The sequence below is a fragment of the Shewanella sp. 553 genome (genome assembly GCF_059338375.1).
Genome location: NZ_CM181701.1, coordinates 1 through 57,671 on the forward strand (window position 1 = coordinate 1; position 57,671 = coordinate 57,671).

Here is a 57,671-nt window from a genome sequence, read left to right on the forward strand (position 1 = left end):
GTGGCGGTTTCACTTTGGCAGCAATGTATCGGACGACTACAAGACGAGCTTTCGGCTCAGCAATTCAGTATGTGGATCAGACCGTTACAAGCCGAAATGGACGGGGATACTCTAGTGCTGTACGCACCGAATCGGTTTGTTCTCGATTGGGTAAGAGACAAGTACCTTAATACCATTAATCAATTCTTTACTGAGCAAATGGGCAGTAATGCGCCTAAGTTGCGTTTCGATATTGGTAGCCGTCCAGCGAGCCAGCCGGTTCGACCGACCGCTTCAGTAAAGAGTGCCACGATACCGTCGGCCAATAAGTCCCCTGGTAAGCCGTCGTTCAACACCAATGAACCGTCAACGATGACCAATCATCGTAGCAACATCAATCCAACCTATCAGTTCGAAAACTTCGTTGAAGGTAAGTCGAACCAACTGGGTAAAGCGGCTGCATTGCAGGTGTCTGAAAACCCAGGTGGCGCCTATAACCCACTGTTTTTATACGGTGGTACCGGTTTAGGTAAGACGCATTTACTGCATGCTGTGGGTAATGGCATTATCAAGAATAATCCCAACGCCAAAGTGGTTTACATGCATTCTGAGCGCTTTGTTCAGGATATGGTTAAAGCGTTACAAAATAATGCGATTGAAGAGTTTAAGCGCTACTACCGCAGTGTGGATGCGCTGTTTATCGATGATATTCAGTTTTTTGCTAATAAAGACAGATCACAAGAAGAGTTTTTCCATACCTTTAATGCCTTGCTTGAGGGAAATCATCAGATCATTTTGACCTCTGATCGTTATCCTAAAGAGATAGACGGCGTTGAGGATCGTCTTAAGTCGCGCTTTGGCTGGGGCTTAACCGTGGCGATTGAACCACCAGAGTTAGAAACTCGTGTTGCAATTTTGATGCGTAAGGCACAAGAAAGCGGGATTAACCTTCCTGATGAAGTGGCATTCTTTATTGCTAAACGCTTACGCTCCAACGTACGTGAACTTGAAGGCGCATTGAACCGTGTTATCGCTAACGCAAACTTTACCGGTCGGCCGATCACCATCGATTTTGTGCGTGAAGCGTTAAGAGATCTCTTGGCTCTGCAAGAAAAATTGGTCACTATAGACAATATTCAGAAAACCGTTGCTGAATATTACAAGATCAAGATGGCCGATATGCTGTCTAAGCGTCGTTCACGTAGCGTGGCACGCCCACGACAGATGGCAATGGCACTGTCGAAAGAGTTAACTAACCAAAGCTTACCTGAGATTGGTGATGCGTTTGGTGGTCGTGACCACACTACCGTATTGCATGCGTGTCGCAAAATCGCACAGCTACGTGAAGAAAGTCATGACATTAAAGAAGATTATGCTAACTTGATCCGTACGTTATCTTCATAAAATCAGGGAAATTGAAACACATGAAATTTTCAATTGATAGGGATGCCCTATTAAAGCCACTTCAACTGGTTAGTGGAGCGGTGGAGAGACGACATAACTTGCCTATTCTGGCAAACCTTTTAGTTGAAGTAAGTGGTCACTCACTTAAACTGACCGGCACCGATTTAGAGGTAGAGTTGGTTGGCCAAGCACAGCTTGAGGGTGAGGTCATTGAGGGGCGGACGACCGTCCCGGCTAAGAAATTTCTCGATATTGTTAAATCACTTCCTGATCAAGTCGAACTTAAAATAGAGCAACAGGAAAACCGCCTGTTGCTTCGCTCTGGCCGCAGTCGTTTTACTTTAGCGACTCTGCCTGCTGAAGAATATCCCAATGTTGACGCCTTTCAGGCGGATATCGAGTTTACCCTCAAGCAAGGCACCTTAAAGTCGCTCATCGATGCAACCCAGTTTTCGATGGCTAACCAAGATGTGCGTTATTACCTTAATGGTTTGTTGTTAGAAACCGAAGGCAATGTGCTCAGAGCCGTTGCAACCGATGGGCATCGTCTGGCGTTGAGTCATCGCACCTTAGCCGATTCATTACCTGAAAAGCAGGTCATTGTGCCGCGTAAAGGTGTGTTAGAGCTGCAACGTTTATTTGAAGGTGAAGATCTCGATGTCACCATCGCCATTGGTGACAATGCCATCCGTGCTATCACTCAAAGCGCGGTATTTACCAGTAAACTTGTCGATGGGCGTTTTCCTGATTACCGCCGAGTACTGCCTAAAGGCGGTGATAAGGTAGTGATTGCCAGTCGTCATCAATTAAAGCAAGCCTTGCTACGCGCCTCTATTTTGTCGAATGAGAAGTTTCGCGGGGTGCGGGTTCAGCTAGAACAAAATTTAATTAAGATCACCGCTAATAATCCCGAGCAGGAAGAAGCGGAAGAGATCTTAGATATCGAATATGACAATACTCCGCTAGAAATTGGCTTTAACGTCAGTTATTTATTGGATGTTTTAAACAACCTACCTTCCGATGATGTGCGTATCACCCTAATCGATGGCAACTCCAGCGCCTTGATTGAAAACCATATTGAAGAAGATTCTATGTATGTTGTGATGCCAATGCGTCTGTAACGCAACAGGTAACGCCACTTTTGGGTGGCGTTTGTTTTACCCGTCTGGTTGATCAATTGAGTATTTAATGAGTTTAACTCGGCTTCATATCGACGCTTTCCGTAACATCACTAGCGCGCAGTTGCAGTTAGGCGATGGCTTAAATCTTATCTATGGTCAAAACGGTAGCGGCAAGACCAGCATCTTAGAAGCGATTTACTTTCTGGGGATGGGGCGTTCGTTCCGCAGTCATCTGTCGCAGCGTGTCATTCAAAACAGCGAAGATAAGCTCACGCTGTTTGCTAATCTAAGCCTCGGCGATCAACAACACAAAATTGGCTTACGCCGTTTTCGCTCCGGTGATACCGAGGTTAAAATTAATGGCGATAAGGTCAAAAGATTATCGACCTTGGCCGAAACTTTACCTATTCAGGTGATCACTCCTGAGAGTTTTTCACTGCTTTTTGAAGGCCCCAAAGCGCGGCGACAGTTTATCGACTGGGGAGCCTTTCATACCGACAAAAACTTCCACAGTGCATGGGCGAATGTCAGACGTATTTTAAAGCATAGAAATCAGTTGCTTAAAAACCAGATTGACTATCGGCAAATCCAGTTTTGGGACAAAGAACTGGTGCGTTATGCCGAAATCGTCACCGAGATACGAAAGCAATATGTAGGCTCGTTAAATGAACGACTTAAGGGTATAATCGAAGAGTTTTTACCTCAGATAGATGTTAAAGTTTCCTTTACTCGAGGTTGGGATAGCAAAACCGATTATCAGGCGCTATTGCAGGCACAATATCCCAGAGATTTAGCGGCGGGACACACTGCGAGTGGGCCCCATAAAGCGGACTTAAGACTGCGTGTGGGCACTTTGCCGGTGCAGGATGCATTATCTAGAGGTCAACTGAAATTGTTAGTGTGTGCGCTGCGCATTGCACAGGGCAAGCTGCTAAAACAACAAATCGATAAAAACAGTATTTATCTGGTGGATGATCTTCCATCGGAACTGGATGCAAGACACAGGCAACTGTTGTTGCAGCAGCTATGCGATACCGGGGCACAAGTGTTTGTGACGGCAATCGAGCCTGCGGCAATAGTGGATTCGTTAAACACACCGCCGGTAAAGGTGTTCCATGTGGAACAAGGGTGTGTAACGGTAATTGAATAACCGACGAGAGAATAATATGTCAGAGAATAGTTATGATTCTTCGAGTATTAAGGTTTTAAAAGGCCTTGATGCGGTACGTAAGAGACCGGGAATGTACATTGGTGATACCGATGATGGCACAGGTCTACATCACATGGTATTCGAAGTGGTCGATAACTCTATCGATGAAGCACTTGCTGGCTATTGTAGTGATGTCACCATCAAAATCCATTCTGATGGCTCGGTATCGGTTAAAGATGATGGCCGCGGTATTCCTGTCTCTATCCATGAGGAAGAGGGGGTATCTGCTGCCGAAGTAATTATGACGGTTTTGCACGCCGGTGGTAAGTTTGATGATAACTCTTACAAAGTGTCTGGTGGTCTCCACGGTGTAGGTGTTTCAGTGGTTAACGCGCTGTCTGAAAAGCTGCAAATGACCATTCGTCGTGACGGTAAAGTATATGAACAGTTCTATACCCATGGTGTACCTGACGCACCGATAGCTGAAGTGGGAGAAGCCACCACAACGGGTACCGAAATCCGTTTTTGGCCAAGTAAAGAAACCTTCACCGACGTTGAATTCCATTTTGATATTCTGGCTAAGCGTGTACGTGAGTTGTCATTCCTTAACTCTGGTGTCGGTATTCACCTTGTTGATGAGCGTGATAACCGTGATGAGTTCTTCAAGTATGAAGGCGGTATTAGTGCCTTTGTTGACTACTTAAACGTTAATAAGACGCCAGTAAACAAAGAAGTATTTCACTTTATCCAAGAGCGCGAGGATGGTATTACCGTTGAAGTGGCGATGCAGTGGAACGATGGCTTCCAAGAAAACATCTTCTGTTTTACCAACAACATTCCTCAGCGCGATGGTGGTACTCACTTAGCGGGTTTCCGTAGTGCATTGACCCGTAACCTGAATGCGTATATGGATCGTGAAGGATTCAATAAAAAGGGTAAAACCAGCGCCACCGGTGACGATGCTCGTGAAGGTTTGACGGCAGTGATTTCGGTTAAAGTGCCTGATCCTAAGTTTAGCTCACAAACTAAAGATAAATTGGTTTCAAGTGAAGTGAAAACTGCGGTAGAGCAAACCATGGGTGAGCAGTTAAGTGATTACTTAATGGAGCATCCAAACGAAGCTAAGCTCATTGTTGGTAAGATTATCGATGCCGCTCGTGCTCGTGAAGCGGCGCGTAAAGCCCGTGAAATGACTCGTCGTAAAGGTGCATTAGATTTAGGTGGTTTGCCAGGTAAACTGGCTGACTGCCAAGAGAAAGACCCTGCGCTTTCTGAAATATACATAGTGGAAGGGGACTCTGCTGGCGGTAGCGCCAAGCAGGGGCGTAACCGTAAGAACCAAGCGATTCTGCCACTAAAGGGTAAAATCCTTAACGTAGAGAAGGCGCGTTTCGACAAGATGTTGTCGTCACAAGAAGTGGCCACGCTGATCACTGCATTAGGTTGTGGTATTGGCCGTGATGAATACGATCCAGATAAGACCCGTTATCACAACATCGTTATCATGACCGATGCTGATGTCGACGGCTCGCACATTCGTACCTTGCTGTTGACCTTCTTCTTCCGTCAAATGCCTGAGCTTATCGAGCGTGGTTATGTGTATATTGCCCAGCCACCACTGTACAAAGTGAAAAAAGGTAAGCAAGAGCAGTACCTAAAAGACGATCCGGCGTTAACCGAATACCTGACTAACCTAGCTTTGGATGGGGGGGAAATTCACCCATCGAAAGATGCGCCGGCAATGTTGGGTGCGCCATTAGAGAAGCTGGTTTATCAATATCGCGAAGTTGAGCAAATTTTCGATCGTCTTGAAAAGCGTTTTCCATTGATGCTGACCGAGCGCATGCTGTATCAAGCTCCGTTAACTGACGAACTGTTAGCCGATGAAGCCAAAGTTAAGCAATGGTGCGACACTTATGTGGCTGCGCTAAAAGAAGCCGAGTCTGGTGGGTTTATCTTTAGCGGCGAAGCTGTGTTTGATCCTGAGCGTAAAGTGTATCTGCCGCAGATCACTATTCGTAAGCATGGTATCGACGCCCATTACCTGTTCTCGTATGACTTCCTGCATTCAAGCGATTATCTGCGTATGGCGAAACTGGCCGATGCTCTTGACGGTTTGATTGAAGAGGGTGGCTACGTTAAACGCGGTGAGCGTACTAAAGAGATCAGCTCTTTCGTTGAAGCCTTAGATTGGTTGATGGGCGATTCAAAGCGTGGTCTCTATATCCAACGCTATAAAGGTTTGGGTGAGATGAACCCTGAGCAGCTGTGGGAAACCACAATGGATCCTGAGTCGCGTCGTATGCTTCGAGTGACTATCGAAGATGCCATTGGCGCCGATCAGCTATTTACCTGTTTGATGGGTGATCAGGTTGAGCCGCGTCGCGAATTTATCGAGTCCAACGCACTTAATGTGGCTAACTTAGACGTGTAAGTCTTATTGACCATTAAGTTCTGGCAAAAGCCTCAGAGAGATCTGGGGCTTTTTTGTTGCTCATTTTTGACTGATGATGGTGATAAAGAATGAGTTGGAAGTGGGACACGTTGGCTCTCATCCATGCCCTATGACTCACCAGAGCGCGAGTGAAATAAAGCTCGCAGCTTATGTTGATTGGGATAGGTGTTGACTAATAAGCTTAGCGAAAGCGAGTGCATGGTCATTGTCGCCATGTAGACAAATACTACTCGCCTTTATGATGACCGATTTAGCATCTAACGTGGTAATAGGCTGATCATTGATAATATGCTCAACTTGTTTCATCGCCGTTTGCGCGTCTTCGATGACGGCGCCGGCAAGGCTGCGTGATGCCAAAGCGCCGCTGGCTAAATAAGCCCTGTCGGCAAAGGCTTCTTCAATAACGTCGATACCTTGCTCACACGCTTGCTGGACTAGTGAGCTACCCGCTAGCATCATCAGTTTTAAGTTTGGATCGACGCGCTTTATCGCATCGATAATGATTTGCCCCAAACCGCTGTTTTCAGCCGCTTGATTGTATAGCGCGCCATGAGGCTTAACATGATGTAGTTTTACCGCTAAGGCGTCGCAAATTTGCTTTAAAGTGATGATTTGATTATATAGCGAGTCCAACAGCTCATTCTCGCTTAGCTCCATGGTTTGACGGCCAAAGTTTACTCTGTCTGGATAACTCGGATGGGCGCCAATTAGCACATTACATTGCTTAGCCAGTGTTACCGTTTGGCGCATGGAGGCTTGATCGCCTGCGTGGCCTCCACAGGCGATGTTTGCGCTGGTGATGATGTGCAATAACGCTGCATCGTGTGCGCCTCCCTCACCCAAATCGGCGTTGAGATCGATTGGATAACGCCGCTCAGCTTGCTTTGTGTTAACTGCCATCCATTGCCTTTGCTAAACGATAATGATACTGCTGCCATTCATAGTTGGCACTTTGTGCCTGACTTGGGCTGATATGTTGGAATATCAACCCAAGTCCCGGCCTCATTTGCGCTACTTTCCATAAATCGGCTGCTATCACGCAGGCAATTCTAGGATATCCGCCAGTGGTTTGCGCATCTGCCATCAATACAATAGGTTGGCCATTCGGTGGAACTTGTACCACCCCTGGCATTACGCCGTGTGAGCGTAAGCTCATGTCGGTTTCGGTTGTAAGGGGTTGACCATTCAGCCGAGTCCCCATGCGGTTGCTTTGATTGGAGACTTTCCAAGACGTATGCCAAAAGGCTTTTTTACTGGATGGACTAAATAGCAGTAATTCGGGGCCGGGAAGGGCTCTTAGGATACCGTCGTTGGCCCGTTGTACCGCGCCAATTGGACGACTGAAGTTACCGAAGGCTGTCACGCCGATGTTCAAGCGATCCCCCGCTTCAAGGTAGCGCCCTTGATGTCCGCCAAACTGGTTGGTGATGTCGGTGCCTTTACCCTTTAAAACCGTCTCACAATCTATACCTCCCATGATGGCAAGGTAGCCGTACATCCCTTGTTTCGGGCCGCGAACATGCAGTGACTCACCTTTATTTACCTTGCCACGCCAGCCATTCCATAGGGGTCTATTATTGATGCTGGCATCGAAGTACCCGCCACATAGGGCGACCCAAGTGTCAGTTTCAAAGCGGAGCGTAAATTCACTCGCGCTAAATTCTAATGCTGCACAGTTGTCGGGGTTTGCCACTAAACGATTCGCGAGGAGTAATGCTTGTTTATCTATTGCGCCGCCAATAGGAATGCCTAAATGGGCGACTTCAGCGCGGCCTAGATCTTGGATCGTAATATGGCTGTTTGCTTGCTCAATATGGATCATGATGTAAATGACCGAGTGGCAACGAAAGTAACGATATCACCAGGTTGTAATAGGCTAGGTGAGGAGTGATGAGGATTAAACAACTTAAGGTGGGTTTGACCGATAAGTTGCCAGCCTCCAGGGCTTTGACTTGGATAGATCCCCGTTTGTTCTCCACCTATGCCGACTGAACCTGCGGGTACTTGCAGCCGAGGCGTTGATAATCTTGGGGTATGTAATGAGGCTGGCAAGCCATCGAGGTAGGCAAAACCGGGTTGAAACCCAATGAAAAACACTTGGTATTTGGCGCTACTGTGTTGGCGAATGACCTCTTCGACACTCAGCTGGTGGGCATTGGCGACATTGTTGATATCGGGGCCATATTCACCACCGTATACCACGGGAATTTCGATATGTCGTTGCGCCAATGAATGCTGCGCCGCCTCATCCCATAGTTGTTGTAGTATCGCTTCGCCAGATTTAAGCCGTTCGGCGTTATCAAAATAGAGGGTGAGGTTATTCATTCCTGGGACGGCATTGAGCACACCGGTGATATTTCGGCAGCTATCTGCTATCCAGCAAAGTTTGTTTTGCAGGGCAAAATCGATTGTAGCTCGCGGCGCAGGGTCTAACACCAAGGCGTTTTCACCTAGAGGATAGATGATACTTTCAGATACCATGGCGCTTTAGACCTAGTTGTGGGAACGATAGGGTTAAGTCTAACTTGGCTTTGTATCGTCGCTCAAGCATTGCACTAAAATGAGTGGGATTATTATCCTCGGTCATAAAAAAACGCACCACTAAGGGTGCGTTTTTATTAGCAAAATTAATGCTTACTGCAGTAACGAAATGTCAGCTGCGTGTAAGAACTGCTCGCGTAGGCTCGATAGCAAGGCTAGGCGGTTGTTCTTCAGCGCTTCATCATCGGCCATCACCATCACATCTTCAAAGAAGGTATCCACGCTTTCACGTAGGTTGGCCAGCAGTGACAGGGCTTCTTGATAGTTAGCTGCAGCAAACAGCGGCGCTAGCTGAGGTTGAAGTTCATTAAGCTTAGCGGCTAGAGCTTTTTCGGCGCCTTCAACTAACAAGTTAGCGTCGATAGTGGCTGGAAGCTCACCTTCAACTTTCGCTAGGATGTTAGATACACGCTTATTGGCTGCAGCGAGTGCTTGCGCTTGCTCAAGGGTTCTAAAGTGAGCAACCGCTTTGATACGGCTTTCAAAATCGGCTGGTGAAGTAGGGCGACGTGCAAGCACGGCCAAGATCACATCGACACTCACACCTTGATCTTGATACCAAGCGCGGAAGCGGCCCATAAAGAACTCAAGTACCTGTTCGGCGACTTTGTCATTGCTGAGGTTTTCACCATGAAGCTCTTGTGCTTTTGCAATCAGATCAACCAAATCAAGCGGTAAGTTGTTCTCTAAACAGATACGCAGCACACCAATGGCGGCGCGGCGAAGGGCGAATGGATCGGCTGCGCCTTTTGGTGCTTGGCCAATACCAAAGATACCCACTAAGGTATCTAGCTTCTCTGCTAATGCTACGCAGATAGAGATAGGTGCGGTTGGCACGGTATCGCCAGAAAACTTAGGCTTGTATTGCTCCGCAAGTGCGACTGCTACCGCATCGGTTTCACCATCTAGACGTGCATAGTGCATGCCCATGGTGCCTTGTAGATCGGTGAACTCCATCACCATGTTGGTCATCAAGTCTGATTTAGACAATAGACCAGCACGGGCGGCATCCTTGCTGTTGGCATCGATACCATTAGCGATGAAGCCTGCTAAAGCTGAAATGCGTTCGACGCGCTGCTTGATGGTGCCCAACTGCTTTTGGAATACCACGGTTTCAAGGCTAGCAAGACGAGACTCGAGCGACTGTTTTTTGTCGGTTTCGAAGAAGAACTCTGCGTCGGCAAGACGCGGACGAACCACTTTTTCGTTACCTGAGATAATCTGCGCCGGATCTTTAGATTCGATGTTAGTGACGAAAATAAAGTTGGGTAGTAGTGCGCCAGATTTATCAAATACTGGGAAGTATTTTTGGTCGCCTTTCATGGTGTAAACCAAGGCTTCGGCTGGTACGTCGAGGAATTTCTCTTCGAAGTTGGCGGTCAATACAACTGGCCATTCAACCAGTGAAGTCACTTCTTCGAGTAGGTCATCTTCAAGATCGGCCACGCCACCGATTTTAGCGGCAGCAGCTTCGGCGCCCGCTTTAATGATCGCTTTACGCTCAGCGTAATCGGCTAACACCTTACCTTGCTCTTTAAGCGCGCTGAGGTAGTTGTCTGCATGGTCTAGCTCTAAGGTGTCTACACCCATAAAGCGATGACCGCGTATGGTGCGAGCAGATTTTATGCCCAGTAATTCGCCTTCAATTAGCTCGCTACCCATTAGCATAGTCACTGTGTGCACTGGGCGGATAAATTGTGTCTTGTTGCTGCCCCAACGCATAGGTTTAGGGATAGGTAGCTTGTCTAGTGCGCGCTGGGCCATATCTGAGATAAGTGACTTTGTTTCTACACCAACTACTTTAGCTTGATGCAATAACCACTCGCCTTTATCCGTTTTAAGACGTTCGGCTTGTTCAACGGTAATGCCGTTACCACGAGCCCAGCCCATTGCGGCTTTAGTTGGGTTGCCATCGGCATCGAATGCTTGCGCAATTGCAGGACCACGTTTTTCTACCACTTTATCGGCTTGCGCCAATACCAGTTGCTTAACATTGATGGCTAAACGACGAGGAGCTGCATACCAAGTTGCTGATTCAAAGCCCAGCTCTGCTTTATTTAGCTCTTCGGTGAAGTTAGCTAAAAATGATTCTGCTAAGTTACGTAGTGCTTTTGGTGGTAACTCTTCGGTGCCTACTTCAATGAGTAAGTTTTCAAATTTCATCTTTATAACCCTCTACTTACACATTGGGAAACCAAGCGCTTCACGGGCTTGGTAATAGGATTCTGCAACCGCTTTTGCCATAGTACGAACGCGTAAAATATAACGCTGACGTTCGGTAACCGAAATAGCATGGCGAGCATCGAGTAAGTTAAAAGCGTGCGAGGCTTTCATTACTTGCTCATAAGCGGGTAGTGGCAGCGGTGTTTCAAGTGATAGCAAATGGTTACAGGCTTTTTCGCAGTCATCGAACTGCTTGAAAAGCACTTCTACGTTGGCGTGTTCAAAGTTGTAGGTAGACTGTTCAACTTCATTTTGGTGGAAAACATCACCATACATAATCTTGCCCATTGGGCCATCAGTCCAAACAAGATCATAAACGCTATCAACCTCTTGAATGTACATGGCTAGACGTTCTAAACCATAGGTGATCTCGCCAGTTACAGGGCTACACTCTAGGCCGCCTACTTGTTGGAAGTAAGTGAACTGAGACACTTCCATACCATTTAGCCAGACTTCCCAACCCAGTCCCCAAGCACCGAGCGTGGGTGATTCCCAGTTGTCTTCAACGAAGCGCACATCGTGGATACCCATATCGACACCTAACGCTTCAAGTGACCCCAAATAAAGCTCTTGAATATTGCTTGGTGAAGGTTTTAAGACTACTTGAAACTGGTAGTAGTGTTGCAGGCGGTTAGGGTTTTCACCATAACGGCCATCGGTTGGACGGCGACATGGCTGGACATAGGCGCTGCTCATTGGTTCTGGGCCTAATGAACGCAAGAAAGTCATAGGGTGGAATGTACCCGCACCTACTTCCATGTCCAGCGGTTGAACGATAGCGCAACCTTGCTGCGCCCAGTATTCTTGCAGGGTTAAGATAAATCCCTGGAATGTTTTTACGTCGTGTTTCGTCGTCATGTCTACTACTGTCAGCTGGTGATAGAAAATGGTTTCGATTATACCTTGTTGAAAACGGCTTATGTAGGTTATTTTTTATCTTAACTTGGGAAAATTGAGAAAAATGTCATGCCTATAACGCGTTGTGGCTGGGTGAGTGATGACCCTTTATATCAGGCTTATCATGATGATGTATGGGGAAAGCCTGTTTACGATAGCCAAGAACTGTTTGCTAAGCTCTGCTTAGATGGCCAACAAGCGGGCTTGTCTTGGCTCACCATTTTGAAGAAACAGCAAAATTATGAGGCGGCCTTTGCTAATTTCGATCCTAAAATCATTGCCACCTTTGATGAGCAAAAAGTGGAGGTCTTGTTGCAAAACCCCGGTATTGTGCGTAATCGTTTAAAGGTGAATTCGATTATAAAAAATGCTAAAGGCTATTTGGCATATGTAGAGCAGGGTAATGATTTTTCGACATTTTTATGGAGTTTTGTCGATGGAAAACCTAGGGTTAATCATTTCACTTCTTTAGCGCAAGTACCTGCACAAACGCCTGAGTCTGAAGCTATGTCAAAGGCGCTTAAAAAGCTCGGTTTCAACTTTGTCGGGCCGACAATTTGCTACGCCTTTATGCAAGCGGTAGGCATGGTAAATGATCATCTAGTCGATTGCTGTTGTTATCAACAGCCAGATAAATGATTTCGAGAAGAGTGGGGTGGATGATTCCATTGTTATATTTGTTATCGCTAAAGTTATGTAAATCGAATATTGATTGCATTTTAATATGGTATTAAAAAGGGTGTTCCACGTGGAACACCCTTTTTAAACGCCTGAATGGGATTTTTACTTCATTTTGAAATTTTCATGAAATTAAAATTTGCGGCTAAACTCCGGCAGATTTTAAAATTGAAAATTGATTAAAGTTCGAAGAAAAATGGTTTGCGTTTGGTTTTATCACCATTGAGCTGGTCCATGGTTTCAGCGTTGTAAAGTTTGCCGTTGACCATAGTATAAGTTACTCGGTCGGTGACCCGGATGTCATCGAGCGGATTGCCATCGATGATGATCAAGTCAGCAAGCTTACCCGCTTTGATGGAACCCAATTGCTGCTCCATGCCAAAGGTGGTGGCAGGATTAATAGTTGCCGTTTTTAACACTTCCATATTGCTCATGCCACCTTGGGCGAACATCCACATCTCCCAATGCGCGGCCAACCCTTCTCGTTGTCCGTGGGCACCAATATTAGGCTTTACACCGAGTTCATTTAGCTCATTGGCGACGCGTGCAACATTGAAATGGTTATAGTGTGCATCGGGTGCGGTAGGTCTGCGCATTGAACGGGCCTGTAAAAGATCACTAGGTACATATTTAGAGAGGCGAGGGTGAGACCACACATCTGTCTTATCATACCAATAGTTTTCGCCTGAGATACCGCCATAGGCAACCACTAGAGTCGGGGTGTAATGAACGTCGGTTTGGCTCCAGAATTGTTTGATATCGTTGTAAATGGCCCCAGCTGGTAGCGAGTGCTCAACGGTTGAGTGGCCATCGGCGATCATGGTGAGATTATGTTGTAGTAAGCTGCCACCTTCTGGAACCACCATCATTTCCAATTCTCGCGCTGCGGCAATCACTTGTTGACGCTGGTTACGACGCGGTTGGTTATAGCTCTTGACGCTAAATGCCCCCACTTTTTTGAGCCGTTCTAAGTGAAACTTGGCATCGTCGAGTGAATCGATATGCGAGGTATATCCCGGAGCATTGGCTCCATACAGGATAGTGCCCGTAGAGAAGATACGTGGTCCGGCGATATTGCCTGCCTTCTGTTGCTCTGAAGCGGCAAAGATCTCGGTAGTGTCGTTAGAGGGATCATGGATGGCAGTGACACCGAGCGACAAGTTGGCATAAAGCTCCCAGTTTTGCTGCGGGATAATTTCACTTTCACCTTGTGATCCGTGAGCGTGTGCATCAAATAGACCTGGCATCAATGTTTTGCCTTTGATGTCGATAACCTCTGCACCAGCAGGGATCTGGGTTGTTGCATCACCTACAGCGACAATCTTGTTGTCTTTGATTATCACTATGCCGTTATCGATAACCTTATCATCTTCCATGGTGATCACTTGGCCACCAATAAAGGCGATAGTTCCACGTGGAACATCCGCTTTCTTGCTAAAGCCGATATCTGTGATCTTAGGTTCGCTGCTCTCTGATTTGGCGCTTTTCTCTGCTGCGGTGTAGCTGCTATCGACGTTAACTTGATACAGTTCTGGGCCCAGAGTCCAGTAAAGCTGATCGCTGTTGCTGTTCCAGCTGATGCTCTCACCTGCACGCACGCTTAATTGGGTAACGGGCAGGTTGCTGGCTTTCGGGCCGATATCTATGGTTTCGCCATGTTTAGCGAATGGGGTGACCCAGACTTTAAAGCGCTCAGCAAACGCGAGTTGTTTGCCGTCCGGTGAGACCCTAAATTCTGTAGCGTGCTTACTAGTGTAATGCACCCGCTTTTGGAATCCATGCAGATTAATTGAAGACAGCTGTGGCGTCTCGCCGTGGTCTAAAAAGAAGACTCGGTCTGACTCTGCGCCAAACTGAGGCTGATAGCCATCTGGGGTTATTTTGCTGTTGGCTTTACCTTTGATGTCGACTACGTATAGGCCGGGTTCCTGAGACCAAGTCCTTGGCGTGATATTGCCACCTTTGGCTTTACGGTAAACCACTAACTCGCCATCTGGCGAAAAGGTGGGCTCAACATATTTGCCCGGTTCCTGGGTGAGTATTTTGGCTTTGCCGCCACGAGCACTGATAACGCGGACACTGCCTTGCTTGTCATCATCCCAAGTGGTGAAGACTATCAGCTGGCCGTCGCGAGACCATTGCGGGAATAGCTCTCGCAGGTCTGCATCAAGCTTAGTGAGTCGAGTGACCTTGCCATCAGGTAAAGTTTTAACCCATAACTTACCTAGGGCTTCATAGACCACTTTCTTTCCATCGGGAGATACCTGTGCCATGCGCAGCATTTTGACATCGAAGATATCCTTGTCGATGTTCTGCTTAAAGCGTACCGAGGGTTGTATCGCAAGTTCTGTTTTAACCGAGAAGGGGATCTGCTTAACTTGCTTATCTGCTACCTTTAGGCGGTTAATTTTGCCACCGGCCCAGAACACAAGTTCTTCATTATCGGCGGTCCAGCTCATTGTTGGATATACGCCGTGAATAGCCCAGGTCTCCTGCATGTCGCGGTCGAGTTTGTCGTATAGTTTGGTTTTTTTACCAGACTTCAAATCGAGCAGATAAAGCGATGACTGAAATCCATCACGTTTAATGAAGGCGAGCTTGCTTCCATCCGGGCTTGGGGTTGGACGTATCGCACCACCAGTGCCTTCGATGAGCACCTCAATGTCACCCGTTTGAGTGTCGTAGCGCTTAATCTTATAGATACCCTTGACTGAGTCTTTTGAGTAGTGGAAGGTTTTTCCTGGTGTCGCATCTTGGCTAAAGTAAGCGTAACGGCCATCCGGCGAATAAGCGGGTTCGCCCAGATCTTTTTGTTCGTTAGGGCGCTCTGTGAGTTTTACACCATCGCCACCGGCAACATGATAAAGCCACACTTCGCCAGCACCTAAGCTACGGCTGCCGGTGAAATGCTTACGCGCGATAAGGTACTGTGAATCTGGGCTCCAAGCTGGGCTGTTGAGTAAGCGGAATGTCTCTTTTGTCACGGGGCGAGGGTTGCTGCCATCGGCATCCATAATCCATATATTGTCGCCACCATCTTCATCTGAGGTAAATGCAATGGATTTACCATCAGGGCTATAAACGGGCTGCATCTGCCAGGCGATGCCTTTAGCGAGAGCTTTTGCTTCGCCACCTTCGATTGGTATTTGGTAGATATCGCCCAATAGATCAAACACTATGGTTTTGCCATCAGGGCTGACACTGACGTTCATCCAGGAGCCCTCAGACACGTCGATTTTGACTTGTTGAAGGGGAGCGTTTGCAGGAGCATTAACTTGCCAAGTGGTGGTATCTTGAGTGGTTTCTTGTGCAATTATCTGGGGGCTTAGTGTGAGTGCTATTACTGCACATAAGGGCTTAATTTGTTGTGTTAGCATTATTATATCCGTCTAGTTGTTATTGTTTCCATAGGCATGCGTTGTGCCGAGTATCGCTAGTTTTTACTTATTGATGGTGAAATGTGTATAGCTGCAAAATTATGTGCTGGCGACATTTTATATCACTGTACTGTCAGTTTTATCGATGCAGTTATATTAAATACAGTCTTATAAATAATAGTTATCGCATAAATTGGTTAACAGTAACACCCAATTTATGTGACAGAAAATGAATGGTATTTGAGATGGCGAAATAGAGTCTAGAGTGAATGTAAGCCACTTGCGTCAGTGGCTAGTTCTGAGGTAATAAAGGTGTGGCGTCGATTAAAGTAATTGCAGCTGTTCACTAAAATGCACTTTATTACCAATATCTATGGTAGCGTCATTGAGCACTTTGCAGGTGACGCCACCACGCCAATCTGGAGTTAATGCTTTCTCTAAGCCTGGGAAGGCTGCTTGCATCTTTCTGCAGGGATCGGTTTCACCTGTAACGAGAAGCTGTAGATCTCCAACATGCATAATTTTACCGACATCTTGCGGCCCAAAGCTGACACCTTCGACCAGTAAATTGGTTCTGCGGGTTGTCCATGGTAGTTGAGCGTTAAGTGATTTGCAGAGTCTGCTCCCATTGTTCGAATGAGAGCACTGTGACTTGTCTGTTGCCTGGTTTACCAAAAATATCTTGGGCAACGCCGCTGCTCGTAGTGACCAATGCGGTTGAGGTTTCTAACATTGGGCCGCGCTTGACCACTTTATAGCTAATGCCTTGTAAAATTGCCATTTATCCGTCCTTTTGATGACTATCACTCAGTGTAAACTGTGCTCGACTCAGCTGGCAAGTGTTACTAAAGGGCAAACTCTTATGGGCTATAAGCCTTTTTTTATCAGATATTGGTATGGTACGGCTTCGGTGTTACTGGCTATTAAGGTATGGTCCATAAATTCACAAAAGCTGGGGATATCCCGGGTGGTTGCCGGATCATCTGCAATGACCAATAAGGTCTCGCCATCATTCATATTTCGGACTGACTTTCTAACCATCATGACTGGTTCTGGGCAGCGAAGTCCCATGGCATCGAGTTGGTGTTGGGCGTCTGAAAATGGATTACTCATATATTCAACCTTAGAAGATGAAAAAAATCACTTTAAACAGAAGCAGCTAATATTACGCTAGCGGCATGACTAAGCCAAGATGTGGGCACGGTTTTGTGAACTCAAGAGGGGTTGTTTCACGTGAAACAACTTGTTTATATGGTTTACTCGAGTGGGTCACTATCGGTTAACCAAGCATATTTACCGTTCGTCGCGCGAATAAGATCTTGTGGTGTGATGCCAATATCTAAGCCGCGACGCCCACCACTGACATAACAGCGTTCGAGTTTTTCTGCACTTTGATGAATAAAAGTGACGAGACGTTTTTTTTGACCGATAGGGCTGACCCCTCCCAATATATATCCTGTGGCTCGCTGCACTACATCGGCAGGCGCCATGGCTGCTTTTTTGGCTGCAGAGGCTTTAGCCAAACGCTTCATATTGAGCTTTTCATTGACAGGGATGATGGCGACCACCAATTGACCTGAGTCCAGTTGGGCGACTAAGGTTTTAAAGACCTGTTCCACCGGAAGGTTAAGTTTTTCTGCAGCCTCTAAACCAAACGCTTTGGCGTTGCTCTCATGTTGATATTCGTGAAGGCTGTAGCTGATGTTGGCTTTATCTAAGGCTTTGGTTGCTGGTGTCATTGCTCTTTCTTTATAGGCGTCGGTGCATGACCGAAAGTGTCAACGCATGATAAGGAATTTTAGCTATCGTTTGCCAACCTTGACTGTGATAAAGGCCGACATTTTTACTTTCTATCTGTAGGTATAGATGATTAATATTGAGTTGTTTAGCCTGTCCGACAATGCATTGAGAACCTTGGGTTACTCGTCTTTGTTTTCGATATGCAGTATCGACAAAAATACCCTAACCAATGGTTGAATATCGATAATGTTCATCAGCTATTGTTCTCATCACGGTGAACTTTTCTCAAGCCTGTTTCACGTGAAACAGCCAAAAAAAATCGAGTAAGCTATTAGCTACTCGATTTTTTATAACGGTGATGGGTAGTTGGCGTTAAACGCGTTCAAATACCGTTGCGATACCTTGACCCAAACCAATACACATTGTGGCTAAGCCTAAGTTAGCATCCTTACTTTCCATGAGATTGATTAAGGTGGTAGAGATACGTGTACCTGAACAGCCTAATGGGTGACCCAGTGCAATCGCACCACCGTTAAGGTTAATCTTTTCGTCGACCACATCCATCAATCCAAGATCTTTAACACAAGGTAGTGATTGTGCTGCGAAGGCTTCGTTAAGCTCAATCACATCAAGGTCATTAATGGTGAGACCTGCACGGGCAAGTGCTTTTTGTGTGGCAGGAACGGGGCCGTAACCCATGATTGCTGCATCACAGCCGGCAACAGCCATAGAGCGAATGCGGGCGCGGATTGGTAGACCAAGCGCTTTCGCTTTCTCTTCTTCCATCACCAGCATAGCCGAGGCACCGTCAGACAATGCCGAAGAAGTCCCTGCCGTTACTGTGCCGTTAGCTGGGTCAAATACAGGGCGAAGACCTGCAAGTGATTCTAGTGTGGTTTCAGGACGAATGACTTCATCGTGGTATACCTTTACAAGAGCACCGCTGGCATCGTGACCCTCAATTGCATGGATTTCGTTAGCAAAGCGTCCTTCAACGGTGGCCGCATAGGCGCGTTGATGAGAGCGTACGGCAAACTCATCTTGCTGCTGGCGGGTGATGCCGTGCATCTTACCTAGCATCTCGGCGGTTAGCCCCATCATGCCCGAGGCTTTAGCCACGTTGTTGGCAAGGCCTGGGTGGAAATCGACACCGTGATTCATCGGCACGTGACCCATGTGTTCAACGCCACCGACAATAAAGGTATCACCCATGCCCGTCATGATGGCGCGAGCAGCTTGATGCATGGCTTCCATTGATGAACCACAAAGACGGTTGATGGTGACAGCGCCCGCTTGCTTAGGAATACCAGCCAGTAGGGCGGCATTACGCGCGATGTTGAAGCCTTGCTCTAAGGTTTGCTGTACACAGCCCCAAATCACATCTTCAATGGTATTAGGGTCAAGTTGTGGGTTACGAACCAGTAACGCTTTCATTAGTTCGGCCGACAAGGTCTCTGCACGAACGTTTCTAAATACTCCAGCTTTAGAGCGGCCCATAGGAGTACGGATGCAATCTACAATAACTGCTTGTTTCATTATTCTATTCCTTCCGGCTGATTAGGCTTGGTAGTAGCTACCGTTGTTGGCAGCAAGTTCACGCATCTTGTCTGTTACTTGGTACAGACCGCCTAGGTGAGCATATTTGTCGGCTAATGCAACAAAATTAGCTACGCTCATGGTGTCGATGTAACGGAACACACCCCCTCTAAATGGAGGGAAACCAAGACCGTAAACCAGCCCCATATCAGCTTCAGCTGGGGTGGCAATGATGCCTTCTTCGAGGCAGCGTACTGTTTCGATAATCATTGGGATCATAGTGCGAGCAATGATTTCCTCTTTGGTGAACTCTTTGAGTTCACCAAAGGTATTACCTAGGAGTTCATAACTTACAGGATCGATATCTTTCTTTGGCTTACCACGGCGATCGACAGAGTACTGATAGAAACCTTTGGCATTTTTTTGTCCAAAACGCTGCGCTTCAAACATTACATCAATCGCATCTTTACCGGTTTTGCCCATTCTGTCGGGGAAACCTTCAGCCATCACTGCTTGTGCGTGGTGGCCGGTATCTAGACCTACTACGTCGAGCAGATAAGCAGGGCCCATTGGCCAACCAAACTGCTTTTCCATTACCTTGTCGATAGCCGCAAAATCGGCGCCATCGGCAAGTAGGCCACTAAAGCCGGCAAAATAAGGAAATAGCACGCGGTTCACGAAGAAGCCTGGGCAGTCGTTAACAACAATAGGGGTTTTCCCCATTTTGGCAGCATAAGCCACAACGGATGCAATCGTCTCTTCTGAACTATTTTCACCACGGATAACTTCAACCAAAGGCATCTTGTGTACTGGGTTAAAGAAATGCATACCGCAGAAACGCTCAGGTTTCTTAAGGCTCTTAGCCAATAGATTGATTGAGATGGTTGATGTGTTGGAGGCGATAATAGCATCTTCACTGACATGCTCTTCGACTTCAGCCAATACCGTGGCTTTCACTTTTGGATGCTCAACAACGGCTTCAACAACAACATCGGCTTGTTTTACCGCACTGTAATCGAGTGTGGCAGTGATGTTATTCAGTACTGCAGCCATCTTCTCTGGAGTCGAGCGTCCACGTTTGATTTGCGCTGTCAGTAGTTTAGATGCTTCGCCTAAACCAAGTTCAAGTGCTGGCTGAGCGATATCTTTCATGACGATTGGCGTGCCTTTGCTGGCACTTTGATAGGCAATACCACCGCCCATGATGCCTGCGCCCAACACTGCGGCACTGTTTACGGGTTTAGCTTGCTTAGAAGCTTTCTTTGCCTTTCCTTTAACGAGTTGATCATTAAGGAATATACCGATAAGTGCTTGAGCAACTTCGGTTTTAGCCAGTTTAAGAAATGCCTGATGTTCGATTTGTAGCGCTTCAGCTCGCTTAGCGCCTGCGGCTTGCTCTATTATATCAACCGCAGTCATTGGGGCTGGGTAATGTTTGCCTGCAACCTGAAAGACCATGCCTTTAGCTGTGGCAAATGACATCATTGCTTCAAGCTTAGGTAGCGTGAGTGGAGATAATTTACGGTTACGACGTGATTGCCAATCAATCTTCTCGGCAATGGCATGGTTAAGCATTTGAATCGCTGCGGTTTCTAGCGCTTCTGGTGCAACAACAGCATCGATAGCGCCGACTTTTAATGCCGCTTCTGGGCGTTGATCTTTACCTGTGGTGATCCACTCAAGCGCGTTGTCTGCGCCAATGACGCGAGGTAGACGTACCGTGCCGCCAAAACCAGGAATAATACCCAGTTTAGTTTCGGGCAGACCAATGCGAGCCGTGGTATCAGCCACGCGCATATCGGTTGCTAAAATGGTTTCACAGCCACCGCCTAATGCAAAGCCTTTGATTGCTGAGATGGTTGGGAAGGGCAAATCTTCAAGCTTATTAAAGATCTTGTTAGCTTCTTCTAACCAATTGAGCAGTACGGCATCATCTTGTGCGAACAGACCTAAAAATTCGGTGATATCTGCGCCGACAATAAATGCATCCTTTCCAGACGCCAGCATTAAGCCTTTAAGGTTTGGCTGTTGCTTAATGGCATCTAATGCGGCATCGAGAGACGTTAAGGTTTCTCTGTCAAATTTGTTCACTGAGCCTGCGGCGTTAAAACAGAGCCGAGCGATATTGTCTTCAAGTTGTTCAACCTGAATCGTAGGACTTTGGTAGATCATTGCTTGCTTCCTTATTGCTTTAAAGAGCACTACCTACTATTGATTTTGTATGACGTAGGTAAAATCTCTATCTTACAGCAGGCCATCATTTGACCAGTTGCTGCTCAGTGTGCGTCTAAATCGAGAAAATTTCAACACCCAATTTAAACGGTTGTTTAATTTTCTTCGGTTAGGCTGAATTTTGTGCTTTATGTTAGACTGACGTCAATATTGTCGCCGCCACTGACGCCTAGGTGTTAAGCATCTAGACGTGTGCCATAAAATAATAATAGGAACATAGACATGGAAAATTTAGCTACCCTTTACCCTGACCATATCCTTGAGTTAAATCATCGCGTTGCTGAGATTATAGAGAGGGAAAAACTGTCTGGATTGGTGATCCATTCAGGTCAGCCTCATCGTCAGTTTTTAGACGATATGGATTACCCGTTTAAGGTTAATCCACATTTTAAGGCGTGGTTACCCGTTATCGATAATCCCCATTGCTGGTTATTGGTTAATGGTAAGGATAAACCACAGCTGATTTTTTATCGTCCAGTGGATTTTTGGCATAAAGTGGCTGACCTTCCTGATGCATTTTGGACCAGTGAAATTGAAGTTAAGCTACTCACCAAAGCCGACAAAATAGCCGATTTTTTGCCTAATGATATTGGTAACTGGGCCTATATTGGCGAACATTTGGAGGTTGCCGAAGTATTAGGGTTTACATCGCGTAATCCCGATGCCGTAATGAGTTATTTGCACTATCATCGTGCAACGAAAACACAATATGAACTAGCCTGCATGCGCAAAGCCAATGAAATTGCAGTGAAAGGGCATGAGGCTGCTAAGAGTGCGTTTTACGGTGGCGGCAGCGAGTTTCAAATCCAACAAGCTTACCTCAATGCGGTTGATCAGAGTGAAAATGAGATGCCCTATGGCAATATTGTGGCACTTAACCAAAATGCTGCGATATTACATTACACCGCACTAGAGCATCAGGTGCCTGCTCAGCGTTTATCTTTTTTGATTGATGCCGGTGCTAACTTTCATGGTTATGCCGCCGACATTACTCGCACCTACGCCTTTGAAAAAAATCGCTTTGGCGAGCTGATCGTGGCGATGGAACAACTGCAGCTAGCGATTATCGACATGATGCGACCCGGGGTAAAATATGTTGATCTACACATAGAAACTCACCATAAATTGGCGCAAATTCTACTGGATTTCAATTTAGCTACTGGTGATAAGCAGGGCTTGGTAGAGCAGGGGATCACCAGTGTGTTTTTCCCTCACGGCTTAGGCCACATGCTTGGATTGCAGGTACATGATATGGGAGGCTTCTTGCATGATGAGCGTGGTACTCATATTCCTGCGCCAGAGGCACACCCATTTTTACGCTGCACGCGCACATTAGCAGCCAATCAAGTGCTAACCATTGAGCCTGGGTTGTACATCATTGATACCTTACTCGACACCTTAAAGCAGGATACTCGTCAGCAACAGATTAATTGGGATAAGGTGGCTATGTTACGTCCATTTGGTGGCATCCGTATTGAAGATAATGTGATTGTTCACCATGATCATACTGAAAATATGACCCGTAATTTAGGTCTTCACGGTTAAGGGTTAATAATAGTTGAGTGAAAGTTATCTTATTCCGGCTCAGCGCCTAGTGATAGAACAGGAGATAAAACACAGTCGTTTTATCTCCGTACTGTTTCATTGCTCATCTGAACAAACTCTGAAGTGTGTGCTTACTAACGTCAAGGCTGAGTATCCTGGAGCTAATCATTATTGTTATGCTTTTATCGCCGCTGACCCCAGTAATACAGTAACGATGGGCTCAAGTGATGATGGTGAGCCTGCAGGGAGTGCTGGACGGCCGATGTTAGCCACGTTACAAGGGGCCAATGTTGGTGAGATTGGTGCCATAGTGGTGCGCTACTTTGGTGGTACTAAGCTCGGCGTCGGTGGATTGGTGAGAGCCTATAGTGCGGGCATTAAGCAAGGGCTCACGCAGCTGGAGACCGAACTTAAATTAATCCGTTATCCCGGTCAGTTAGTGTGTGAGTATCATCAGCTTAAGGATGTGGAGCACTTTTTAGAGCGTGGTGAAGGGCTGATCACCGACAAAATATTTTCAGATAAGGTACAGCTACATTTTGAGATACCCAAAGGGCGTCAGCAAATATTTGCGCAAGAGTTAGCCACCATCAGTCAAGGCCAATTGAAAGTGCAGTTTACCGAGTAACTGTCATTATTCTGGGTAATATAAATATGGTCAAATTAGCTCTGCGCTAAAGCTTTAAAGATAAAAGCGCTTGGTTTTTGATCATTGCCTTGGTTGGGTTACGTATTAGGGTTATAAATTTTATACAACAGCATGTTAAATATGTGCGAAAATGGCCGATTGTGCATGATGCCGCTAAAGGACTAATAGAAAGCCCAGATGCAATATAGAACAATCATAAGAATTACCGGGCTGTTGATGGGCCTGTTTTCTTTATCGCTACTTCCCCCAGCGCTCGTCGCCGTGATCTACAAGGATGGTGGCGGCGCGGCGTTTATTCAGGCTTTTTTTCTGAGTTTATTGCTCGGCTTCGTGCTTTGGTACCCCAATCGTCACCACAAGAAAGACCTGCGAACCCGCGAAGGTTTTTTGTTGGTCGTGTTATTTTGGGGCGTGCTGGGATCGATTGGTGCAGTGCCCTTTATTTTCTCTAGTCAACCAGACTTATCTCTTGCAGACAGCTTCTTTGAGTCTTTTTCAGGTTTAACCACCACTGGGGCTACAGTTTTGGTGGGGTTAGATGATCTGCCCAAGGCGATCTTGTTTTACCGCCATCTATTGCAATGGTTGGGCGGCATGGGGATCATTGTGCTAGCGGTTGCCATCTTACCCGTACTGGGTGTTGGGGGGATGCAGCTCTATCGCGCTGAAATTCCTGGCCCCGTTAAAGACAGTAAGATGACCCCAAGAATCGCCGAATCGGCAAAAGCATTGTGGTATATCTACCTAGCATTGACCATTGCGTGTGCATTTGCTTATTGGCTTGCCGGCATGGATCTATTTGATGCGATATGTCATTCATTCTCGACCATTGCGATTGGCGGTTTTTCTACCCATGATGCCAGTATGGGCTACTTCGATAGTACGGCAATTAACATGGTGTGTGTGGTGTTTTTATTGATTGCTGCACTAAATTTTAGTCTGCATTTTGCGGCATTTACCCGTCGTGGCATTAATCTAAAAGTCTATTTTCGCGACGCCGAATTTAAAGCTTTATTGGTTGTTCAGCTCACCCTCACCTTGATCTGTTTTGCGACTCTCTATCATTCAGGGATCTATGATAGTCCCGAAGAAACCTTCGATTTTGCCCTGTTTCAAGCGGTATCCATTTCCACCACTGCAGGTTTTGGCACCGAAAGCTTTCACATGTGGCCGCTATTTTTGCCAATGCTACTGATTTTTTCTAGCTTTATCGGAGGCTGTGGGGGCTCTACCGCCGGCGGTATCAAAGTGATGCGAGTCATCTTACTCTTGCTGCAAGGATCGCGCGAACTTAAGCGTTTGGTGCACCCTCGTGGCATGTTCTCGATTCGAATTAATGGCAAGGCGTTACCTGATCGGGTGATCGATGCGGTATGGGGGTTCTTTTCTGCCTATGCGCTGGTTTTTGTCGTTTGTATGTTGATACTGATGGCGTTGGGGCTGGATAATATTACCGCCTTTAGTGCTACCGCGGCTTGCTTAAATAACTTAGGTCCAGGACTAGGTGAGGTGGCGAGTAATTATGCCAGTATCGGCGATGGTGCCAAGTGGGTGCTCGTGGTCGCGATGCTATTTGGTCGTTTAGAAGTGTTTACTTTATTGGTGTTATTTACACCTACTTTTTGGAAGAATTGATGAGCCGTACATTAATTATTTATTCGACAGTGGATGGGCAAACCAAGGCGATTTGTGACCAAATCCAAGAGATCTGTCAGGCTGAAACGCAAATGGTAACCGTGGTTTCATTGGAAGAAGCGCAGGCAGTTAATCTGTCTTATTTTGATAAGGTGCTGATTGGTGCCAGCATTCGTTATGGCAAGCATAGACCCGAACTGCTGCAATATGTTAACCGTCATCGCGCCGTGTTAAATAGCAAGAAAAACGCTTTTTTCACCGTTAATGTGGTGGCCAGAAAACCGGAAAAAAACACCCCAGAAACTAACCCTTATATGAAAAAGTTTTTACAGCTGTCGTTATGGCAGCCGCAGCAACTAGGTGTTTTTGCCGGTAAGATTGACTACCCTAAATATCGTTTTTTTGACAAGTTTATGATTCGATTCATCATGTGGATCACCAAAGGACCAACTGATACGACTGGCACCTTCGAATTTACTAATTGGGACAAGGTAAAAGCCTTTGGTAAAGCTTTTAGTGAGCGATAACGCAGCGAGTAGCGCTACTCAGCCTTAGGCACAGTAGCGTTTATAAAGAATCGAAATAACCTCGGTAACCTGCTCGTTTTTCAGGGTGTAATAGACAATCTGTGAACTCTTGCGCGTCGCGACCAGATCTTCGGCGCGCAGCACGGCCAGATGCTGAGATAACGCCGACTGACTCAGTGGCACAGTTTCATTAAGCTGAGTGACGCTGAGTTCATTATCAAGTAACTGACATAAGATCATCAGGCGGTAGGGATTGGCAATCGCCTTGAGCCACTTGGCAGCACTTTGAGCATTGGTGACCATGGTATCTACATCGATATCTTTTTGCATAGGTTAGTCTCTTACACTCTACTTGATTAGATGACTCTAATTGAACGGCCAGCTTAAGGCAATGATACTTAGTCTATAGCTCGAACTCAATTTGTGAGTCTACAAGCTTAATCAGTATTTTAATTGAGATATTGTACCGCGATTTTTTTAATGATTAGGTGGCATATTTCACAAAACCCTTAACTAATTTGTGATCCATTGATATGTTTTCAAAGCATTAAGCTGTAACAATGTAATTTAACTGGTTTTGATTATGGGTGCGATATGGCTTCAGTGTTACTTATTTACTATTCTCGTGGCGGGCATACAGCCAAAATTACCCAAGCAATAGCAACACATATTCGCCAGCAAGGGCATCAATGCGATGTGGTGCAGATAGGCCATGTCGAGACGATTGACTGGGATAAGTATGATTGCGTTGCTTTAGGCGCCTGCGTGCTTTACGGCAGTTATGATAAATCGGTATTTGCCTTTGCGACTCAATATCAGCAGCAGCTAGCCTCAAGACCCAATAGCTTTTTTAGTGTTAACGTTGTCGCGCGTAATCCCGAGAAACGTGTGCCTGAAAACAATAAATACCTGCAAAAATTCATTGAGTTGTCACCTTGGAAACCTAAAGATGTCAAAGTGATTGCAGGCAAGGTTGATTACCCCTCTTGGCGTTGGTATGACAGATTGATGATCCAACTGATCATGAAGATCACTCATGGGCCAACCGACCCTAAAGCCGTTATCGATTACACGGATTGGGACGATGTGAAAGTATATGGTGAGCACCTTATTAACCTTACCAGATAGCGTTAGATTACCGTGAGTTTAAAAGAGCCATCATGGCTCTTTTTTTGTGCTTATTAGACTAAGAAACACTGTACTTGCCCGTGTCATTACGACTGAAGTGCAGGCCGATATCTTGCTTGTTATCAGGTATGACCTCTGCTAGCCTTTCGGCTTCATTTTAAAGGACGCTAATGTAATGAATCTGTATTTTCGCTTGATTTGGTTGATGTTATGGCGTGTTCGCCATTGTCGTAGTATTGATTTTCTCGGTACCAGTACGATTGATTATCGTGCGTTACCTTTGGATTGTGATATCAACTTTCATCTTACCAATTCACGTTACCCCGCCTTTATGGATCTGGCCAGAACCTACATGTTGGCAGAAATGGGGTTGTTGAAACGCTTTCTTAAGCTCAAATGGATGCCCATCGTCAATGCGGCGGAATTTACTTATATTCGCGATATTAAGCCGCTGAGAAAATTTGAAGTGCAAAGTAAGGTGGTCGGCTGGGATGACAAATACTTTTATATTGAGCAGCGATTTGTGAGCGAAAATATCCTGCGTTGTATCGTCCATGTGCGCGGCGTCTTTGTGTGCGATCGCAAGCAGATACCCATTGCTACTATGGTAAAAGAAGCGGGTTTTGAAGGCCCCGCGCCAGAGCTGCCTCCTGAGGTGGTAAAGTGGAAAGCATTCTTGCAGCTGAAAAAAGAACGTAATCTATAACGTATCTCAAATCGATGAGCTGGTAGCATTAGGGAATAGGGCGAAAGCCTCCCTGCGCACTTGTCTTCGCCAGCTCAATCTCTTGTTGAACCTGCATCCATGAGCCGCGATTTTCAGCTTGGTGCAGATAGCGATTAAGTTGATCAAATTGGTACAGCTTAAAGCGCTTTCTGACGTCGATGATGGATGGGATTAGCGCACAATCTGCCATGGTAAACGCATCACCACATAACCAGTGATAATGACCCAATTGTTCATTTAAGCTACTCAGGCTGGCCACAATGTCATTTTCAAGTTGTTTGATTTTCAATGGGGTTTGTTCGGCGCGCATTTGCATTTTTTCAATCATATATAGCTTGTTGCTTATATCGTTATCAATAATACGATCGCACAGCCTGACCTGTAATGCATGTTCAAAGTCTGCAGGAATAAGCTGGGTACCTGTGGCGAATTGATGATCAATATACTCGATAATAATGCTGGATTCGGGCAGTAATTTGCCCGAAGGTGTTTTGAGTAGGGGTAACTTACCTAAAGGGTATTGTTGTTTAAAAGCATTACGTGAGTAAGGATCCTTGACGTCGATAACTCTAGGATAGAAGTTGGCCTGTTTTTCATAAAACGCCACCAGTACTTTTTGTGAGTACCTTGAAAGTGGATGATAAAACAGTTCCATCTTAACTTATTGCCATGCGCCGCCAATTGATACCCTAACTTTAGTCTGCTTTTTGCTTTACGGTCGAGTTTTTCACATTAAACCTGCGCTGTAAAAACGTTAGTATTAACCTTACTCTTGGCGGCAGAGTACGGTGATAGCCATGCACGGCGTAAATGGTATTGTGCTGTAGCTGATAGTCGGGCAGCAGCGGTATTAATGCCCCCTGATGTGTTGTGCTATTGAGCAAATAATCGGGAAGGACAGCCAGTCCCAACCCCGCTTTAGCGAGTGTTAATGTTGCCTGCAAGGTATTACAGCTTATGGTAGGGCTCAGCTGCAATAAAAATACGCAGCCATCGCGGTGATGAAACTGATAGCTACGAGGCCGGCTATGCGTCCCCTGCATTAACCACTGATGGTGGGGTAAACTGTCGGGATGTAATGGCTTGCCATAACGACTGATATAGCTGGGGCTGGCCACTAATGAATACTGTTCTTTAGCCAGCTCGACTGTCATCCAGAGGCGCTTGTCTGGCTGGCCAACTTGAATCGCGACATCAATATGCTGTTCTGGCCAGTCGCGGCTGTTATCTGTAAATAGCAGTGACAGGTTGAGCAAAGGGTAATGCTGATGGAAGTCTGCCAGTATCGGCGCCAATAAGTGCTCACCTAAGGCAACTGGTGCTGCAATAGTAAGCTTACCTTGCAGTTGTTTATCTTCTGGGAGTAGTAACGCATCAGCTTGTTTTGCCAGTAACAGTACTTCGGCACAGTAGGAATAAAACTGCTGTCCTGCCTGAGTGAGCAATTGCGTGCGAGTGGTGCGCTTTAGCAGTGTCTGCTGGCAACGGCTCTCAAGCCGTTTAAGGTGTTGGCTCACCATAGAGCGGCTGATCCCAAGTTGTGTTGCCGCCGCTGTGAGCGAACCCTGCTCAACGACATTGGCAAATACCAACATGCGATAGAGTTGTGAGGCATCCATACAGTCTAATTTCCATTTATTGTTTAATCTTAATAATAAAATTAGCCTATAAAATATTTATTGGTTACTTAGATAGCCTAATTAGTCAGGGTGCTAACCCGATAACAAGGGGGATTGTCATTGTAAATGATCGCTTTGTGCTTCTGAGGGGTATTGAGTGGTTAATCGACGGGCAATGGCTATTAGTTGTCCTATTGGTAAAACGACCAAGATTAGAGAGACGTTATTTTGGAATCTTTTGAGAAAATTTACGAGCGGGCCTGCCAACGTAAAGGGGGGAAGGCTGCATTAAAACGCTTGATGCCTGTGGTGGAGTCTGACGATTCAATTAAGCGTTACAGCGACGGCCAGCTACTGTCTGAACTCTGTAAAAAGGTGTTCCAGTGTGGTTTTGTGTGGCGCATTGTCGATAATAAATGGCCAGCTTACGAGCAGGCATTTTTTGATTTTGAGCCGCATAAGGTATTAATGCTTTCACCTGAGCAGCTGCAGCAAAGAGCCAGTGATGAGAACCTTATCAGGCACCTAAAGAAAACCATGGCCATTTATGACAACGCATTAATGGTGCACGAGATTAAACTCGAGTATGGCAGTTTTGCCCAGTTTATCGCCGACTGGCCAAGTGATGATATTACAGGTCTATGGAGCGAACTCAAGCGTCGCGGTAATCGTCTTGGCGGCAATACCGGAGCCTACTTTTTACGCGCGATAGGCAAAGATACCTTGCTATTATCTGATGATATTAAAGGTTATTTTCAGGCGCACAAGTTAATCGACTTCGGGTTTAGCACCAAGAGTGGCTTAGCGCAGGTGCAGAGGGTATTTAACACTTGGCAGCAAGAGTCCGGTTTGCCGCTGGCTGAAATTAGTCGCATTGTGGCTTGTAGTGTGGGTGATAACCGAATCTGATGACAAAAAGGGTGGCAAGTGAATCGCTAGCTTCAATGCAAAAAAAGCCAGCCTATTTTTGGCTGGCAAAAAGTGCAGAGATAAAACTATTAGAGATAAACTATGGCGCTAATTTAATGACGGTTAAAAGTGCTTACTGATCCCGACAACAACCCGGTCATCAAATATTTCTGTTTGTGTGCCATAGACTTTATGGTCTTCATCTACTGTGCTGCCGTGATAACGCAAATCGAAGTCTAAGCCGGCAAAGGCCTTAGTGACACCAAGGTTCCAGTGACTCCAACCTTCAGCTCCTTCGCCATCAAGATCTTGATAGCCGAGACTGCCAGAAACCTTAAGGCCATTATCGAATGTATAGCTAGGGTGAAGTGCGTAGTTGACGCCTTGCCAGCCATCTACACCGAACCAATCATCTACCGTAGGAGTGACTTCGAGTTGCACATTGGTGCGGCCGAACTGTTTACCCACTTTCAACCATAACTCGGTGTAGTTCGAGTATGATGCGCCTGGATAGAGGTAGGAAAATAGCATGACATCATAGGTGATACCGCTATCGCCAAATTCGCCAAATTTACCCAGATAGGGGGCGGTGACAATTTCTAAATTAGGATCGGCAAATTTGATATTGGAAGCGAAGACTCCGGCATACCAGCCGCCATCGTTACCCCAGCCTAATGTACCTTGTACCACAGGTACATCACCGTCCATGGTTTCGGATTCACCACGAAATACATAGTCAGATGCGAAAGTAAGCTTAGTCGTGAGTTTGCCACCAAATAATTCATTATCTTCTTGTGCTTGTGCAACGGATACTGCTGATAGTAGTAAGCTGCCAATGAGGGCTGAGTATTTTAGCTTTGTAACGGTATTCATGATCATCATCTCGCTAACGGTAAGTTTTGTTGTGATGACTATAAAGTGAACTTATGAATGACTATTATGCTGAGAATGAACTAACGACCAAAAAATATGAACAATTGTGAACGGTTGTGTTCGCTTAATGCTAAATTTACTGTTGTTAGCGTGGTTGATACTGAGTTGTGTCACATTCTCACTACATAGATTGTGTTTTTCTGGGGGTAAACGTCCTTTTTTAACCAGTTGTTAACAACACTCGATGCTTGCCTATAAAAATTTGCATTAACTTACAAAATGAGCAGGTTATTGTTCTTGTTGACATACGCTAGGTGTGAGATAAATGGTCTCAATATAAATAATGCTTCCAAAAGATTGCCCTGTAGCATGTTGTGCTGCCAAAGGGCATTTTTTGTTGTGGCCTTGATTAGGAGTTATCATGCGGCAAATAGTGAAAATTGCCTCTGTTTTAAGTGTGGCGTTATGGATAACGGGTTGTGGAAAGCAAGAGGCACCGAGTCAATCAGCAGCTGCGCCACGAAGTCTTGAAGTTGGCGTGATGCAGGTTGTGGCACAACCTCAAGCGATTCAGGTTGAACTGCCTGGTCGTAGTAAAGCGTTTCTTGAAGCTGAAGTCCGTCCGCAAGTTTCCGGTATTATTACCGAGCGTAGCTTTATCGAAGGGGCTGATGTTGTCAAAGGACAGTCACTTTATCAAATAGACTCTGCTACTTACAAAGCAGCATTAGTGAGTGCTGAAGCTGATTTGGCGCGTGCAAATGCAGGTTTAGCCTCGGCGAAAGCTAAAGCGGCTCGTTATCAAGAGTTAGTTAAAACCAATGCGATTAGCCAGCAAGAATTTGATGAAGCAGAGGCGGCATACAAAGAAGCTTTAGCTAACGTTACCGTCGCGAAAGCGGCGATTAATACCGCAAAAATCAACCTTGAATACACTCAAGTTCAAGCCCCTATCTCGGGTCGTATTGGTAAGTCGAATGTGACTGCGGGGGCGTTAGTGACGGCGAATCAAAGCCAAACATTGGCGACCATTCAGCAACTTGATCCTATCAATGTGGATATTGCTCAATCGAGTGCGCAATTATTGCGTCTTAAAGCTAAATTGAAGCAAGGCTCATTACAGGCTGTCGATAACGCCGATGTCACCTTAGTGCTGGAAGATGGCACGCCATATTCATATACGGGCACGTTGCAGTTTTCAGAAGTCAGTGTTGATGAGAATACCGGCTCAGTAACATTACGCGCCGAGTTCCCAAATCCAGATGGGGTGCTACTGCCAGGTATGTATGTGCGCGCCATGTTAAATACGGGCACAGATCCGCATGCGATTTTAGTTCCGCAAAAAGCGATTACGCGCAATCCCAAAGGCCAAGCCATTGCAATGGTGATAGGTGCTGAAAGTAAAGTGGAAGCGCGCGTAGTGACTACGGCAGAAGTTATCAACCATCAATGGCGTATCATCGATGGTCTTACAGTTGGCGACCAATTGATTGTTGAAGGCTTACAGAAAATTCGTCCCGGTGCGCCAGTGACCGGAAAACCGATTGACGCAGCGCAATCAGATAAGCAATCACAAAAGTAGGGTAAAGTTATGGCTCGTTTCTTTATCGATCGCCCTATCTTTGCTTGGGTGATCGCCATTATCGTTATGATGGCCGGGGTGCTCTCTATTATGAAGCTCCCTGTGTCACAATATCCCAGTATTGCGCCACCAACCGTCGTGATTAGTGCTGTTTATCCAGGTGCTTCGGCAAAGACCATGGAAGATACCGTTACTCAGGTGATTGAGCAGCGAATGACGGGGATTGATAATCTACGTTATATCGCCTCAACCAGTGACAGCTTTGGTAACGCGCAAATTACCTTAACCTTTAACGCCGAGGCCGATCCTGATATTGCTCAGGTGCAGGTGCAAAATAAACTGCAGCTTGCCATGCCATTGTTACCACAAGAGGTGCAGGCGCAAGGAGTTAAAGTTAACAAGTCGAGCTCGGGCTTTTTAATGGTATTGGGTTTCGTTTCATCTGATGGTTCATTGGGTAAAACCGATATTGCCGACTATGTTGGCTCAAATATCCAAGACCCTATTAGCCGTGTAGCGGGTGTGGGTGAGATTCAGTTGTTCGGTGCCCAATATGCGATGCGTATTTGGCTCGATCCGTTAAAACTGACCCAATACAACCTGACCAGCCAAGATATTATGGCGTCGATCCGTGAGCAAAATGCGCAAGTGTCGGCCGGTCAATTAGGTGGGGCGCCTGCGATTGCAGGTCAAGAGTTAAACGCCACGGTTTCGGCTCAGAGTCGTTTACAAACTGCCGATGAGTTTAAGAAAATCATCATCAAGGCAGACAGCTCTGGTGCTAAGGTCTTCTTAGAAGATGTGGCACGTGTTGAGCTTGGCGCAGAAAGCTATGCGGTTGAATCGTTTTATAACGGTAAGCCTGCGTCGGGTCTAGCGATTAAGCTCGCCACTGGTGCTAATGCGTTGGCGACAGCCGAGCGTGTGCGTGCAAAAATTGATGAATTAAAGGTGTTCTTCCCGCAAGGGTTAGAGGTTGTTTATCCTTATGATACAACGCCTTTTGTTGAAAAATCGATTGAGGGCGTGGTGCACACCTTGCTAGAAGCCGTCGTCTTGGTCTTCGTGATCATGTACCTGTTCTTGCAAAACTTCCGCGCGACGTTAATCCCAACTATTGCGGTTCCCGTTGTCTTGTTAGGTACGTTTGCCATTTTGTCGGCGACCGGCTTTTCGATTAACACTCTCACCATGTTCGCCATGGTGTTGGCCATCGGTTTGCTGGTGGACGATGCGATTGTGGTGGTGGAAAACGTCGAACGCGTGATGCAAGAGGAGGGCCTGAGCCCACTTGAGGCGACGCGTAAGTCGATGGATCAGATCACCGGAGCCCTAGTGGGTATCGGTCTTACCTTGTCGGCGGTATTCGTACCCATGGCCTTTATGTCTGGATCGACAGGGGTTATCTATCGTCAGTTCTCGGTCACGATTGTCTCTGCCATGGCCTTGTCTGTGATGGTGGCGATTATCCTGACGCCGGCGCTATGTGCGACCATGTTAAAACCTATCGCCAAAGGCGAAGGGCATGCCAAAACCGGCTTCTTCGGTTGGTTTAACCGTAAGTTCGATGCCATGACATCACGCTATGAGGCCAGTGTCGCTTCTATGATTAAGCGTACCGGACGTGTCATGCTGGTTTACTTGGCATTGACCGTGGCCGTAGGCTGGATTTTCATGCGTATGCCTACCGCTTTCCTACCCGACGAAGACCAAGGTATCTTGTTTACACAGGCTATTTTGCCCGTTAACTCGACCCAAGAAAGCACCAAGAAGGTGATGGAGAAAGTCACAGACTTCTACCTTAACCAAGAGGGTGACAATGTTAACTCAGTATTCAGTGTCTCTGGGTTTAGTTTTGCCGGTAGCGGTCAAAACATGGGTCTGGCGTTTGTCGGTTTAAAAGATTGGTCAGTTCGTGGTGAACCCGGTCAAGATGTTCAGTCAATTGCTGGGCGTTCTATGGCGATGTTCTCGCAACTGAAAGAAGCCTTTGTGTTTGCCTTTGTGCCGCCAGCGGTGATTGAACTGGGTACCGCTAACGGTTTCGATTTCTATCTCCAAGACAGAAATGGTCAAGGCCACGATAAGTTGGTTGAAGCCCGTAATATGTTACTTGGGCTAGCCGCGCAAAACCCCAACTTGGTCGGTGTACGTCCTAATGGTCAGGAAGATGCGCCTATGTATCAAATCCATGTGGATCACGCCAAGCTTCGTGCCTTGAGTGTCGACATCGATGCGGTAAACAGTGTGCTAGGCACGGCCTGGGGCGGCAGTTACGTTAATGACTTTATCGACCGCGGTCGTGTGAAGAAAGTGTACGTACAGGGCGATGCTCAGTACCGTATGCAACCGGAAGATCTTGATACTTGGTATGTACGTAATGCCGAAGGTGAAATGGTGCCTTTCTCGGCCTTTGCTACCGGTTCATGGGAATATGGATCACCGCGTCTAGAGCGTTTTAACGGCTTGCCGTCAATGAACATTCAAGGGGGCACTGCGCCGGGTTATAGTACTGGTGCGGCGATGGATGATATCGAAGCCATGGTTGCCAAATTACCACCAGGATTTGGTGTTGAATGGAATGGCCTGTCTTATGAAGAGCGCCTATCGGGTAATCAGGCGCCGGCATTGTACGCACTCTCTATCATAGTCGTGTTCTTAGTATTGGCTGCGCTGTACGAGAGTTGGTCTGTGCCGTTTGCGGTTATCTTAGTGGTTCCGCTTGGGATCATTGGTGCGCTACTGGCGATGAATGGTCGGGGCCTGCCCAACGACGTATTCTTCCAAGTAGGTCTGTTAACCACAGTGGGTCTAGCGACGAAGAACGCAATCTTGATTGTCGAGTTTGCTAAAGAGTTCTATGAGAAAGGTGCAGGCCTAGTCGAAGCGACCTTACACGCGGTGCGGGTACGTTTACGTCCTATCCTAATGACCTCTCTGGCGTTTGGTCTAGGGGTTGTGCCGTTAGCGATAAGCACTGGTGTTGGTTCTGGTAGTCAGAACGCCATCGGTACCGGCGTACTCGGCGGTATGATGAGTTCAACCTTCTTGGGGATCTTCTTTATTCCGATCTTCTTCGTGATAGTTGAACGGATCTTCAGTAAGCGTGAGCGCAATGGTGGCAGTGATGCCGCTATCGCCAAGGCGGCTGACAAAGAATCATAATTGACTCTATCGTACCAAAAAGCCCAGCACTTGCTGGGCTTTTTATTGGCGCTAGAGTATTGCATTTAAAGGATATTTCGTTAAATATGTTTGTCTAAAAATAAGCCGTAAGGTCAACATCTATGCGCCCTCAGTTATCGACACTTTTCCTGTTACTCCCTTTTACGTTTGGCTTGCCTGTATGGGCAGAGCAACCCACTGCAACCCCACAGGTTGCCACAACCTATGTTAACGATGCCATCCTACCGCCTAGCTTGGTGTGGCATGGGGCAAGTGAATCGTTATTACTCGATGGCGACGCGCCATGGGCGACTCCGTTTGAACAGGGCGGTTTTAAGGTCAGCCCAAGTTACGATGAGACGTTTGTTTGGTTAGATAAGTTGGTGGCCAGTAGCGACATGTTACACAAGGTGTCGCTGGGTAAGAGTCCTCAGGGGCGTGATATTTGGATGGTGATAGCCTCGAATGAGGGGGCAGGTACCCCTGAGGCCTTGGCTGCGACGGGTAAACCCACAGTGTTAGTGCAAGCTGGGATCCACGCCGGAGAAATTGACGGTAAAGATGCCGGAATGATGTTACTGCGAGACATGGTATTGGGTGATAAAGCGGCGCTGCTCGATGGGGCTAATTTGCTATTTGTGCCGATTTTTAGTGTCGATGCCCATGAGCGCAGTGGTCAATATAATCGCGTTAATCAGCGCGGCCCGATAGAGATGGGTTGGCGCACGACCGCCAACAATCTTAATTTGAATCGTGATTATGCCAAGGCCGATACAGTAGAGATGCAGCATATGTTGGGTGCGATAAATCGATGGCAGCCCGATCTGTATATCGATGTACACGCTACCGATGGCATCGATTATCAATATGATGTCACCTTTGGCTATAACTTAGCTCAAGGGCTGAGCCCGTCGAGTTTTCGTTGGTTAGAGACCCAATACCGACCTTATGTGGAGCAGGCATTAACGCGGCAAGGGCATATTGCGGGCCCCTTGGTGTTTGCTATCGACAATAATGATTTGAGCAAGGGAATGTCATTATGGAATGCCAGTCCACGTTACTCTAATGGTTATGGTGATGCTCGGCATCTGCCGACGATTTTAATTGAAAATCATAGTTTAAAGCCGTTTAAGCAACGAGTGCTCGGTACCTATGTCATGTTAGCGGCCACCCTTGAATTGGTGGGCAACCAAGCCACTTCACTGCGCTCGGCGATTAAGCAAGACAGGTATCGCTATAGCGATCGCATTACCCTAACGTGGGGCGACCAGCAACAGCAGCAAGGGTGGGACTTCAAAGGGATTGATTACCACACCGAAATCAGCCCCATCAGTGGTCAGCCGGTGGTGCGTTGGAGTGGCCAGCCTAAGCTCTATAAAAATTTACCCGTGATAGGTAATACTCTGGCTGAAATAAAGGTCAACCGTCCCTCGGCCTATTATATTGCGCCTCAATGGCTTGATGTGATTGAGCGCCTCGCAATTCATGGGATCCGTATGACAACGCTAACCGAACCCAAGGTGCTTAAGTTGACCCAATATCAATTAACTGCGCCGCAGTTTGGCAGTCAAGATTATGAAGGTCGCCAGCGAGTGAGCGCGCAATTGAGCGCACATGGGCTACAGACCACACTGCCGGCAGGCACGGTCAAGATTGATACCCGGCAGCCTTTAGGGGATCTGGCGATATTGCTGTTAGAGCCTCAGTCGCCTGATTCCTTATTACAATGGGGCTTTTTCAATCCCATATTTACCCGCACCGAATATATCGAGCATTACGCGGTAGAGCCGCTGGCGGCGCAAATGCTTGAGGCCGACCCCAGCTTGCAGGCCGAATTTACCCAAGCGTTGCAAGACCCTGCCTTTGCCGCTGATGCCCAGGCAAGATTACGCTGGTTTTATGTTCGAAGCCCTTATTATGATGCGCAATACCAGGTCTATCCGGTTTGGCGAGACGAGTAATGGCCTGCGGCATCATCAGTATTAACGCAGCTTAGGCTGCGTTTTTTATTGCGCATGGTTTAAGGGGGGGGATGGGTAAATGTTCCTCAAAAGGTTCGGGGGGACCTCGTTTGATTATCACCGTCAGGCAACAGTTAACACTTGATGCTACACAGTTACAACACCTCGTAGCCGAAACTGGGGCGGGTTCGCTGACTATTAAAGGGGTTGATGGCCTCAGTAAGGTGCATATCGAGGCGGGTATTTATGGGTATGATGGCGCCGAGCCAGAGCTTAGCTTAGTACAGGAAGGTCAACATGCCAAACTGATCGCCAATTTTGACTCCTTCAGTCGGGTCTCGTTGACGAGTGGTAACTCTCCCTATATGGAGCTGGTGGTTAAAGTGCCTGCCAATATGAAACTAACGCTGGATGATGGCTCAGGTAGTATTGAGATTCGTGGCGTGAACGCCGAAATGATTATTACCGATGGCTCTGGCAGCATCACTATCGATGGCGCTAAGGGATTAACTATCGATGACGGCTCAGGCGGTATTGCATTGCAAAATATTGAAGGGAATATCAGCTTAACGGATGGCTCAGGCAGTATCGAGATCCAGCAGGTGAATGGCGATGTGTCAGTGCTTGATAGTTCTGGCTCGATAGTCATTAATCATGTGGCAGGCTTAGTCACCATCGATGATGGTTCTGGAAGTATTAGTGTCGATAACAGCAAAGGATTACACATTATCGAGTCTGGTTCGGGCGATCTGAATTTTGACAATATTCAAGGGCCCGTCACCATGGATTAATGGCTTTCCCCCTGATTGCCTAGAGCAGATTAGGGGGAGTCCATAAGCGTAGTTGTGAATTGATGATAGCGGTGGTCATCGCCCACTTAGCGTCAAGACCGTTTACGCATGTCTATTACACTTTTGAACCAAAGCGTTGTATCAACAGCTGTTTAATATTGTATTGGCGTAAGAACAGAGCCGCGGCGGTAAACAGCAGTCCCCATCTTAGTAGTAACACTTGCCAAATAATGTCCTTATCAAAGCTTTTTTCCAGCTCGCAGATCATCAACACTAACCATAAAAACATCAGCATTAATGCGTTATTGACCCGCTGTAACTGAGTTGGTGGACAATACGCAGCAGCATAAGCGCAGAGTAATCCGACGATCGCACCCAGCATAATATCTTGTGGCCAGTGAGCGCCAACAATGATCCTCGATATGCCAACGATAGCACCAAGCGCGATGGCTAATGTTTTAATGGTGCGGCTTTGGTAAGCAAACCATAGGGTACCTGCAAACAGGAAAGCACTGGCAGTATGGCCCGAGGGGAAACTATGGCTTAACCGGGTGTCGCCAATAATATTAAGTACGTCTAACACCGCGGCGGGGCGCGGTGCATCAAAATATTGTTTTAAGAGTGGTACTAACAGTAATGACAACACGCTGGCAATGATCACCCGTAATATTAACTCGGGGCGTTTAATCAAGAAGCATAAGGTGATCACCCCAAGAGTGACGCCATTGCCTAAATCTGTAAGTAGCAATATGGGCCAATCGGGTAACACTGCCGCAATTCCATTGAGTAGTCTAAACAGAGTAAGGTTTACATCGGGAAGCAGCGTGATTAAAAAAATAGAGCTTAACACTAACATTAAGCCGAAAAAGCTGCGTTGATGCTGCTTATATTGTTTAGGCAATCCATCAGCCTTTTCGTGTGTGGTGGTGCCCATAATCGTCTCAAATAAGCAATTTTTGCCTACAATAGAGCTTTGCTATGACTAAGTAAAGCCGCGTGCTTATGATCAAGCCGCGGCAGGTATTTAGATTGATTGTCGATGGATATTTCTATGGGGATAATCACTAAACATCATCAATATAAAGCTGAAATTAGCTAACGATATGAATATTGGCCTCATTTTGTATTAATGTCAGCTTTTGTTTTTTGGTGAGCTTCTTAACCGCTATTTCGCGCTTCAGTGCCGTAGAGTGACAACTTAACTGCTCATGATAAACCAATTGCAGCGGCCCCTTACCGCGCAGAAATTTAGCGGCTTTAGGGCCGCCGCTTTGGTGTTCTTTAAAGCGGCGTGCTATGTCGGTTGTCACGCCGGTATAGAGCTGGCCTTTATGGCACTCAACGATATATAAAAACCAAGGTTTGCCTGTCGTCATCGATAGCTCTTGTGTTGCTCGGCGAGGTTAACGACAGTTTTTGCTGTTGGTTAATATTGGCTCTGCGCCTAACAGCCCTAATAAAAAAGCATACTCTTCAGCCGTGTCTTGATAGCGGCGATAGCGACCGCTTTTGCCACCGTGCCCAGCCTCCATATCGATATGGAACAGTAATAAGTTGTCGTCGGTCTTATATTCTCTTAATTTCGCCACCCATTTAGCGGGTTCAAAATATTGCACCTGAGAGTCATGCAGGCCAGTGGTGACCAAAAGGTGAGGATAAGCTTGACGCGTAATTTGGTCATAGGGCGAATAACTTAACATATAGTCGAAGGCATCTTTGTCGTTAGGGTTGCCCCATTCGTCATACTCATTGGTGGTGAGTGGAATCGACTCGTCTAGCATGGTCGTTACTATATCGACAAAAGGCACATGGGCGGCCACGGCCAAGTAGAGTTCGGGTGCTTGGTTAATCACGGCGCCCATCAACAGGCCACCTGCGCTGCCCCCCGTCGCAACTACTTTATGAGGATCGGCATATTGTTGCTGGATCAATGCTTGGGTGACATCGATAAAATCGTTAAAGCTATTTTGCTTGTTAAATAGCCGGCCTGCGTCATACCAAGGTCGGCCGAGCATTTCGCCACCGCGCACATGGGCAATGGCGTAAACCACGCCTCGGTCAAGTAGGCTTAATATGGCACTGTCAAAATCAGCATCTATGGTGTAACCGTATGCGCCATAACCATATTGGTACAGTGGGTTGCTGCCATCTCGTTTAAATAGGCTTTTGTTGTACACCAAGGTAACGGGAATGCTCGCGCCATCTCTGGCATCGATAAAGAGGCGTTCAGCCTGATAGTGCTCGCTATTAAAGCCGCCTAATACGTTTTCCCTTTTGAGTAACTGCTTGGGTGAGGCTTGGGTCAAATCGTATTGGTAAATCGATTCTGGGGTGGTGGGGCTAGCATAATAGAGCCTAAGCTGGTGGCTATCTTGGCGAGGATTAACATCAAAACCCACCACATAAGCGGGATCATCGAAGTCGATTTGATAGCTAGGTAGCTGATCCGGATAGACGGTGATCTGGCTTAGTCCCTGACGGCGCTGCTGCACAATAAGGTAATCTTGCAGTACCAAGAACTCCTCTATGCGGCATTGGTCATCGGCAGCAATCACCTCCTGCCAAACATGCTTATTGGCAAAATCCGCTTCGGCCACTTGCATCAGGCGAAAGTTAACCGCCTGCCAGTTGGTAAGAATAAAATAGTTGCTACCCCGTTTAGCCACCGAATACTCATGGCCTGTTTCTCTGGGCAGTAGTGCAGTGAAGTGGTCAAGAGCTTGATCGGCATTGAGCACCGAGACCTCACTGGTGATCGTGCTTTCATGGTATAGCTCGATACGAGTTTCATCTAAACTTTTACCTAAGCTGAGGTAGAAGCTGTCATCTTGCTCTTCATACACGAGTGTATCGGCCGATTGTGGTTGCCCTAAACGATGACGGAACACTTGGTAGCCCAGCAGGGTTTGTGGATCTTTGGCGATGTAAAACAGGTGCAGATTATCGTTAGCCCACACTATGCTACCGTCAGTGCCTTCGAGTGTATCTTCCAGCAGTTCGCCTTGTTCGAGGTGCTTAATGTGTATGGTGTAGATGCGCCGGCTCAGTTTATCTTCACTAAAGGCCAATAACTGTTCGTCAGGGCTAATGGCGAAGCTGCCCAGACCATAAAACTCATGGCCGTGGGCGCGTTGGTTAACATCTAACAGCACCTCTTCTGCATCACTATTAAGCTGTGGTTTACGCAGTAAGATAGGGTATTCCCCCTCTTTATGGTAACGACTCCAATACCAATGGGAGTGCCAGTAGTAAGGAACACTCGACTCATCTTTATCTAGCCTGCCGACCAGCTCATCGAATAAACGTGCCTGTAAAGGCGCGAAGGGCTTAAAGCATTGTTGATGGTAGTTGTTTTCGGCATTGAGATGCGCTATCACCTCTGGTGACTGACGCGTATCGTCTCTTAACCAATAATAGTTATCGATCCTCTCTACACCATGATGTATCAATGAGTGTGGCTTTTTGGCGGCGAGCGGTGGAGAAATTGAATGCATTAAAGACGACCTTTATTATCGATAGCGTGGTAAACCAGTGCGAGTTTGCCTGTAAAGCTTGAGCTTAGGTGATTTAGTTTAGGCTTGTCACCTGCTAGCTTGTTATTTGTTTCAAATTGGCGCACCCTATTTGCGCCTAATGTGCTGATCCTAAGTAATTAAGATTAGCCCCTCCAGCAATATTTACGGTTTTACTGCTGTTACGCAGACCCAGTGTGAGCCCGTTAGCGAGTCCGTTTAACAGTGACGCTGCGCCGCTTAAAAATAGGCAGTTGAGCCGATATTCAGTGAGTAGGTGACATTAATAATTCTCAGGGCGGGGTGTAACTCCCCACCGGCGGTGATAGTTGTAGATGCAACTTAAGCCCGCGAGCGCCTAATCTTTTCCAAGGTTAGGGTCAGCAGATCTGGTGCCCTTGTTGCGTGTAGAGATAGCATGTTAAAAGTATTCCAGAGCCGACGGTAATGAGCGCGTAAGCGCACTGAGTCCGGATGAAAGAGAATATAAGAACCACAAACAGCGTATGCTGCGCTCTAAGCTTGGGCTTAGTTCGCTAACGTGACCCTGGCTCTTATTCAACACCACCATAAGCGCAGGCTTATCGGTGTTATTTTCTATATGCCCTGATTCTGGCACAAAACCATTTTATTAGTATTACTAAGGATTTAACCATGAATCAGTCTTTACTCTCAGCCTTTGGCGATGCCAATACCCGTGTTGAAGCCGCGTTGACAGCCTTACGCGCTGGCGAAGGCGTGTTGGTGGTCGACGATGAAGATCGCGAAAATGAAGGTGATCTTATTTATTCAGCCGAGCACTTAACCAATCAACAGATGGCGCTGCTTATTCGGGAATGCAGTGGCATAGTCTGTTTATGCCTGCCTGATGAGCGGGTTAAACAATTGCAGTTACCGCCCATGGTGGCTGATAACTCAAGCCAGTATGGCACCGCGTTTACCGTGAGCATCGAAGCCAAAGTTGGGGTGACAACCGGCGTTTCGGCTGCCGATCGGGTTACCACTATTAAAGCGGCGATCGCCGATGGGGCTAGTGCCTGTGATCTGGCTCGTCCTGGTCATGTGTACCCGCTACGTGCTCAGCCCGGTGGCGTATTGACTCGCAGAGGCCATACCGAAGGCACCATAGATCTGATGCTGCTGGCAGGGCTGAAACCTGCGGGCGTATTATGTGAGGTGACCAATCCTGACGGCACCATGGCGAGATTGCCTGAGATCATCGCGTTTGGCGAGCAGCATCAAATGCCAGTATTGACCATAGAAGATATCGTGATTTACCGTAAGTCGTTACTGGCTCAAGCGAGTTAATAGGCTTAATAAATAAACAAAGAGCCAATATATGGCTCTTTGTTTATCATTTACCACCAATATCGACCACTCATAAGGTCTATTTCAAATAGACACTAGCGATCTGTTAGCGGTTTATTGACCCGAGGTCATCACGCTCGCCGACTCTTCAATGGCCATTTGCGCCAAATCCTTATCGACAAAAAATAACGCCTTACCATCTTCGCCAATCAGGCGAATCTTATCGACGATCGATTTAAACAACTTCTCTTCTTCATGTTGCTCAGAGACATACCACTGCAGGAAGTTAAAAGTAGAATAGTCTTGATTAGTGAATGCAGCATGAGCAAGTGCATTGATTTTACTGGTTATCATCTGCTCATGGGCGTAGGTGTGTTCAAATAGGGCCAGTAATGAATCAAACTCAGCTTGCGGTGCTTCAATGGCGCCAATCAGTGGCATGCCGCCCGTTTCGCTAACGTAGGTAAATAGGCGGTGCATGTGCTGCATCTCTTCGTCAGCATGGGCACGCATAAATTTAGCGGCACCCTCAAAGCCCTTGTCTTCGCACCAAGCGCTCATTTGCAGGTAGAGGTTTGAGGAGAAGAACTCCACATTAATTTGTGCGTTCAACTGATCAATCATCGTTTGTGCCAGCATAGTAGATCCTTGTTATGTTCATTGTATTAAGCTGGACTATTGTGTAAAAGCAGGCGGTTAAATGCAACTAAATTTACTTAACTTAATGTTTCAAATACAAATATTTATCATTGCGTCAGTGTTGAGCCTATCAAATATTTGTCGGATTAACGGCCCCTTGATTAAGTCATTAACAAGCGGTGCATTGTAGGCATAAGCCTTGCGATTGGCGGTAGGTGACAGTCTTGTTTCGCGCTATATTAAGTCGTTAATTGCGCAAGCTGCTCAGTTAGCTTGCTGAGGATTGATTTGTTCGCACTATGGCAAAAACTGCCATGGAGATCATGGCCTTCTCTCATCAGCGTGGCATAATGAGCATCAATCTTTGCTTAAACACTTATCTTTAAGGTAACCGATGCCCATGAAATTTGATCCATGTTCTCAGCCTAGCCTTATGCACCCAGACGAAGCGATTGTTAAACTGCTCGATCAAGTCATGCCTCTTAGTGACTCTGAAATGGTGCAGCTTCCCCATGCCTTAGGCCGAGTATTAGCTGAAGATCTGGCATCGAGTATTGATTTGCCTCCCTTTAATAACTCGGCAATGGATGGCTATGCTTTTCGATTGCAAGATTTAAGCAACAACGACACCCTGACGCTGATCGGTCACTCTTTTGCAGGACATCCGTTTGACGGCGAGGCCAAACCCAATACCTGCGTGCGCATTATGACTGGCGCACCATTGCCAGCCGGTTACGATACCGTGCAGATGCAAGAAAAAGCCCGTGCCAACGGCGATAGCATTACCATTGAAGCGCCTGATGCGGTTGGTGCCAATGTGCGTTATCGCGGCGAAGAGCTTAACACTGGCGATAAAGTCTTACGGGCTGGCACCCAGATTGGCGCCGCCGAAATGGGCGTGCTCGCCACCATAGGAGCGAGCCAAGTACGCGTTGTGCGTCGTGTCAAAGTGGCCTTTTTCTCAACGGGTGACGAACTGCGTCCGGTTGGCAGCGAGTTAGCGCCGGGGCAGATTTATGATTCTAACCGTTACAGCATTCAAGGTTTATTGACTCGATCCAATGTTGAGTGGGTCGATCTGGGGGTGATTGCAGATGATCCTGAGGCGATTCGTGAGGCATTTCGTACCGGAGCTGCCCAAGCGGATATGCTACTCACCTCGGGTGGTGTCTCTGTAGGCGACGCCGATTACACCAAACAAATTTTAGAAGAAGAGGGTGAAATTACCTTCTGGAAGCTAGCCATGAAACCGGGTAAGCCATTTGCTTTTGGGCGACTGGGTAAGGCGATATTTTGTGGTCTACCAGGCAATCCGGTGTCATCTATGGTGACCTACTATAAATTGGTATGGCCGCTTATCAATAAGATGCAAGGCTTGCCACGCGCTAAGCCGTTATTACTGCAGGCGAAACTGAGCAGCGATCTGCGTAAGTTTGCTGGTCGGGTTGAATATCAACGCGGTATTTTGAGCCACAACGAACAAGGCCAAGCTGAGGTGAGCATTACCGGTGGGCAAGGTTCGGGTATGTTGACCTCGATGAGCTTGGCTAACTGCTTTGTTATTTTAGCGCGAGAGCAGGGTGACACGCCTGCGGGTAGCTTAGTGACGGTTGAACCCTTTAATTCTGTGCTCTGTTAAGTAGGTAAGCTGAGATGACATCGACACTCGATAATGACGACATTCTGTCGGACAGAGAGATCTTACGTTACAGTCGCCAAATCTCCATTAAGGCGATGGACTTTGAGGGGCAAGAGAAGCTGAAACAAGCCAAGGTCTTAGTGATAGGGGTTGGCGGCTTAGGTTGCGCCGCAAGCCAATATCTTACCGTGGCGGGTGTAGGGCAATTGACCTTAGTAGACTTTGACACTGTTGAGTTGTCTAATCTGCAGCGCCAAGTGCTGCATCAAGCGGATAATATCGGCCAACCTAAGGTGGCCTCGGCGCAAGAAACCTTGAGTCAGCTTAATCCTCATGTGGCGATTACCACTATCAATGCCGTGCTAGATGACTCAGAGCTTGATGCCTTAGTCATGCAGCACGATATCGTGATGGACTGCACTGACAATATGACGGTGCGTGAGCAGTTAAATAGCAGTTGCTTTACCCATAAGGTACCACTGGTTTCGGCCGCCGCGATCCGTATGGAAGGCACTGTCACTGTGTTTGACTATCAGGGGGATACACCTTGTTATCATTGCTTTAGCCAGCTGTTTGGCGACCAGCAACTGACTTGCGTCGAGTCAGGCATCTTGGCTCCAGTTGTGGGCATGATTGGTTGCCTGCAAGCGGTAGAGGCCATTAAGGTGATTGCTCACATGGGCAAACCTTTAGTGGGCCGCATTTTGATGATAGATGCGATGACGATGGAGTTTCGCGAGATGAAACTGACCAAGCAGCAAAACTGCAGTACCTGCGGTGCATAAGCGCTGTTAGCTGATACGCTAGCCCAGATGGTGGGCTAGCTGTTTTGCGTTGCAATATTAGGTTTTTTCGGCGCCTATTCTTTTAACTCTCCATTATTTCAAATTACTATTACTTCAAATCACAAGCACTTAAAATACCAATGATTTTTATGGCTAATTACTTTAAATGCCTGCCACCATCGAGCGCCAATGAGCGTCCGGTAATGTAGTGGCTTGCCATAAGATATTCAATCGCCTTAAGCACCTCAACTTCACCGGCTTCACGTTGCAGTAGCGATTTAGCTAATGCTTGCTGTTTATATTGCTCGTCATCATGTTCATTAAAACAGATCAGCGCAGGCGCAATACTATTGACCTTAACGTGCGGAGCTAACTTAGTCGCAAACGATAGCGTCATATTTTCTAAAGCTGCCTTACTGGCCGCATAGGCTATATGTTTTTTGCTGCCTTTTTGGGCGACATAATCGGTGAGGTGAATGATGTCGCTTAGGCGGTCACCCTGGATCAGCAGCGGGGCTAACCCTAGATTGATCTGATACGGTGCCGTCACATGTACCTGCATCATGGTGGCCATTATTTGCTCTGGCGCCAGCGGGCTGTCATCGGGTAACCACAGAGAGGCGTTGTGAACAATGGCATCAAGTTGTGGATACTTAGCCATGATGGCATCAATGAAGGTTTGCACCTCTTCAGCTTGGGTAAAGTCACAGCAATACAGATCAGCACCCGCCTCGCTTAAAGCGTCGATGCTGGGGTAGTGGCGCCGAAAAGTCCCGATAACCTGATAGCCTTTGTCGATGAAGGTGCTGTGCTAAGTACAAACCAATGCGCTTGCCTACGCCTGTGATTAAAATGGTGGGTTGCATAAGATCCCTGTAGGTAAGTTAGCCAAGAAATTCGGCTCTAGTATGGTGATTCGACTTAAAGCAGCCACCTAATGCGGTGGTTTGCGTCGATGATTGACTGTCCATAATGCCGCGTGATTTGACGCAATAATGGGTCGCTGAAATCGATACCGCCACATCATCGGTATTGAGTAAGGTTTGCAGTGCCACCAATATTTGTTGGGTCAGCCGCTCTTGCACCTGAGGCCGTTGAGCAAAAAAGCGTACGATACGATTGATTTTCGACAAACCTATGATCGATGACTTAGGGATGTAGGCCACTTTTGCCGTGCCATCTATGGTAATAAAGTGATGTTCACAGGTGCTGGTCAGGCTGATGTCACTGACTTTGACCATCTCGTCAACACCCATTTTATTGTCAATTTGAGCAATCGCGGGGAAGTTGTCGTAATCGATACCGGCAAAGATCTCATTGACGTACATTTTGGCAATACGATGTGGGGTTTCACACAGGCTGTCATCATTGAGGTCTAGCCCTAAAGTGTCGACCACTTCGGTCATTAATCCTTTTATCCGCTCATACTTCTGTTGCGAAGACAGGGGATTATCACGCAATGGGGTTTCTAAACCTTGGGCGATTAACGCTTGTCTCACTTGCTGTGCAGCTGGATTCATAACAAATACTCCGCGATAAAACGGTTAATGATGACTATCTGTCATCTAAGTGGCTTTCTAGCGATAATGAGACTGAGTCGGCAAATCGCAGGGCGTGGGGTTTGTCTACTGTCACTTGGCAGTAACGCACCCATGGATGCTCACAGCTAATGGTGAGTATGTCGGACACTAATTTTTCCAGTAATAAAAAGCGACCTTCCTCAACGTGCTGGATCACTTTTTTGGTGATCACTTTATAGTTGAGTGCGTCACTGACATCATCTGTCTGGAGCCGAAAGTGCGGCTGGGTAGTGGATCTCAATATTGATCACCACATCTTGCTGTTTCTCACGTTCATCGGGATTAAAACCGATAAAGGTGCGTAACCTCAAATTGGTGATCTTGATTTTGGCATGGCTAATTTTGGCGTTGGTAATGGTCATGACATTTCCTCATCATTTGCAGGCAGTACGTTGGTCGTGAATCGTTAGATCAGTTGTTAAAGTAAAACAGATAGGAATATAGATGTTGGTGTGAAGTCATTTTTTTATCAAGCTTTGCTTAATAAATCTTGTGTTTCTTACTTTCCCTATTTTAATGAGAGCTATTTTTCGTCGTTTAATTGAGCTTCTTGTTAACTTTTTACTAGGTACTCTTTCATTTTTAAGCATCATCAGCATTCAGTTGATTGATCATCATAGGGAGTGATTCGTTTATCCTGTTGCCCGTCCATATCGAATACTCAATGTGAATAAACCATATTTGATGGGTACCGATTATTGAGTTCAGATACAGATGAATAGCAACTTTTTAGTTAGTGCTCTAATCATGGTGGTGGGTTTCAATAACTGTTTATTCTTGGGATAAAGCCTATTTAACCGCCTAAAGGTCGTTAAAGTTAGTAAAAATTGGCATTTTATTGGACGTGGCCATATAGAAGAATACAATAGGAGAAAATAATATTTACTATATTACTATGAGTTGAAATCATTTTTGGCAATCTGGAATGATTTTTCAATAGTTATTCTTTAGGTTTTTTTAGTGGGGATAATCGATGACAAAAGGTATTGATAAGTACAGTATCGATAGTACCGACTATACGGTTGGTCAGGATAATGTGCAGAAGTGGGGGTTTGATGTACATAACCCTGTATTTGGTATTAGCGCGGGGCTTATTGTTGCATTTCTAATCGCAACCTTAGTCACAGATGCCGAAACATCGAAGGCGGCATTGGATGGTATCAAATGGAAAATTATTGGTTTATTTGATTGGTTATTTATTTGGTCAGGCAATGTTTTCGTCTTGTTTTGCTTGGGATTAATTGCTTCACCCTATGGCAAAATACGGTTAGGTGGGCGTGAGGCGACAGCTGATTATTCTTTCTTCTCTTGGCTATCTATGTTGTTTGCTGCGGGTATGGGAATAGGATTAATGTTTTGGAGTGTTGCTGAGCCTGTTGCTTATTTTACTGGTTGGTATGAAACTCCCTTAGGTGTAGAGGCTTATTCGCCTGAAGCTGCCAAAATCGCGCTAGGTGCGACTATGTTCCATTGGGGGTTGCATCCTTGGGCTATTTATGGCGTTGTGGCCTTATCTTTAGCTTTCTTCGCCTACAATAAAGGACTTCCTTTATCAATTCGTTCTATTTTTTACCCAATTTTAGGTGACCGAGCCTGGGGATGGGCGGGGCATATTGTCGACATATTGGCAGTGTTGGCAACCTTATTTGGTCTGGCAACTTCTCTGGGGTTAGGGGCGCAGCAGGCAGCGAGTGGTATTCATCATGTATTTGGCATAGAGGCTGGGTTAGGTCTGCAGATTGGGGTGATTATTGGCGTAACTTTACTGGCGGTCGTTTCTGTTATGCGAGGCATCGATGGTGGTGTAAAGGTTATCAGTAATATCAATATGATAGTGGCTCTTATACTACTTATTTTTGTTGCGGTGATAGGTTATTACGTTAGCTTTGGATCGGTATATACTACGCTGATGTCCTATGTTGAGAACATTATCCCTTTAAGTAACCCTCATGGCCGTACCGATGAAGCCTGGTTCCAAGGTTGGACTGTATTTTACTGGGCTTGGTGGATATCTTGGTCACCATTTGTAGGTATGTTTATTGCGCGAGTGTCTAGAGGACGCACCGTGCGTGAATTTATCACCGCAGTATTGTTGGTTCCAACCTTTGTAACGCTTCTCTGGATGTCGGTATTTGGCGGGATGGCAATCGATCAAGTGGTCAATAAAGTAGGTGAACTTGGTACGCAGGGGCTTACCGAAGTGCCTTTAGCAATGTTCCAGATGTTTGATGTTTTGCCGTTTGGTACATTATTATCAGCTATTGCTGTTCTCTTAGTCTTGGTCTTCTTTATTACTTCTTCAGACTCAGGGTCATTAGTGATCGATAGTATTACAGCCGGAGGTAAGATGGATGCACCGGTACCTCAACGCATATTTTGGGCACTATTAGAGGGCGCTATAGCGATTGCATTATTGTGGATTGGTGGAGCTCAAGCGATTGAGGCTTTACAGGCCGCAGCGATCTCTACTGCCTTGCCATTCACATTTATATTGCTGTTGATGTGTGTCAGCCTGATTAAAGGGATGCGTACTGAACGCTTTTAGTTGATGAGATTATAGTGAGGCTAGGTTACTGGCCTCCTTTTTTATAGGGAGGCCTTAATCTCTTGTGGACTCTATTGCCAGAATTCTTTGATAGGTGATTGTGGATCATAGTGATGTGCAATTTGTGCTTGAAGAAGCTCAGCCGTAGCAATCGCATCGGTTAAGGCATGGTGAGGCGAGTAAGGAGGTAATCCATACCGTTGCCGACAGGATCCAAGCCTTCTTGAAAGAGATTTGCCGCCTTTGAGCCTGTTCCATATTCTAGCGCGAAGTTTATGTTGGATTCTCGATTCCAGTTCCATGGTGTCCACCACGGGAAATTCGATGCCATTGTTGATTCGGGTCATTAAGGCCCGCTCTAAAAATAGTCGTTCTATTTGTTGGCAATGAACCACTATTATTTTACCTGCCATCTCATTTAATACCTGCTCGAATATAACCGATAGGTCCGGTGCATCTAAGATGTCGGTATGGGTAATACCGTGGATGATGACAGAATCTTCGGCTAACTTTTCTCTTGGCCTCACCGTCCAAGATTTTGCGCGATTGAGCAAGATACGATCTAAGTTAAAAGGCACTGTTCCTATGCTGATGATGTCGTCTTTATCTGCATTTAGACCTGTTGTTTCAAAGTCCATGGAGAGGAACTCTATTTTGCCGATGGGGTTATTTCCATCGGGAAGCGATGTGGCATAATAATCGCGTAAGCTACCCTCTTTTAGCGTTTTTAGTTTTTGCTTGAATTTTCCCGGCCAGTCGATAGTTGGATGCGAAAGCCATTTTTTTAGCATAGTGCACTCACTTGAATTGATTATTGGCTTGATAGCGGAACTTGAGAAAATTCTGTCCGTTACTTAAGATTTGAAATGCATCTTTGAGGTTCCGTCGTTCAAAGTCAGATAAGTTTTCGGGCTCTATGTTGTTATCAGGATCTATTCCAAGTTTTACATCAAAGGCTTGGTGACGGATACGCACCATGGATATAAACTCCATGGCATCGCGTAGGTCTTGACCGCGCCCTTTTGGAAGTATAGCGGCGTCAATAATATCATCGAGTCGTTCGAACGAGTTTCGTGCCCTAGAACCTACAGATAGCGCATGTACACGAATGAGATCTACAAGAGGTGCAGTGCCACGACGCTTGAGGTTAATGGAATTATTATGACGACCATCTTTTTCCATGACAAAGTCTTTGAAGAATCCCAATGGAGGTTTACGATTGAGAGCATTCCTTGCTAAACACGCTAAGAAGCGATTGTTTTTTCTAGCTCGGCGGACGATAAAACCATTGAGCTGTTCAGCCCATTTAAGCCTGCCATATACACCATCAAGATCAAAGAAAATAGAGGCGTTAAGTAAAGCTTTGGGGTTGGGGTTATCTATCCAATCAGCAAAGCACTCTTCCCATTCCTTGCGTGTCATACGCCATGTGGGATTGGTTGCCATAATGTCACCCGTGCAATAACTGTAACCACATTTATCGAGTCCATCACAGACAAATTTAGCCAAGTTTGCAAAGTAATCATTGTGTTTTTCCTTATCATAACTCTCATCCAAGATAATAGCGTTATCTTGATCTGTAACGATAAGTTGCTCATCTCTCCCCATTGAGCCCAATGCTAGAAAACAATAAGGGATAGGTGGTGGGCCAAATTTTTCCTCGGCGAGTTCCAGTATGCGTTGTTTGAAGCTACGCCCTATCACTGACATAGCGCTACCAATCATATGAGAATTAGCGTCTTCATTAACCATACGCTCGAAGCTGTCTTTAACTTGCTTTGATAGCATCACTAGCTCGTCAACCGATAGTTGCTGAAAGATACTACTTACTAGCAGTAGTGAGTTTTGTGATTCGTAGCGCACGATATCAGTGGCTTCAATGATGCCTATAGGTTGGCGCCCCTTCAAAATAGGTAGATGGTGAACGTTGTAACGAAGCATAGTTAGCATCACTTCGTGGACATAGGCGTTGTGATCTAGACTGATGACATCTGTGCTTACAACAGAACCGACTTCATGGCTTGGATTTATGCCTTCGGCTAATACACGGGTACATAGGTCTCTATCTGTGATGATGCCCATTAATGGTGATGTATCATCTTCATCATTTTCTAGTACATCAGGATCTATTACTAACAGAGAGGAAACATTGTCTTTAGCCATCAATATAGCTGCATTTTGTATACTTTCTGTCTTGTTTATATAGGGGGGCTCGCGAGTTAATAAGGTCCGTACTTTAGGTGAGGTGAGATCATTTTGATTAGTAGAATTTGATACCGCCTGACGTAAACGTGCGTTATCTTCAACTTCGACAAAATCGGCAAAGACATCATATTGCTCGTAAAGTTCTTGAAAAATGTTTTCAGGAAGACAGTAGACCAATGTGTCTTCAATAGCTTTAACCGGAAAGCGAATTTTATTGTTGGTAAGTAATCCCATTTGGCCAAAAAGATCACCAGTATCGAGCCTGTTATAGAGCTCTCCTTTTCTGCGGTATACTTCGACCTCGCCGCTACGAATTATGTAAAGATCATTGATATGATCACCAAGATGAATGATAGGCGTATCTTTACGATAATAAGATATCTCTACATGCCGGCTAATGCGTTCGATAACTTCTTCAGGTAACAAGTCAAAAGGCGGATATTTTACTAAGAAGTTTTGGATCTCGTTTAACTCAGCTTCCACGATATCTCCTTTGGTCTCGTGCATGGGTTATGCGGCGTGTACCCTATCACATCTAAATTTCGTTAAAGAATATAAAACATGATGTGGCTTAATTATGACGCGGTCCAGAGCATTTGTCCGCACTGGCTCAGGTCATATCCGCCTAATTGTGTGGCCAGTTGTCGGGTCTGGGTACTGCTGAGCATATCGAATAACGCTTGTAGCTGGCGGCGAAAGTAGATGCCTTGCGGCATAACAAAGTCGAATGACTCAGTGATTAGCGGCACAAAGCTTAAGCCGCTTTCCAATGCGACCGATTGGCAGCCAAAGCCGATGTCGGCCTCGTTACGGGCAATAAATCCTGCCAACTCCCGTTCACTATAGGCGGTCACGGCAGTATTTAGCTGTTCGATACTCGCCCCTTGTTTCATCAGCCAGTGCTCTAAATGCTGTTGGCTACCGGCCCCCGATTGGCGGCCCACCCAGCGCCAAGGCAAGCTAACTAGCCTGTCCTCTTCTTGGCATCTATGGTGCATTTCGGCGCGCATCATTAAGCCTTGCTGGCGGGTATAACCGTGAACCATGACCCATTGCTGGTGGTTAGGGTAGCCCTTGAGCAGGGCGGGGTGGCGAATATTACGCTCTTCGATATTGCCCCAGTGTAGGGTGCATACATCGGCATAGCCGCGCGACAGCAGATCCAGCCCCATGCGTGAGCCTGTGGCACTGTAACTGACTAAATCACTCTTACCGATACGCGACATTAGGCGAGCCACCAACATGGATAGCAGCGGATCGTCACTGCCGGTGATGTGCATTCTATCGGACAGCATACCGCTGTGGCACGAGTCCATAACCCAGCGGTCGATGAGTATTTTGGGGAATAGCCACTTCCCAGTGACTTTAGTCGCAGGTAATATTCTATCGTTTGCCATTGCATAGACCTTTTTTTCATTAAGGTCTAAGTATTCAGCCACCTGTTTTGCACTCATGTAGATGAGTTCACTTGGCTCGGTCATCAATATTCCTTTAAATCTCTATTGGTTAGTTGATGTTGCGTTTAGGTGGTGTGGCATCAAATTCAATGTTCTCGGCGCCATTGTAAACCAGAAAATGGCGTCCCTTGGCACGGGCAATCATAGTGATGCCTAACTTTTGTGCTAGTTCAAGCCCCATCTGGGTTGCGCCACTGCGGGACAGCAGTACCGGTATGCCCATCTTAGCGACTTTTATCACCATTTCAGAGGTGAGTCGCCCAGTGGTATAAAACAGTTTATCGCCGCCTAACTCTTGCTTGAGCCACATTTCACCGGCTAAAGTGTCGACGGCATTATGGCGGCCCACATCTTCGATAAAACCGGTTATTTGGTCGCCCTGACAAAGGCCACAACCATGTACGGCACCCGCATTTTTGTAGGTTTCATTGTAGGCACTAATATTGTTTAACAAGCTATAAAGCATGCTTTGTTTAAGCTGGGGAGTGGGCAGTTTTATATCGTCTAGCCCATCCATAAAACCGCCATACACTGTACCTTGACCACAGCCCGTGGTGACGGTCTTTTCTGCCAGCTTTTCATCAAGATGCTCGGTCGTCTCTTGGGTGAGTACGGCGGCAGAATTAACATCCCAATCGACGATGACTGACTCGAGTTGTTTTACATCAGAAATAAAGCCTTGGTTTTTAAGATACCCCAGTGCTAAAGCCTCCGGTCGGGCTCCAAGTGTCATTAGCGTCACAATTGGACGCCAATTCAGGTAAACCGTGAGGGGACGTTCACAGGCAATAAATTTATCGACGATTTCACCTTGCTCGTTGGTTGCCTTTACTGCAATGGTCAACGGCACATCGGCTTGGGTTTTTAAAAAAGTGAGTTGTTTACTCTTAGTCATAAAGATCATCTATTCGCAATTGGCTGCCTGCAGCATAGCAATAATCATTCCGAGACTATGATTTTATGTTGCAATGCGTGATCGAGTTAAATACTCAGACTTAAAACGCCCTTTTATGTCCCGTCTAAAATGTCAGTTAGGACAAATTGTCCTACCCTGGGCATGGAATTGATGATCTAGCTCAAACTTATTTGCTAATTGCACTGGCACACTTATTGCTTCATTCGTAAGTATATCGCAACCCATGGCTTGGCTTTGTAATCGCTTTACAAACAATGGCCAAGCCCTCTAATCAACGGAGTTGGAATGCAACGTACCGAAAGTCAATGGCCCATGTATGTTTCGCTGAAAAAGGTGGAAAAACAAATGGGGCGCTGGACCGCCGAATCTTGGGAATTAGATCAAGTTGTTCCAGCCACGCAACCTGCACCAGAGGGCGCTCGATTGGTGGCTTTAGAGCTGCACAAGGATGAGCGTGGCAGCTACCGTATCAATTTGGATATGGATAACGCCATGTTGTATATCGTCTGTGATGAACTTGAAGATGGCACTTGGATTCCGACCTATATCTCAGCCGATCAAAATGTCGCAGCAGGTTGCCTTGAGGGCGACACCCCCGTATTGAACATGCTAATGCCCAATGCCGTAGCATGCTGGATTGAAGCGTTCATTACCCGCCATGGAGAGGTAGAAATTTGTGCCCATCGACGCAAGCACGTTAATCGTCGTAAAAATGAAGGGCCAAGTACTAACCACAACCGAGGGCAGGTTTCCTAATGAGTGAAAAACCGAGTGGATTGTTAGCACGATGGAACCTTCGTCGTCAGCAGGTGCAGCAAGAAGAGGAAGCCGAGCAACTTGCCCAGCAAGCTCCTGAGCCAACCACACAGCCGACCGAACATGCCGATGCAGTCAATGCAGAACCAAGCGAGGCTAATAAAACCTTGATGGCTGAAGATCTTCCTGATCCTGAGTCTATTGAGGTAGGGGGGAGCTTTGCCAGTTTTATGGCCGATAACGTCGATCCTAATGCCAAGGCTGCCGCGTTACGTGCCTTGTGGAAGCAACCACACTACAGTGAGATAGATGGTTTGCTCGAATACGCGCTCGATTATACCAATCAACCTAAGCTTTCAGCCGAGGTCTCGGCGGAGCTCGCCAAGAAAGTTTTCCGCCACCTCAACAAAGATGAGGAGCAAGAGGTGCCTAACGAGTTAAGTGAAGCTGAGGAGATGACAGCTTCTACCGCCGAGCAGGAGGTTAATTTATCCGGCACAGGCCCAGCGGACATTTTGGACGATGAATCAGCTGATTTGTCCCAAAATGAACCAGAATCACTAGCTGCACCTAAACCGCCCGTTGCTTGAGGTCAGTTTAGAGTGCTTTTAAATCCATAATTTTGGTACGTGAATTGCTGCAATAAGGCACATTTACAACGAGTTAGTTTCTTGTTGATATTGAGGTGAAGCTGGCGCAAGTAAAGCGCATGCCAATAGAGTAGACAGCCACCTCGCTGACGGCAGCAGCCAAAACTGTTCAGGAACGCAATGTGAGTATGCATTTAAACGGTAACGAAAATCTGACCGACCTCAAACAGGTTCGTCAGCAAGTGTTGGGACAGACGCAAATTCTTCAAAATCTGATCCCACCCACAGTAAGCTACACCACCGAGGGCAATGTACTTATCATTGGCCCAGAGGATTTAGCGCGCCTCGCGGCAGACAAATTGTCAAACATGGGCCTACGGGCCATTCTCGCTAACGAGTCCATTACCAGCCAAGATGAAGACCACCTTGAAAAGGTGATGGCCGCGGCGGAAGGCGTTGAAAGTTACTACAATAAGTTAATTGAAATTAAAGGGTTTTTGGGGCAGTTTCAGGTTAAAGTTGAACATGAAAACGGTGCTGCCGAGCTCAGTTTAGTCGCTATTCGTAAAGCTCATTTCGACCTTATCCTCGACCTCAGTCACTCGCCATGCATTAGTCTAGAGATGCTGCCACCAGGCTATTTCTATGTAGGCCAAGATGAAGCCAAATTGGCCGATGCCATCGCCCAGTTACCCGACTTAATTGGTGAGTTTGATAAGCCGCGGTATGTCAAAGTCAACAGCGAGATCTGTGCCCATAACCGTAATGGTATCGATGGCTGTAATCGCTGCCTTAATTTCTGTCCTGCCGATGCTATTGCTAGTGTGAACAAGAAGATTGAGATCGATCCTTATCTTTGTCATGGCGCCGGCAGTTGCACCAATGCCTGTCCAACAGGTGCAATCAGTTACGATTTACCTACGCCACAAGCACTGCATTCATATCTACATAAGCTTGTGAGTCGTTTTCGTGCGCAGGCGCAAACAGCCCCGGTCATTTTGTTTCATGACGCGGCTAATGGTGCCAGCTTAATTAACGAGGAACTGCCGGGGGCAGTGATTCCTGTTGAGCTAGAAGAGATCACCGTTGCCAGCATGGATCACTGGATGTCCTCGCTGGCTTGGGGCGCACGTCAAATCATAGTGCTGAATACCGACGCTACGGCGCCGACCCTAACACAGATGCTAAATGGCGAACAACAGTTGGCCAATGACATATTCGATGAGATGGGACAACCGCAACGCGTTAGCGTTATCAACCAAAATCAACTTGATGAGCTCGCCGCATTAATTGAA

General features: G+C 46.5%; 46 protein-coding genes, 3 pseudogenes and 1 riboswitch (1 of these 50 running past the window's edge). Of the genes and pseudogenes, 23 read left to right on the top strand and 26 right to left on the bottom strand.

Annotation, left to right across the window (positions count from 1 at the left end):
- The 4 genes from dnaA (at position 1) to gyrB (ending at position 6,088) form a co-directional block, all read left to right on the top strand.
- Positions 1 to 1,383 (top strand): chromosomal replication initiator protein DnaA, encoded by a 1,383-nt coding sequence (gene dnaA / locus AC5YBZ_RS00005; protein WP_475515403.1) that lies wholly within the window; start codon positions 1 to 3, stop codon positions 1,381 to 1,383.
- A gap of 20 nt (positions 1,384 to 1,403) precedes the next feature.
- On the top strand, positions 1,404 to 2,504 hold the full coding sequence (dnaN, locus tag AC5YBZ_RS00010) for a DNA polymerase III subunit beta (protein WP_475515404.1): 1,101 nt from the start codon (positions 1,404 to 1,406) through the stop codon (positions 2,502 to 2,504).
- Between the two features lie 67 nt (positions 2,505 to 2,571).
- Entirely contained in the window at positions 2,572 to 3,654 is a 1,083-nt protein-coding gene (gene recF, locus AC5YBZ_RS00015) for a DNA replication/repair protein RecF (protein WP_494520432.1), read from the top strand.
- Between the two features lie 16 nt (positions 3,655 to 3,670).
- Complete coding sequence (gene gyrB / locus AC5YBZ_RS00020) at positions 3,671 to 6,088, top strand: DNA topoisomerase (ATP-hydrolyzing) subunit B (protein WP_494520431.1); 2,418 nt, start codon at positions 3,671 to 3,673, stop codon at positions 6,086 to 6,088.
- 168 nt (positions 6,089 to 6,256) lie between these two features.
- Here the strand turns inward: gyrB and pxpA are convergent, their stop codons facing one another.
- The 5 genes from pxpA to glyQ all read right to left on the bottom strand — a co-directional run bounded on the left by pxpA (position 6,257) and on the right by glyQ (position 11,731).
- Positions 6,257 to 7,009 (bottom strand): 5-oxoprolinase subunit PxpA, encoded by a 753-nt coding sequence (gene pxpA, locus AC5YBZ_RS00025; protein ID WP_494520430.1) that lies wholly within the window; start codon positions 7,007 to 7,009, stop codon positions 6,257 to 6,259.
- Complete coding sequence (locus AC5YBZ_RS00030; RefSeq protein WP_494543288.1) at positions 6,999 to 7,931, bottom strand: 5-oxoprolinase subunit C family protein; 933 nt, start codon at positions 7,929 to 7,931, stop codon at positions 6,999 to 7,001. The genes pxpA and AC5YBZ_RS00030 overlap by 11 nt, the downstream gene beginning before the upstream one ends.
- A complete protein-coding gene (gene pxpB / locus AC5YBZ_RS00035) occupies positions 7,928 to 8,590 on the bottom strand; it encodes a 5-oxoprolinase subunit PxpB (protein WP_494520428.1) in 663 nt (220 codons plus the stop codon). Before pxpB ends, AC5YBZ_RS00030 begins: the two co-directional genes overlap by 4 nt.
- A 153-nt stretch (positions 8,591 to 8,743) precedes the next feature.
- The gene (glyS, locus tag AC5YBZ_RS00040; RefSeq protein WP_494520427.1) at positions 8,744 to 10,813 is read right to left on the bottom strand and encodes a glycine--tRNA ligase subunit beta; all 2,070 of its coding nucleotides are present in this window, start codon (positions 10,811 to 10,813) and stop codon (positions 8,744 to 8,746) included.
- A gap of 12 nt (positions 10,814 to 10,825) precedes the next feature.
- A complete protein-coding gene (glyQ, locus tag AC5YBZ_RS00045; protein ID WP_494524199.1) occupies positions 10,826 to 11,731 on the bottom strand; it encodes a glycine--tRNA ligase subunit alpha in 906 nt (301 codons plus the stop codon).
- 108 nt (positions 11,732 to 11,839) lie between these two features.
- Between glyQ and AC5YBZ_RS00050 the strand changes: the two genes are divergently transcribed.
- On the top strand, positions 11,840 to 12,409 hold the full coding sequence (locus AC5YBZ_RS00050) for a DNA-3-methyladenine glycosylase I (RefSeq protein WP_494520425.1): 570 nt from the start codon (positions 11,840 to 11,842) through the stop codon (positions 12,407 to 12,409).
- A 218-nt stretch (positions 12,410 to 12,627) separates the two neighbouring features.
- On the opposite strand, the gene AC5YBZ_RS00055 is transcribed toward AC5YBZ_RS00050, so the two are convergent.
- From AC5YBZ_RS00055 to fadB, 6 genes and pseudogenes are all read right to left on the bottom strand, one after another.
- Positions 12,628 to 15,825, bottom strand: a complete 3,198-nt coding sequence (locus tag AC5YBZ_RS00055) for an amidohydrolase family protein (RefSeq protein WP_494524200.1) — start codon at positions 15,823 to 15,825, stop codon at positions 12,628 to 12,630.
- Positions 15,826 to 16,149: 324 nt separating this feature from the next.
- Positions 16,150 to 16,606, bottom strand: a pseudogene (locus AC5YBZ_RS00060) (MOSC domain-containing protein).
- A gap of 86 nt (positions 16,607 to 16,692) precedes the next feature.
- Positions 16,693 to 16,938: a sulfurtransferase TusA gene (gene tusA / locus AC5YBZ_RS00065; RefSeq protein ID WP_110458777.1), complete on the bottom strand. Its 246-nt coding sequence runs from the start codon at positions 16,936 to 16,938 to the stop codon at positions 16,693 to 16,695.
- Positions 16,939 to 17,081: 143 nt separating this feature from the next.
- The gene (gene ybaK, locus AC5YBZ_RS00070) at positions 17,082 to 17,564 is read right to left on the bottom strand and encodes a Cys-tRNA(Pro) deacylase (protein ID WP_494520422.1); all 483 of its coding nucleotides are present in this window, start codon (positions 17,562 to 17,564) and stop codon (positions 17,082 to 17,084) included.
- 373 nt (positions 17,565 to 17,937) lie between these two features.
- A complete protein-coding gene (fadA, locus tag AC5YBZ_RS00075; RefSeq protein WP_494520421.1) occupies positions 17,938 to 19,101 on the bottom strand; it encodes an acetyl-CoA C-acyltransferase FadA in 1,164 nt (387 codons plus the stop codon).
- A gap of 21 nt (positions 19,102 to 19,122) precedes the next feature.
- On the bottom strand, positions 19,123 to 21,273 hold the full coding sequence (fadB, locus tag AC5YBZ_RS00080; RefSeq protein ID WP_494520420.1) for a fatty acid oxidation complex subunit alpha FadB: 2,151 nt from the start codon (positions 21,271 to 21,273) through the stop codon (positions 19,123 to 19,125).
- Positions 21,274 to 21,555: 282 nt separating this feature from the next.
- Between fadB and pepQ the strand changes: the two genes are divergently transcribed.
- The 4 genes from pepQ (at position 21,556) to hemG (AC5YBZ_RS00100) (ending at position 25,689) form a co-directional block, all read left to right on the top strand.
- Positions 21,556 to 22,878 carry a Xaa-Pro dipeptidase gene (gene pepQ / locus AC5YBZ_RS00085; protein ID WP_494524201.1) on the top strand — a complete coding sequence of 441 codons (1,323 nt, stop codon included), beginning with the start codon at positions 21,556 to 21,558 and terminating at the stop codon, positions 22,876 to 22,878.
- Between the two features lie 13 nt (positions 22,879 to 22,891).
- Positions 22,892 to 23,506, top strand: a complete 615-nt coding sequence (locus AC5YBZ_RS00090) for a YigZ family protein (RefSeq protein WP_494520419.1) — start codon at positions 22,892 to 22,894, stop codon at positions 23,504 to 23,506.
- Positions 23,507 to 23,704: 198 nt separating this feature from the next.
- Complete coding sequence (locus tag AC5YBZ_RS00095; RefSeq protein WP_494520418.1) at positions 23,705 to 25,162, top strand: TrkH family potassium uptake protein; 1,458 nt, start codon at positions 23,705 to 23,707, stop codon at positions 25,160 to 25,162.
- Entirely contained in the window at positions 25,162 to 25,689 is a 528-nt protein-coding gene (gene hemG, locus AC5YBZ_RS00100) for a menaquinone-dependent protoporphyrinogen IX dehydrogenase (RefSeq protein ID WP_494520417.1), read from the top strand. Before AC5YBZ_RS00095 ends, hemG (AC5YBZ_RS00100) begins: the two co-directional genes overlap by 1 nt.
- 24 nt (positions 25,690 to 25,713) lie before the next feature.
- Here the strand turns inward: hemG (AC5YBZ_RS00100) and AC5YBZ_RS00105 are convergent, their stop codons facing one another.
- Complete coding sequence (locus AC5YBZ_RS00105; protein ID WP_028763438.1) at positions 25,714 to 26,019, bottom strand: ArsR/SmtB family transcription factor; 306 nt, start codon at positions 26,017 to 26,019, stop codon at positions 25,714 to 25,716.
- 264 nt (positions 26,020 to 26,283) lie between these two features.
- On the opposite strand from AC5YBZ_RS00105, the gene hemG (AC5YBZ_RS00110) reads away from it, so the two are divergent.
- Together hemG (AC5YBZ_RS00110) and AC5YBZ_RS00115 are read left to right on the top strand one after the other, a co-directional pair.
- On the top strand, positions 26,284 to 26,817 hold the full coding sequence (hemG, locus tag AC5YBZ_RS00110; protein ID WP_494520416.1) for a menaquinone-dependent protoporphyrinogen IX dehydrogenase: 534 nt from the start codon (positions 26,284 to 26,286) through the stop codon (positions 26,815 to 26,817).
- Between the two features lie 175 nt (positions 26,818 to 26,992).
- Positions 26,993 to 27,523, top strand: a complete 531-nt coding sequence (locus AC5YBZ_RS00115; RefSeq protein WP_494520415.1) for a thioesterase family protein — start codon at positions 26,993 to 26,995, stop codon at positions 27,521 to 27,523.
- 28 nt (positions 27,524 to 27,551) lie between these two features.
- Here the strand turns inward: AC5YBZ_RS00115 and AC5YBZ_RS00120 are convergent, their stop codons facing one another.
- Together AC5YBZ_RS00120 and AC5YBZ_RS00125 are read right to left on the bottom strand one after the other, a co-directional pair.
- Entirely contained in the window at positions 27,552 to 28,199 is a 648-nt protein-coding gene (locus AC5YBZ_RS00120) for a glutathione S-transferase family protein (RefSeq protein WP_494520414.1), read from the bottom strand.
- A 40-nt stretch (positions 28,200 to 28,239) separates the two neighbouring features.
- Entirely contained in the window at positions 28,240 to 29,163 is a 924-nt protein-coding gene (locus tag AC5YBZ_RS00125; RefSeq protein ID WP_494520413.1) for a LysR family transcriptional regulator, read from the bottom strand.
- A 228-nt stretch (positions 29,164 to 29,391) separates the two neighbouring features.
- Here AC5YBZ_RS00125 and AC5YBZ_RS00130 point away from each other — a divergent pair, with 228 nt between their 5' ends.
- Positions 29,392 to 30,072, top strand: coding sequence for a DNA-3-methyladenine glycosylase I (locus AC5YBZ_RS00130; protein ID WP_494520412.1), 681 nt, complete (start codon positions 29,392 to 29,394; stop codon positions 30,070 to 30,072).
- A gap of 123 nt (positions 30,073 to 30,195) precedes the next feature.
- Here AC5YBZ_RS00130 and AC5YBZ_RS00135 read toward each other — a convergent pair whose 3' ends face one another.
- Positions 30,196 to 30,954 (bottom strand): TorF family putative porin, encoded by a 759-nt coding sequence (locus AC5YBZ_RS00135; RefSeq protein ID WP_494520411.1) that lies wholly within the window; start codon positions 30,952 to 30,954, stop codon positions 30,196 to 30,198.
- A 412-nt stretch (positions 30,955 to 31,366) separates the two neighbouring features.
- On the opposite strand from AC5YBZ_RS00135, the gene AC5YBZ_RS00140 reads away from it, so the two are divergent.
- The 4 genes from AC5YBZ_RS00140 to AC5YBZ_RS00155 all read left to right on the top strand — a co-directional run bounded on the left by AC5YBZ_RS00140 (position 31,367) and on the right by AC5YBZ_RS00155 (position 38,444).
- Positions 31,367 to 32,527 (top strand): efflux RND transporter periplasmic adaptor subunit, encoded by a 1,161-nt coding sequence (locus tag AC5YBZ_RS00140; RefSeq protein ID WP_494520410.1) that lies wholly within the window; start codon positions 31,367 to 31,369, stop codon positions 32,525 to 32,527.
- 9 nt (positions 32,528 to 32,536) lie between these two features.
- Positions 32,537 to 35,692 carry an efflux RND transporter permease subunit gene (locus AC5YBZ_RS00145; RefSeq protein ID WP_494520409.1) on the top strand — a complete coding sequence of 1,052 codons (3,156 nt, stop codon included), beginning with the start codon at positions 32,537 to 32,539 and terminating at the stop codon, positions 35,690 to 35,692.
- Positions 35,693 to 35,814: 122 nt separating this feature from the next.
- Positions 35,815 to 37,653 carry a M14 family metallopeptidase gene (locus AC5YBZ_RS00150; RefSeq protein ID WP_494524203.1) on the top strand — a complete coding sequence of 613 codons (1,839 nt, stop codon included), beginning with the start codon at positions 35,815 to 35,817 and terminating at the stop codon, positions 37,651 to 37,653.
- Positions 37,654 to 37,724: 71 nt separating this feature from the next.
- The gene (locus AC5YBZ_RS00155; RefSeq protein WP_494520407.1) at positions 37,725 to 38,444 is read left to right on the top strand and encodes a DUF4097 family beta strand repeat-containing protein; all 720 of its coding nucleotides are present in this window, start codon (positions 37,725 to 37,727) and stop codon (positions 38,442 to 38,444) included.
- Positions 38,445 to 38,559: 115 nt separating this feature from the next.
- On the opposite strand, the gene AC5YBZ_RS00160 is transcribed toward AC5YBZ_RS00155, so the two are convergent.
- From AC5YBZ_RS00160 to AC5YBZ_RS00170, 3 genes are all read right to left on the bottom strand, one after another.
- On the bottom strand, positions 38,560 to 39,378 hold the full coding sequence (locus tag AC5YBZ_RS00160) for a phosphatase PAP2 family protein (protein ID WP_494520406.1): 819 nt from the start codon (positions 39,376 to 39,378) through the stop codon (positions 38,560 to 38,562).
- Positions 39,379 to 39,535: 157 nt separating this feature from the next.
- Positions 39,536 to 39,820: a GIY-YIG nuclease family protein gene (locus tag AC5YBZ_RS00165; RefSeq protein ID WP_475515433.1), complete on the bottom strand. Its 285-nt coding sequence runs from the start codon at positions 39,818 to 39,820 to the stop codon at positions 39,536 to 39,538.
- A gap of 27 nt (positions 39,821 to 39,847) precedes the next feature.
- On the bottom strand, positions 39,848 to 41,938 hold the full coding sequence (locus tag AC5YBZ_RS00170; RefSeq protein WP_494543289.1) for a S9 family peptidase: 2,091 nt from the start codon (positions 41,936 to 41,938) through the stop codon (positions 39,848 to 39,850).
- Between the two features lie 303 nt (positions 41,939 to 42,241).
- Positions 42,242 to 42,446, top strand: a riboswitch (FMN riboswitch).
- Positions 42,447 to 42,610: 164 nt separating this feature from the next.
- On the opposite strand from AC5YBZ_RS00170, the gene ribB reads away from it, so the two are divergent.
- On the top strand, positions 42,611 to 43,264 hold the full coding sequence (ribB, locus tag AC5YBZ_RS00175; RefSeq protein WP_494543290.1) for a 3,4-dihydroxy-2-butanone-4-phosphate synthase: 654 nt from the start codon (positions 42,611 to 42,613) through the stop codon (positions 43,262 to 43,264).
- 114 nt (positions 43,265 to 43,378) lie between these two features.
- On the opposite strand, the gene ftnA is transcribed toward ribB, so the two are convergent.
- Positions 43,379 to 43,903: a non-heme ferritin gene (gene ftnA / locus AC5YBZ_RS00180; RefSeq protein WP_494520403.1), complete on the bottom strand. Its 525-nt coding sequence runs from the start codon at positions 43,901 to 43,903 to the stop codon at positions 43,379 to 43,381.
- 394 nt (positions 43,904 to 44,297) lie between these two features.
- On the opposite strand from ftnA, the gene moeA reads away from it, so the two are divergent.
- Both moeA and moeB read left to right on the top strand, forming a co-directional pair.
- Positions 44,298 to 45,542: a molybdopterin molybdotransferase MoeA gene (gene moeA / locus AC5YBZ_RS00185; RefSeq protein WP_494520402.1), complete on the top strand. Its 1,245-nt coding sequence runs from the start codon at positions 44,298 to 44,300 to the stop codon at positions 45,540 to 45,542.
- A gap of 14 nt (positions 45,543 to 45,556) precedes the next feature.
- The gene (moeB, locus tag AC5YBZ_RS00190; protein WP_494520401.1) at positions 45,557 to 46,327 is read left to right on the top strand and encodes a molybdopterin-synthase adenylyltransferase MoeB; all 771 of its coding nucleotides are present in this window, start codon (positions 45,557 to 45,559) and stop codon (positions 46,325 to 46,327) included.
- 157 nt (positions 46,328 to 46,484) lie between these two features.
- Here moeB and folM read toward each other — a convergent pair.
- From folM to folX, 3 genes and pseudogenes are all read right to left on the bottom strand, one after another.
- Positions 46,485 to 47,193: pseudogene (gene folM, locus AC5YBZ_RS00195) on the bottom strand (dihydromonapterin reductase).
- A gap of 18 nt (positions 47,194 to 47,211) precedes the next feature.
- Positions 47,212 to 47,847, bottom strand: a complete 636-nt coding sequence (gene folE, locus AC5YBZ_RS00200; protein ID WP_494520399.1) for a GTP cyclohydrolase I FolE — start codon at positions 47,845 to 47,847, stop codon at positions 47,212 to 47,214.
- A gap of 34 nt (positions 47,848 to 47,881) precedes the next feature.
- Positions 47,882 to 48,248, bottom strand: a pseudogene (gene folX / locus AC5YBZ_RS00205) (dihydroneopterin triphosphate 2'-epimerase).
- Positions 48,249 to 48,880: 632 nt separating this feature from the next.
- Here folX and AC5YBZ_RS00210 point away from each other — a divergent pair.
- A complete protein-coding gene (locus tag AC5YBZ_RS00210; RefSeq protein ID WP_494520398.1) occupies positions 48,881 to 50,452 on the top strand; it encodes a BCCT family transporter in 1,572 nt (523 codons plus the stop codon).
- Between the two features lie 71 nt (positions 50,453 to 50,523).
- On the opposite strand, the gene AC5YBZ_RS00215 is transcribed toward AC5YBZ_RS00210, so the two are convergent.
- The 4 genes from AC5YBZ_RS00215 to AC5YBZ_RS00230 all read right to left on the bottom strand — a co-directional run bounded on the left by AC5YBZ_RS00215 (position 50,524) and on the right by AC5YBZ_RS00230 (position 55,009).
- Complete coding sequence (locus AC5YBZ_RS00215) at positions 50,524 to 51,243, bottom strand: 3'-5' exonuclease (RefSeq protein WP_494520397.1); 720 nt, start codon at positions 51,241 to 51,243, stop codon at positions 50,524 to 50,526.
- Between the two features lie 7 nt (positions 51,244 to 51,250).
- Positions 51,251 to 53,140 (bottom strand): DUF294 nucleotidyltransferase-like domain-containing protein, encoded by a 1,890-nt coding sequence (locus AC5YBZ_RS00220; RefSeq protein WP_494524205.1) that lies wholly within the window; start codon positions 53,138 to 53,140, stop codon positions 51,251 to 51,253.
- 92 nt (positions 53,141 to 53,232) lie between these two features.
- Positions 53,233 to 54,138, bottom strand: a complete 906-nt coding sequence (locus tag AC5YBZ_RS00225; protein WP_494543291.1) for a substrate-binding domain-containing protein — start codon at positions 54,136 to 54,138, stop codon at positions 53,233 to 53,235.
- 25 nt (positions 54,139 to 54,163) lie between these two features.
- Positions 54,164 to 55,009, bottom strand: coding sequence for a formate dehydrogenase accessory sulfurtransferase FdhD (locus AC5YBZ_RS00230; RefSeq protein WP_475515442.1), 846 nt, complete (start codon positions 55,007 to 55,009; stop codon positions 54,164 to 54,166).
- Between the two features lie 306 nt (positions 55,010 to 55,315).
- On the opposite strand from AC5YBZ_RS00230, the gene AC5YBZ_RS00235 reads away from it, so the two are divergent.
- The 3 genes from AC5YBZ_RS00235 to AC5YBZ_RS00245 form a co-directional block, all read left to right on the top strand.
- Positions 55,316 to 55,786, top strand: a complete 471-nt coding sequence (locus AC5YBZ_RS00235; RefSeq protein WP_475515443.1) for a DUF3305 domain-containing protein — start codon at positions 55,316 to 55,318, stop codon at positions 55,784 to 55,786.
- Positions 55,786 to 56,376, top strand: coding sequence for a DUF3306 domain-containing protein (locus AC5YBZ_RS00240; protein ID WP_475515444.1), 591 nt, complete (start codon positions 55,786 to 55,788; stop codon positions 56,374 to 56,376). The genes AC5YBZ_RS00235 and AC5YBZ_RS00240 overlap by 1 nt, the downstream gene beginning before the upstream one ends.
- Before the next feature lie 188 nt (positions 56,377 to 56,564).
- Positions 56,565 to 57,671 carry the 5' portion of a 4Fe-4S binding protein gene (locus AC5YBZ_RS00245; protein WP_494543695.1) on the top strand. The gene runs 564 nt beyond the window's last position, so only the first 1,107 of its 1,671 coding nucleotides appear in the window; it begins with the start codon at positions 56,565 to 56,567; its stop codon lies off the right edge, out of view.

Bases quoted from the DNA above. Each gene is read 5' to 3' on its own strand.
- dnaN (WP_475515404.1), top strand. From the start codon at position 1,404: ATGAAATTTTCAATTGATAGGGATGCCCTATTAAAGCCACTTCAACTG.
- recF (WP_494520432.1), top strand. From the start codon at position 2,572: ATGAGTTTAACTCGGCTTCATATCGACGCTTTCCGTAACATCACTAGC.
- gyrB (WP_494520431.1), top strand. From the start codon at position 3,671: ATGTCAGAGAATAGTTATGATTCTTCGAGTATTAAGGTTTTAAAAGGC.
- pxpA (WP_494520430.1), bottom strand. From the start codon at position 7,009: ATGGCAGTTAACACAAAGCAAGCTGAGCGGCGTTATCCAATCGATCTC.
- AC5YBZ_RS00030 (WP_494543288.1), bottom strand. From the start codon at position 7,931: ATGATCCATATTGAGCAAGCAAACAGCCATATTACGATCCAAGATCTA.
- pxpB (WP_494520428.1), bottom strand. From the start codon at position 8,590: ATGGTATCTGAAAGTATCATCTATCCTCTAGGTGAAAACGCCTTGGTG.
- glyS (WP_494520427.1), bottom strand. From the start codon at position 10,813: ATGAAATTTGAAAACTTACTCATTGAAGTAGGCACCGAAGAGTTACCA.
- glyQ (WP_494524199.1), bottom strand. From the start codon at position 11,731: ATGACGACGAAACACGACGTAAAAACATTCCAGGGATTTATCTTAACC.
- AC5YBZ_RS00050 (WP_494520425.1), top strand. From the start codon at position 11,840: ATGCCTATAACGCGTTGTGGCTGGGTGAGTGATGACCCTTTATATCAG.
- AC5YBZ_RS00055 (WP_494524200.1), bottom strand. From the start codon at position 15,825: ATGCTAACACAACAAATTAAGCCCTTATGTGCAGTAATAGCACTCACA.
- tusA (WP_110458777.1), bottom strand. From the start codon at position 16,938: ATGAGTAATCCATTTTCAGACGCCCAACACCAACTCGATGCCATGGGA.
- ybaK (WP_494520422.1), bottom strand. From the start codon at position 17,564: ATGACACCAGCAACCAAAGCCTTAGATAAAGCCAACATCAGCTACAGC.
- fadA (WP_494520421.1), bottom strand. From the start codon at position 19,101: ATGAAACAAGCAGTTATTGTAGATTGCATCCGTACTCCTATGGGCCGC.
- fadB (WP_494520420.1), bottom strand. From the start codon at position 21,273: ATGATCTACCAAAGTCCTACGATTCAGGTTGAACAACTTGAAGACAAT.
- pepQ (WP_494524201.1), top strand. From the start codon at position 21,556: ATGGAAAATTTAGCTACCCTTTACCCTGACCATATCCTTGAGTTAAAT.
- AC5YBZ_RS00095 (WP_494520418.1), top strand. From the start codon at position 23,705: ATGCAATATAGAACAATCATAAGAATTACCGGGCTGTTGATGGGCCTG.
- hemG (WP_494520417.1), top strand. From the start codon at position 25,162: ATGAGCCGTACATTAATTATTTATTCGACAGTGGATGGGCAAACCAAG.
- AC5YBZ_RS00105 (WP_028763438.1), bottom strand. From the start codon at position 26,019: ATGCAAAAAGATATCGATGTAGATACCATGGTCACCAATGCTCAAAGT.
- hemG (WP_494520416.1), top strand. From the start codon at position 26,284: ATGGCTTCAGTGTTACTTATTTACTATTCTCGTGGCGGGCATACAGCC.
- AC5YBZ_RS00115 (WP_494520415.1), top strand. From the start codon at position 26,993: ATGAATCTGTATTTTCGCTTGATTTGGTTGATGTTATGGCGTGTTCGC.
- AC5YBZ_RS00120 (WP_494520414.1), bottom strand. From the start codon at position 28,199: ATGGAACTGTTTTATCATCCACTTTCAAGGTACTCACAAAAAGTACTG.
- AC5YBZ_RS00125 (WP_494520413.1), bottom strand. From the start codon at position 29,163: ATGGATGCCTCACAACTCTATCGCATGTTGGTATTTGCCAATGTCGTT.
- AC5YBZ_RS00135 (WP_494520411.1), bottom strand. From the start codon at position 30,954: ATGATGATCATGAATACCGTTACAAAGCTAAAATACTCAGCCCTCATT.
- AC5YBZ_RS00140 (WP_494520410.1), top strand. From the start codon at position 31,367: ATGCGGCAAATAGTGAAAATTGCCTCTGTTTTAAGTGTGGCGTTATGG.
- AC5YBZ_RS00145 (WP_494520409.1), top strand. From the start codon at position 32,537: ATGGCTCGTTTCTTTATCGATCGCCCTATCTTTGCTTGGGTGATCGCC.
- AC5YBZ_RS00150 (WP_494524203.1), top strand. From the start codon at position 35,815: ATGCGCCCTCAGTTATCGACACTTTTCCTGTTACTCCCTTTTACGTTT.
- AC5YBZ_RS00155 (WP_494520407.1), top strand. From the start codon at position 37,725: ATGGGTAAATGTTCCTCAAAAGGTTCGGGGGGACCTCGTTTGATTATC.
- AC5YBZ_RS00160 (WP_494520406.1), bottom strand. From the start codon at position 39,378: ATGGGCACCACCACACACGAAAAGGCTGATGGATTGCCTAAACAATAT.
- AC5YBZ_RS00165 (WP_475515433.1), bottom strand. From the start codon at position 39,820: ATGACGACAGGCAAACCTTGGTTTTTATATATCGTTGAGTGCCATAAA.
- AC5YBZ_RS00170 (WP_494543289.1), bottom strand. From the start codon at position 41,938: ATGCATTCAATTTCTCCACCGCTCGCCGCCAAAAAGCCACACTCATTG.
- ribB (WP_494543290.1), top strand. From the start codon at position 42,611: ATGAATCAGTCTTTACTCTCAGCCTTTGGCGATGCCAATACCCGTGTT.
- ftnA (WP_494520403.1), bottom strand. From the start codon at position 43,903: ATGCTGGCACAAACGATGATTGATCAGTTGAACGCACAAATTAATGTG.
- moeA (WP_494520402.1), top strand. From the start codon at position 44,298: ATGCCCATGAAATTTGATCCATGTTCTCAGCCTAGCCTTATGCACCCA.
- moeB (WP_494520401.1), top strand. From the start codon at position 45,557: ATGACATCGACACTCGATAATGACGACATTCTGTCGGACAGAGAGATC.
- folE (WP_494520399.1), bottom strand. From the start codon at position 47,847: ATGAATCCAGCTGCACAGCAAGTGAGACAAGCGTTAATCGCCCAAGGT.
- AC5YBZ_RS00210 (WP_494520398.1), top strand. From the start codon at position 48,881: ATGACAAAAGGTATTGATAAGTACAGTATCGATAGTACCGACTATACG.
- AC5YBZ_RS00215 (WP_494520397.1), bottom strand. From the start codon at position 51,243: ATGCTAAAAAAATGGCTTTCGCATCCAACTATCGACTGGCCGGGAAAA.
- AC5YBZ_RS00225 (WP_494543291.1), bottom strand. From the start codon at position 54,138: ATGACCGAGCCAAGTGAACTCATCTACATGAGTGCAAAACAGGTGGCT.
- AC5YBZ_RS00230 (WP_475515442.1), bottom strand. From the start codon at position 55,009: ATGACTAAGAGTAAACAACTCACTTTTTTAAAAACCCAAGCCGATGTG.
- AC5YBZ_RS00235 (WP_475515443.1), top strand. From the start codon at position 55,316: ATGCAACGTACCGAAAGTCAATGGCCCATGTATGTTTCGCTGAAAAAG.
- AC5YBZ_RS00240 (WP_475515444.1), top strand. From the start codon at position 55,786: ATGAGTGAAAAACCGAGTGGATTGTTAGCACGATGGAACCTTCGTCGT.